Here is a 50,236-nt window from a genome sequence, read left to right on the forward strand (position 1 = left end):
GGTTTTGCTAATGCGGGCTCGATCGGCTCGCCATCTCTCAGACTACCTGGCAACCCAAGCGCGGCCTGCAGCTGCCGACTGTGGGTAACCCACCGATAGCGGCAAGCCACGCCGCAGACGACTCATTCAATGGCTACTGGAAAGCGCGCTGGCGAATCGCTCTCTTCTAAAGTGGCTTGCCACGCGATGCCAAAATGGTTCTTGTGCAGGCCCCACGCATACCCTAGCTTGCCCTGCACCGGAGCTTGTCGCGCAGAGAGTGACGTTATGACGACTTACAAGAGCATCAGTCTCCTGGGTGCATGGTGCGCCGTGAGTTTGTCCCTCTTCGCCAGCCACCTATTCGCACAGACGCGCCCTGCCCAGCCCACGCAGATTCAAGCCACCGCACCCGAGCACAGCGATGGGCAACACGATTTCGACTTTCACCTTGGCAGCTGGAAAACGCAGCTTAAACGGCTCACTCACCCCCTGAGCGGCTCGCATACCTGGGCCGCCTACGAAGGCACTACCGTTGTGCGCAAGATATGGGACGGCCGCGCCAATCTGGTGGAACTCGAAGCCGACGGCCCAAACGGCCACCTCGAACTCCTATCCCTGCGCCTGTACAACCCGCAAGCCCACCAATGGAGCCTCAACGTTGCCAGCAGCAAAGGTGGCAGCCTGGGCTCACCGACGATCGGCGAGTTCAAGAACGGACGCGGTGAGTTTATCGACCAGGAAACCTTTAACGACCGAACCATTCTTGTTCGATTCGTTATTTCGGATATCACCGCGGACTCGTGCCACTTCGAGCAGGCGTTTTCAGATGATGGCGGCAAAACGTGGGAGGTTAACTGGGTCGCTACCGATACCCGAGTAAAAACGTCGTAGGCCGGGTCGAGCGCGAGCGAGCGCCCAACGATTCGCCACTGAGCATTCCGTGGGAATACCTCAAAGCCTGGGCCTGTTCTTGCGACCAAATAAAAAATCCATTGCAAAGAAGGCGATGTATTTACAGTGCCACTAAGGTCGCCACGGTTTCCGAAGTACTTAAAGCTGACACTGGGCCACTTCATCACCAACATCCATTTCAGGATGACTTGGAAAAACTAAGGCACTACAGAAGCTCGATAAAAGTACTTGCCTTCCTGCATTGAAACGACAGGCTTAACCACTTAGACCAGTCTTGCACCAGCGAATTGTCGATAGTGTTCGTGATTGGCGATAGGTTCATCCAGCTCGACTACGCCTTCGTCCGATATATGTAAAATGCCTCGGTCATACAGCGCGTGGAGGTCTTTCCGAAGAAGGTAACCGTCTTCTGCGCGATTGTGTCCATCACGCCAGCTGCGTCCCTTTTTGTGCGCCGCGTCTAGGGTTACATCAACATCGCAGCCACTGATCACACATCGGCCTCCGCATTCCAAATGGACCAAACGGCGAAACGCGGCCTGAGCAGGTCTGATTTCTACGCTAGCGAACCTAGCCGCTCGTGTCAGCAAGTCGGCGGATGGCACTGGGGGCCGAGCTTCATCAGTCTTGCTTGCCCAGTATGCGTACAAACGCTGACGCTCTGCTTCATCGTCATCAATACCAAACTCTTCCGCGAGACCGCTCGAACAGCAGCCCGTTGCCTTCTTCACTACGAGTGCCGTGATAATGGGTTCCTGCAGTTCCTTGGCTTCGTTACCGAGTTTTCCCAGGACGCGACCGATGCTACCTCGATCAATTCCAAAAGCAGCCATCACCTCGCTATAGGCCACTTTCCCTCTGTGTCGGGCAATCTCGATAAGCCAGTCTCGAATGGCTGGCAACTTATACGCATGTGCAAGCAGCCGGTTTGACAAGCTTCGATTTGATCTTACTTGCTCGGCGAGTAGGTCGGTGAGTCGACCTTTGACATTGGCACCGACGTTGTTCGCTGGCTTTAAGCCAGCGAGCCACTGCTCATTGCTTTCCGCCAATATGGCAGAAATATTCTGCATTCTGTACTCAAACGCCTTCTCCGTCCGACCAAAACGTTGCGCAAGGTCACGATAGATTTCTCGTTTGGAATAAGGCCGAGATTCGGCCTCACACTGTTGCATTTTCCTATACGCCTGAACCGATGCGGCAAGTTCGTCTTCACTCCAATCGACAGCCATAGCCCCTCCCAAAGATCAGTCACTCTGTCCCCGAAAATGCTCGATAGATCGTTGCTGGACCCACATTGAATCGCTTTGCCAATTGCCGCACGGAGAACTGATCTTCCTGTCGAAGCGTCCTGATGCGCTGGTATTGCTCGTACAAGATTTGATAGAGCCTTTGCATAGCTATCTAAAGGTATACTTTTGAATCGTTAGACAGTCAGCCTCAGTCAAGTGCTTTGGCAAAGCTGACTCTGAGTAACTTCAGAGCATCTTCCGCCACGCCTACACCAAACGTGACGCCCCCGGAGCGATGGATCAATGCGGAAACCGCTCCTCCGCTCGCAACTGGCAATCGCAGCTGCATGCGGTCAATTACGCAGGGCTTCTGCTTAGTGAGCTTTGCCATCGCCGAGCGAACGTCGTGATCACCACGTAGCAGCACGCTAGCATTGACACCACGCTCGACTTGCAGGTTTCCTGCATGAAGAGCATCGATTACCAAAGGCTCGACTACGACCTCTTCCAGTCTTGCAAGCCAACTTGAAAGGTCTACGACTAGGGGCTTGATTGACAAGTCAAAAGACATCGCCTCAGAGAGGCGAGTAAAAAACAAACTGAGCGATCGAGGGGGATCGCGTATCTCAAGCTGTGGAAATGAAGGACTTAGGCGAAAATTTGTCTTTCGATAGGAGGTGCGCACAAACGTACTTTCGTTATCAAACGGATCGAACTCCGTCTCCTGCAACACGATCCGCTCAATATGTGTAGCTTCGATGTAGTCCTCTCGAACTCGCTGCACCAAAAATCCGTCATCCGAACTTGGGCCAAACGCATTTTGGCGCAAAGCGTTCGCCACCGAGCGAAGCGAGGCCTTCCACTTCGCCTCGTGCCAACGGATACGTTTCATTGGGGGTCACTGCCATTTGTTATCACGGAAGCCACCGGCCTGAGCTTCTGAAGCGCCGCTTGGGCAGCCCCCTCAATCAAAGTCAGCAACTCTTGCTTCTGTGACTCAGGGATGGGTCGCAAAGTTTTAGTCAATCCCTGTTTACCAGCATAGAACGCGCCGCGAGCAGCGTATTTGAATCCCCTCCCCGCCTCCGGATCTTCAAAGGCTGCCTCAAACTCAACAATGGTCTGTGCACCGTCCATCTTGGAACGCCAAATCACCGCAGACAAGTAGAAACCCTTGTCGCGTAAGTCTTGATACTCAGAGGACGAAAGCAGGGAATTGCCTTTCATAGCAATATTCCTGACCAGATGAAGCATCTTCTCTTTGGCAAGTTCTACCGACTGGTCATCTTCAAGATTGAGCGCGCCATCTTCAGCGGCGTCTTCATCGGCTTTACCTGCGTCTAGTAGCTCAGGTAAAACAGAATCGACACGAATGGAAGTGACATTTTCGAGCTTGTAGCCCTTAAGCTTCGTAATCAACTCGATGAAAAATTGTGTCCTCATCTCCGCAGTATTGAGACCATCCAAGGTGATCTCATCGGCTTGAATGGTCTGCTTTTTGTTTGCTTCAATTCGGTCTTTTATCGCATTGGTGATTGATCTAGCCTTGTCGTTAGCCGGAAAACGAATGACCGTTGTGTCGCCATCAACAATAAATTCAATAGCCGCCGTCTTGCTGCGACGCTGAATGAGTCGCGTTTTACCGTAGTCAATCTCGGTGTAGTCGACATCCATGACCAGTCGATCTGTACCACTCTGTGAAGATCGGACAGTTTCGTCCTTCGTATCGCTCTCCGCATACTGCTTTACCGCATTTTTGATTTCCTCGACAGACAGAGCTGCCGACAGGGTGACGCAAGTAAGCTTCTCCGCACGCGGCTTTGGCGAGCGGCGATCCATGATGCTATCGAGATCCAATGCATCATGGGGGAGCAAAGAAATTCGATCCGCTAGCCAGTCACGGGAAGCCCCTTGACCATAAAAGATACCCCGATCCCTAGAAAGGCTGTGAAGAACTTGCTCGCTCACTCGTTGCTTCGACGCCATTAAGACATCGAAGACTTCCTTGTCCGATGCACAATACAGGGGAGGTCTTGTAGTCATCGTACGTCCATCCCGATTTCGATTTCTGAAAAGACGGTTGCGATGTTGGTCATCGTGGTGCACGCCACTGACTTCAGAAGTATGCGGACTTCCTCCCCCCCACCGCACGATTCGATGTACTCATCGATCGCTTTTGCGAAGTGCGCAGGAGCGTTCACGTGTGGCGAGAGCATACGAACCCGAACATCCGTATTCTTGAAGACCGCCTGGTAATGCAACAAGTAATCTATGAGATAAAGAAACTCTTCGACGGTCTCCCCAGGGCGACGATAGTAGACAAGGTAGCCCCTTCTAGACTCGTCGTCGGGATGCTCATAAGTGAAGATGATCCACGGCGCCGTCAGCATCTCCAAGGTTGCCGCCCTAGCCTTCTCTGGCTGTACATTCTTTCTACGAACTAGATGCGGATAGAAGAAGCGGCACTTATCTCGACTAGGGAGCGAACCCTGACCGCGAAGGGTCTGTATGTCGAGTCTGACATTGTTTAGCCAGTGGATATCCTTCGGACCTAAGACGACCAACTTCGAGTCTTTCGGAACTTCCAACTTGTCCAAATTGACATCATCAATGATCTTCGAAAAATCGCTATCGTATGCACCATCGTGGTTGTATACGAATAGCAGGCTACAGATCTCGAAAGATGTGTGGTTATGTACAAACTTGCTGCGGAAGTCGTCACTCTTGTCAGCGCACGCGTGCGCCGCCGATAAGCGCTCGATCGAATTGCGAATCGTCGCAGCACCGATGGTGCCTTTGGCATAACTCTTCAGATCACAGGTCACGTAAGTGCGTGTCTGAAAGTACGGCTCGTCGTAGTAAAAAACGACATCACTGGGGTGAGTCGCCATCTGGTGAACAGAGTTGTCGGGACACGGCCAATTTACGTTGGCCGGACCAACTCGAGTCCAGAGAAACTCGGCAAATAACTCCTTGGAGAGCCTCTCTGCCATTGTTGCGATGTTTTGGCTTTCTGCCATATCCCATGCCCCCTATGCATAGGTCAATTCCATTGAATGAAGCGAATCATCTCAAATTATCTCGCCAAAAGCTCGGCAACAGCGAGTATTACTTAAAACCTAGAACTTATGCGAAACAGCCCCAGTCACCGCCAGTAACGCCATAAAAAAACCGCAACTTACCTTAGAGAACCTTTCTTAGCATTGACCTTTTTCGCAGTAGCCTTCAGCTTTTAACGCGTGCCCCCAAATAGCTCGGATAAGGGGCTTTGCATGCTTGGGCATCAACGGGGACCATCATGTGCATGAAATCCATATTCATACACAAGAGCATACACAGCATTCTGAGATCTGCCGAGACACCCTGAGAACGTCAGACACAAAAAAACCCGCCAAGTGCGGGGTTTAATGTGTTTCATGGAACTCGCTGAGACTTCCTGAAACTTCGATTGGTGCCCAAGGGGGGACTCGAACCCCCACGACTTACGTCGCTACCACCTCAAGGTAGTGCGTCTACCAATTCCGCCACCTGGGCAGGTGTCTTACTAAATACTTTTTTGATCAGCTTGCTTAAAATCGGCTTGTTTGAGATCGGCTTGCTTGATCAATTTTTCTTGGCGGGTGCCGGTGCTGGTGTTTGAGCGGCCGGTACTTCACTTTGTGTTGCTGCCGGTGTGGTCGCTGCCGGGGTCGTCGTGGCTTGCGGCACTTCCGGATTGACCGGAGCAGGCGCCTTACCGGTGGCTGCAGGCGGCGCATTTTGAGTCGCCGCGGGCGGATTGGCAAGACCGGACATCACACCCAGGTCGCTGCCGGCATCCGGCGCACCATGCCGGCTGAGGTACATACCCATACCGAGGCTGAGCAGGAAAAACAGTGCGGCGAGCACGCCCGTGGCACGGGTCATGAAAGTGGACGAGCCGCGGGCACCGAACACGGTGGCGGATGCACCGCCGCCGAAGCCGGAACCTGCATCGGCACCTGCACCACGCTGCATCAAGATCAGCACGATCATCGATGCCGCGATCAAGATGTAAAAGACGCTGAAGATGACGAACATGGGTTCTCTAAGGGTCTGTTGCGCTTATTGCGCCGCTGCGCAGATGCCGAGGAAATCGTCGGATACCAGTGAGGCGCCTCCGATCAAGCCCCCGTCTACGTCCGGCTGCGCGAACAATTCTGCAGCGTTCGCCGGTTTGACGCTGCCGCCGTAAAGCAGCCGGGTCAGACGGGCAATCATAGCATCTTCTTTTTCGAGTTGGCTACGGATAAAGGCATGCACCTGCTGTGCCTGCTCAGGGGTCGCCGTTCGCCCGGTGCCGATGGCCCATACCGGTTCGTAGGCGATCACCGCGGTATCAAAGCTGGCAACACCATGGGCATCGAGTACGGCCCGGAGTTGCCGCGCAATAACCGCTTCGGTCTCGCCGGCGTCGCGCTCGGCCAGCGTCTCGCCTACGCAGAGAATGGGCGTAAGCCCCCCAGCCCGGGCGGCGGCGAATTTGCGCGCGACCAAGGCGTCGCTCTCGCCGTGATACTGGCGGCGCTCCGAGTGGCCGACCAAAACCCAGTGCATGCCCACATCAGCCAGCATCGCGGCGGAAACCTCACCGGTATAGGCGCCCTGCCCGTCGTGCTCGCTAAGGTCTTGCGCACCGAAGCCAAGCCCGGATCCCCCGTGTTGCGCTGCCAAGGCAGCGGCATACGGCAATGGCGGACAGACCACCACATCGACCGCCGTAGGCAGCTTGGCCACGATATCGCCGACCAGCGCCGCAGCCATGGATTGGCTACCGTGCATTTTCCAGTTACCGGCGACGAGCTTCTTACGCATGCCAAACACCTATTGCATCAAAGCGCGTCAGCTTAACCAGGCAAGCCCATAGCGGCAATGTTGGTGTGCTAGCGCTGAGCGCGGCAGCCTGTAAAGATCGGGGCCCATGACCACCACTCAGAGCCTCCCATGACCCCTCCTGCTCGTCCGCTCAGCCTGATTACCGGGGCATCGGCAGGCATCGGTGCGGCCTTTGCGCGGGCGCTGGCCGCCAAAGACCATGATTTGGTGCTGACGGCGCGGCGAGTCGATCGACTGGAAGCGCTGGCTGACGCACTGCGCCGCCAATACCACGCCACGGTTACCGTGCTGCCAAACGATCTGGCCGAAGCGTCCGCGCCGCAGCAACTATGCGAGGCCCTGGCGCAGCGCAACCTGCGGGTGGACTGGCTTATCAACAATGCCGGTTACGGCGTGCCCGGCACCTTTGAGGCCAGCGACTGGAGCAAGCATGCCGATTTCATCCAGGTACTGATGACCGCGCCTACCGAACTGGCCTGGCGCCTGTTGCCCGCCATGCGTAAACAAGGTTACGGACGCATCATCAATGTCGCGTCACTGGCCGCCCACGTACCCGGCTCCGTCGGGCATACCTTGTACAGCGCCTCGAAGGCGTACCTGGTGAAGTTCTCGCAATCATTGGCGCTGGAGAACCGCCAGCTCGGCGTCAACGTATGCGCGCTGTGCCCCGGCTTCACCCGCTCGGAGTTTCACGATGTCACCGGCACCCGCGAGATGATGAACAAAATGCCGGGTTTTATGTGGCTGAGCGCCGAGGAAGTGGTGCGCCAAGGCATCGATGCGGTGGATCGTGGCGAAGCGGTATACGTCACCGGCAAGGTCAACCGGCTGATCAAGACCATCGTCAAACTCATGCCCGACCGCCTCGCACTCGGCTTGTCGGCGCGGGAATCCCGCCGCTATCGCGACCTGGGCGACATGCACTAACCGCCGATCCAGCGCGCCAGCACAAAAGCCGCCGCCGAAGCCAAGCCGCCGACCAGCATGGTTTGCGCGGCGCCACGGAGAATGCCGATACCAGTGAAGTGGCTTTTCGCTGCGCCAAACAAGCCAAGCGCGAGCAAGGTACACACGACCGAGACGCGCAGCGCCGAGGGCAAATCGTCAATCAACATATACGGCGCCAGCGGCACCAAACCGCCCAGCACATAAGCGCCGCCAATGGTCAGCGCACTGCGCGAGGCACGGCCGGGCTGAGGCGGGTCCAGCCCAAGTTCATAGCGCATCATGAAATCGACCCAGGCCTCATGGTCGTTGTGAAAATGAGCCAGTATCGGCGCGCAGGCGGCGCGATCCAGGCCATAGCGGGCAAAGATCTGCACCACCTCACGCTCCTCCTCACCGGCCAGCTCGCTTACTTCGTACAGCTCGCGATGGCGCTCCGCTGCATAGTGGTCGGCATCGCCCCTGGCGGCGAGATAACCACCCAGGCCCATGGCTATCGCACCCGCGGCGATTTCGGCCACCCCGGCCACCACCACGACATGGCTGGCCGCCACCGCTCCGGACAAGCCCGCCGCCAGCGCAAACGGCACGGTCAGGCCATCGGCCATGCCGATCACCAGATCCCGTACGGTGTCAGAAGCCGTGAAATGCTTTTCGGTATGCGGCGTGACAGGCATCGCTATGCTCCATGATTCAGCCGCCACTGTAATGCGTGGCGCCCGCCATGCTGCGAGCGCAAAGCCGAATCATTGCCGTTTACATGTCAGCGTATCGCCCACTACAAAATCGGCACCGTTGCGGGCCACTTGCCAGTCCACCCGATAACGCTGCTGATCGAGTCGGACATAGACAAAACGCTGCGCCGGCTGCAGCTCCGCCTCCGCTGTCCAGACCCACTGATTATTAACCCAGCCGCTGGAATAAAAGCGCCGTGCGCCGCCAAAGTTATCCAGCACCGTGGCGTTGAAGCGCTGCGCCTTGCTGTCATAGCCCCACGCCTCAACCGCGTGATAAAGGGCTGGTGGCGAGGTGTCGTCATGATGTTTAAGCAATGCCGCACCCTGCAAATCATGCTGATAACGCATCTGCGCAGCAATGCTTTTGCCGCTGGCGGGAAACACCCCGGCGCAGGCCCAGTCACCGACAAAATAATCCAGCGAACGCATCGGCGATGGCGCCAAATCGGCGGCCATGGCCAGGCCGTTGCACGTCGTCATGACACCCAGCAACAAGGTTAGCGCGACACGCATCAGCCTCACTCCGCGACGAAAGCGTCAACGCTATCGGACTTCCGGCCGGCGGGCACCGACCGGAAGTCATGCCTCAGCACTCAGATCAATTTGATTTCGCGCAAACGCTGCATGAGGTACTCATGCGAACTGATCGTGGTGTCATAGCGGCTGGGGTTTTCCGCCGTGATGCATTGCGACAGCGGCGCCAGCATCACATCGGGATTAGGATGCAGGAAGTACGGCACCGAATAACGCGGCTTACGCGCATTGTCGTTTTGCGGATTCACCACCCGATGCGTCGTGGACGGATACACATGGTTGGTCAGGCGTTGCAGCATGTCGCCGATGTTCACCACGATGGCGTCGCCTTCGGTGGTGATTGGCAGCCACTCGCCGTCGCGGGTCAGCACTTCCAAACCTTCGGCGCTGGCACCGACCAGCAAGGTGATGAAGTTGATGTCCTCGTGCGCGCCCGCCCGCACATTGGGAATATTGTCTTCGGTGATCGGTGGATAGTGGATCGGCCGCAAGATCGAGTTACCCAGGTCGGTCTTGTCCTCGAAATAGTGCTCGGGCAAGTCGATGTGCAACGCCAGGGCACGCAGTACACGGGAGCCTAGTTGATCCAGCGCATCGAACAATCCATAGCCATACGACTTGAAATCAGCGATCTCGGTCGGCCATAAATTCGGCGGCATGACATCGGCGAATGTCGAATCACGGGGAATTTCCCGACCCACATGCCAAAACTCTTTCAGGTCGGCGTACTTGCTGTCTTTCGCGGTCTCGACCTTGAACGGCGTATAGCCACGCGCACCACCGCTGCCAGCGAGGTGGTACTTCATCTTGGTTTCGGTCGGCAGGGCAAAAAAGCGCTGAAAGACATCATAAGCGCCATCGATCAGCTCACGTGGAATACCGTGACCGCTGATGCCGCAAAAACCGTATTCACGGTACGCCGCACCCAGCTCGGCCACAAAGGCGGCGCGGTCGCTGTCGTAACGACGAATATCGAGAGTAGGAACCTTCTTCATAACGTGTCCATAGGTAGGCGTGCGGTCAATGAAAGTCCACCACCGCAGGGGTGGAGCACGTCGGGCCAATCCTTGGCGACCTGAGCGAGAGTTCGCGTTACAGCAGGTTCACGAGCGTTCGGCGACGGATTTTACGACGCCAGCCAGCCTCTCTGCCAACTGCCGTACTTCGGCCGCGTCGGCGGCTTCCACCGTGACCCTCACCAGCGGCTCGGTACCCGACGCACGCAGCACCACCCGGCCACGGCCATGCAGCTCGCGCTCGACCTCGGCCAGCGCCGCATGCACCGGCTCGCTGCCGAGTGCCTCGCGCGCGCCTTCGGCACGCACGTTAAGCATGATCTGCGGCAATTTATGCAGCCCCTGCCTTGCGGTGGCGAGATCCTGCCCGGCCAGCAGCAAGGCCTCCAACACCGCCAGCGCGGAAACAATGCCGTCGCCAGTGGTAGCGCGGTCCAGGCACAGGATATGCCCCGAGGTTTCCCCACCCAGCACACCGCCGTGCTGACGCAATTGCTGCAGCACATAGCGGTCACCCACGTTGGCGCGAATCAGCGACACCTGCAGCTCATCCAGCGCCAGTTGCAAACCGTAATTGCTCATCAAGGTACCGACCACCGGCCCCTTCAACAGCCCCTGCGCATGCCAGCTATGCGCCAGTACATAAAGAATGTCGTCGCCGTCGGCCAGCACGCCATGGCGGTCGACCAGCAATACGCGGTCACCGTCGCCATCGAAGGCAATGCCCAGATCGGCCTGCTGCTCCAGCACGGCTTTTTGTAGAGCCTGAGGATGCGTCGAACCCACCTCGCGATTGATATTGAAACCGTCAGGCCGATTGCCGATGACCGACACCTCGGCGCCCAGTTCGGTAAACACCTGAGGGGCAACTTGATAGGTCGCGCCATGGGCACAGTCCAGCACCAGCTTGACCCCGTGCAGGCTGAAATCCTCGGCCACCGTCGACTTGCAGAATTCGACATAACGGGTGGCGGCGTCACTGATACGGGTCGCCTTGCCCAGCTGTTCTGACGAGACGGTGACAAAGTCCGCATCGAGCTCTTGCTCAATGGCCTGCTCGATCGCATCGGAAAGCTTCTCGCCGTGGGCCGAGAAAAACTTGATGCCGTTGTCGTGATGAGGATTATGCGAAGCACTGATGACAATGCCGGCCTGCGCGCGCAGCGAGCGCGTCAACAAGGCCACGGCGGGTGTAGGCATCGGCCCCAGCAAGCCCACATCGACCCCGGCGGCGACCAGCCCAGCCTCCAGCGCCGATTCAAACATATAGCCGGACACACGCGTGTCCTTGCCAATCAATACCAGCGGGCGCCCCTTGACGCTGGCTTGCTGCCCAAGCACGGCACCGACGGCACGGCCCAGGCGTAACATGAAATCAGCACTGATCGGCCACTGTCCGACCAGGCCGCGAATGCCATCGGTGCCGAAATATTTGCGTTGTGTCATCAAAGAATCCTGGCGAGAAGAGCTTAGCGCCGCGAGCATAGCGCCAGACCCCAGCTCGGGTCAGCGACCTGCTGGGCATGGTTTATTCGTCGTCGGGCCAACGCGGTGCGGCCGGGCGCTCATCGCGCCGCACCGGCGTATCGCCCGCCTGCACGGCATGCCACACGGCAAGCGCATCCACCGTGGCGGCAACATCGTGAACGCGGACCATGCGCGCCCCGCGCTGCACGGCAATCAGCGCGCCCGCCATAGAACCGGCCAGGCGAGCCGTGGGTTCGCTGCGGCCAGTCATCTGGCCAATCATCCCCTTGCGGGAAAGCCCGGCATAAACGCCACTGCCCAAATTGCCGAAACGCTCCAGGGCACGTAGCAAGGCCAGACTGTGTTCGAGGTTTTTGCCGAAACCAAAGCCGGGGTCAACCATCACTTTGCGTTTATCGATGCCAGACAGCTCGCAGGCGAACAAACGATCGGTCAGAAAGCGATGCACCTCGCCGACGACATCGTCGTACTGCGGATCGCTTTGCATGCTGCCCGGCACACCTTGCATATGCATCAGGCAAACCGGAACGCCGAGTGCCGCCGCGGCATCCATGGCGCCATCACGGCGCAAGGCGTAAACATCGTTAATCATGCCGGCGCCCGCCGCGACAGCAGCGCGCATGACCTCAGGCTTTGAGGTATCGATGGCGATGGGCAAGCTGGTGCGTGCCACCAGTTGCTCGATCACCGGCACCACGCGGCGCAGCTCTTCCTCAAGCGGCACCTCGTCGGCACCAGGGCGGGTCGACTCGCCACCGACATCGAGCATATCGGCCCCCTCCTCCACCATGCGCAACGCATACGCCACGGCGGCGTCCACGCTCGCATGATGGCCGCCATCGGAAAACGAATCGGGCGTGACATTGAGAATGCCAACCACACGAGGACGGTCCAGCACCAGCTGGCGGCCAGCGCAATCAAGCACGGGAGCGAACAAATCCATAGGCATGCCTCATCTCTAGACAAGAATTACTGCTCAACCACCGTACTCAGCAAGGTTGAACGAAAGATCGCATCCGGGGCAATCACCGGCTCATCCAAGGGCGGCTTGCCGTGATAGCGCTGCTGCAGCTTAGCCCGCACCACGGTGCTGTCCAGCTTGAAATCGCGCAAATGCGACAGCGGCGCCAAGATGATGCCGTAGCTGCGCTGATAAAGTTTCCAGGCCAGCTCCGAGCAATACAGCCGCCGGTCGGACCATTCAAACCTGGTGTCGTAAGGCCGCCCAAGCATAGCGCCCGCCGTCTCGCGCAGCCTGGCATGCGCCGCATCGGTGTCGATCGGCGCGTGATCGCGCAATCGGCGCACCGCATAGTGACCGCCCTCGCCGCGAGCTATCCATGAGGCCAACGGGGTAAAGCGGACCTGTGCCTCAGCCTCCAGCACATCGGGCTTGCCATGGCGATAAACGATCACGCCCATATGGCTCCAGCGCGAGCCGGTAGCCGCCTGCACCGCGGCGCTCTGCGCCGACGACGAGGTCTGGAAGATCAAGTCGCCATCGTGCCACTGAACAGGTTCCGCGCATGACGCCAGCGCTGGCAGCAGCCACAACAGGCCCAGCAGCGCGGCCCCAAAGCGGCTCATAAACCGCCTAGCTCACCCATATGCTCGCGGTAATAACGCAGCTCTTCCACCGAGTCGCGAATATCCGACAGCGCGGTATGCGCGGAATCCTTATTAAAGCCCTTGCCAATCACTGGCGACCAACGCCGGGCCAGCTCTTTAAGCGTCGACACATCCAGGTTGCGGTAATGGAAGTAACGCTCGAGACGCGGCATTTGCCGATGCAAAAACCGGCGGTCCTGACAAATCGAATTACCGCACATCGGCGATTTTCCGGCCGGCACCCAGCGCCTGAGAAAATCCACCGTGGCCTGCTCGGCCTTGGCGTGGTCATCCACCGACGTCAGCACCTGATCCCACAAGCCGGATTTACGATGTTGATTGCGGTTCCAGGAATCCATCCCCTCTAACCGTTCAAGCGGATGGCGTATGGCAAATACCGGCCCTTCGGCCAATATCAGCAAGTCTTTATCGGTAACGATCGTGGCGATCTCCAGAATCGAATCGGCATCGGTATCGAGGCCGGTCATTTCCAGGTCAATCCAGATCAAATTGTCGTCGTGCGATTGGCTCATGCGCCCTCCTGACGTGCAAGTCTAGCAGTTGGTGCCCCATAGCCTGTTCTCTATGTAGCTTTTCGTGACCTAAACCGATATCGCTGGCATGCAAGCCCCGTTGAAGCGGGCGATTCAAGCCCCGGCCGCACACCACCAGGCCCAGACGCGGTCATGCGATGATTCGGTCATGCAGACTTTCTTCTGGCACGACTACGAAACCTTTGGCGCCGACTCGCGCCGCGACCGACCGATCCAGTTCGCCGGTATCCGCACCAGCATGGAACTGGAGATTATCGGTGAGCCGGTGATGTTCTTCGGCAAACCGCCGCATGACATGCCACCGCACCCCGATGCCTGCATGATTACCGGCATCACCCCGCAACAGGCCGAACGTGAAGGCGTTATCGAGGCCGAGTTTGCCGCGCTGATTCACGAGCAATTGGCCATGCCGGGCACCTGCGGCGTCGGCTATAACTCCCTGCGCTTTGACGACGAAGTAACCCGTCAAATGCTTTACCGCAATTTCTACGAGCCTTACGGCCGCGAATGGGAGAACGGCAATTCGCGCTGGGATCTGATCGACCTGGTCCGCATGTGCCAGGCCCTGCGCCCCGAAGGCATCGTCTGGCCGACCCGCGAGGATGGCTCGCCCAGCTTCAAACTGGAGCATCTGGCCAGCGCCAACCATCTGCAGCAAGAGCGTGCCCATGACGCGCTCTCCGACGTGCATGCGCTGATCGATCTAGCCCGGCTTATTCGGGTGCGCCAGCCGCGCCTATGGGATTGGTACTTCAGCCTGCGCCGCAAGCAAAAAGTCTTCGAGCTGCTGGACGTGGTCGGCATGACGCCACTGGTGCACGTGTCCTCACGCTATCCCGCCAACCGTCATTGCCTGGCGGTGATCGCGCCACTGGCGCCGCATCCGAACCGGCCCGGCGAAATCATCGTCTACGACCTGGCCACCGATCCGAGCGAGCTACTGGCGCTTGACGAAGATGAAATCGCCGACCGCGTATTCACCGCCCGCGTCGACTTGCCCGAAGGGGTCGAACGTATCCCGTTGCGCACGGTGCGGACCAACCGCGCACCGGCCTTGGCACCGCTATCCGTGCTGAAGGGCGTCGATATGGCACGCTTGCAGATCGACCTGGATCGCTGCATGGCGCATCGCGATGTACTCGCTGCCACCGAGGGCCTGGCCGAAAAGCTGCGGCGGGTCTTTCAGCGTGCCACCGAGTTCCCTCCGGCAGAGGATCCCGAACTGGCCTTGTACGGCGCCTTCCTGCCCGATGCCGACAAGCGCCTGCTGGCCGAGGTTCGCGCCACCCCTGCGGCCCAACTGGGTCAACGCAGCTTTCCCTTTCGCGATCCGCGTTATCCCGAATTACTGTTTCGCTATCGCGCGCGCAATTGGCCTGAAACCCTCAATGCCGACGAGCGTCTTCGCTGGGAGGCCTTCCGCCGCGACCGCCTGTGCAAACCCGGCGCCTTGACCGGGCTGACCCTGGAGCAGTATTTCGCCCGCATCGCCGAGTTGCGCGCCGACCCCGCAGGGCAAGCTAAGCTTGCCCTGCTTGATCAACTACAGGCCTGGGGCGAGCAACTCGCTGCCGAGGTCGCTCCTCTTACCGCCTGACATCTCGCCACTATGCCGAACAGCTACTTCACTCCAGCGACTTTCCGCTTTCTACGCGCGCTCGATCGCAACAACAGCCGCGAATGGTTTCAAGAGCACAAGGACGATTACGAGCGTCATGTGCGCGAGCCTTTTCTGGCACTGATTACCGACATCAAAGCGCCGCTGGAAAAGATCAGCCCGCACTATCGTGCCGATCCACGTAAAAACGGCGGCTCGCTTTTTCGCATTTATCGCGACACCCGCTTCTCCAACGACAAGCAGCCTTACAAACCCTGGCAAGGCTCACGTTTCTTTCACGAACGGCGCCATGAAATTCCTGCGCCGTCGTTCTACGTGCATATTCAGCCCGGCGATTGCTTTGCCGGTGGCGGCATGTGGCATCCCGAATCCGACGCGCTCAAGCGCATCCGGGCCTTTCTTGCCGATAACCCCGCCGCATGGAAACGGGCATGAGCTGATCGAAGACATCAAGCGCAAGGATTTCGCCGTGGGCGAAGGCTTTGACGAGGCCCTCGCCTGCTCGACCGAATTGCTGCCGTGGATCGTGGCCACCTTTAAGCGAGTGTCGCCGTTGGTCGATTACCTATGCGCCGCGCAAGAGCTAGAGTTCTGAAGGCGCGGCACGGCTATCACGTCCTTCGATCAACAAATAAACCGCAACCAGTGCACTGACCAAGGCCGTCAGTGCCACATAGTGCGCAGGAGCCATACGGCCGACTCGCTCGGCCATATAGTCGATCAGGGTCGCCGTGCTGGCGCCGAACACGGCGTAGGCCACGTTATAGGCAAACGACAAACCGGAATAACGGATCGGTGCAGGGAATGCCGTGACCATCACGGTAGGGATCACCCCCACCACGCCGACCAGAAAACCCAGCACCGGGTACAGCCACAAAAAGTAGCCGCCACCATGGGCGAGATCGCCAAACAGCGCATACGTGCCGGCAATCAAGGCCAGCGAGCCCATTAGCAACGCCCACCGCTCGCCCGCGCGGTCGACCAGCCAGCCGTAAGCAAGACAACCCAGGCAGAGAGAAAAAGCCGCGAAACTGTTGCCGAGAAAGGCCGTGTCCGCGTCGATATGAAACTGTTTCTGCACCAGGTTCGGCAGCATCAGAATCAACACCAGGATGGCCGCCGTCAGCACCCAGGTCACCAACATCGACAACAGCACGCCTTTGCCGTGGTTATTCAATACCGTGCGCAGCGGTAGCTCGCGGCTAAGCTCTTTGCGCTCGCGCATGGCGGTAAACACCGGCGTTTCACTCAGCCAGCGGCGTAGCCACACGGCCACGAAACCAAAGACACCACCGAGTAGAAACGGCACACGCCAGCCCCAGCGCAGCAGATCGGCAGGCGCTAAATGGTGATTGATCCATGAGGCCGTCAACGAGCCAATCAAAATGCCCACGGTCAGCCCACTGGTCAAGCTGGCACAGGCAAAACCGACCCGGCCTGCAGGCGCATGCTCGGCCACGAACACCCAGGCGCCGGGCACTTCACCGCCAATGGCAATGCCCTGCACCACGCGCATCATCAGCAACAACAAAGGCGCCAGCAGGCCGACCTGTTCGTAGACGGGCAAAAAGCCAATTGCCAGCGTTGGCAACGCCATCAGAAACACACTAAGCGTAAACATCCGCTTGCGCCCCAGGCGATCGCCGAAATGCGCCATCACGATGCCGCCCAGCGGGCGCGCCAGATAACCGGCGGCAAAAATGCCATAGGTCTGCAACTGGGCCAGCCATGGCGCCGTGCTGTGCGGAAAGAACAACGTACTCAGCGGAATCGCGAAGAACACAAACACCACGAAATCGTAAAACTCCAGCGCACCGCCCAAGGCCGCCAACGACAGGGTTTTGACATCATGACGCGAGAGTGATCGGACAGCACCTGCAGGTGACGTGGTCAGCGTTGCGGCTTGCGTCATACGTGGAGCCTGGAGCATCAGCGGGATGGGCCCCAGAACATACACCAAGACATTCCATCGAACCTACAGCTCTGCCCGGATAGCCGCAGCGGGAAAACCCGTGAATGCAGCTCTCACACCACAGGGCGTTTCAAAGTGCCATGGTTTTGTTAGCCTAGCGACGCGCTTGGGACTGGATGCCCATACGCCGGGGGTACGACATTTTTTTCCGGCATTCCATTTCATCCGTCCAAAGGAGACTTCTGATGAGCATGGGCAAGCGTTTTACGGCCGAATTCTTCGGCACGTTCTGGCTAGTCTTCGGTGGTTGCGGCAGTGCGGTTATCGCTGCTGGCTATCCTGACCTGGGCATCGGCTTTGCGGGCGTTGCACTCGCCTTCGGCCTTACCGTCGTCACCATGGCCTACGCCGTAGGCCACATATCCGGAGGACACTTCAATCCAGCCGTCACGGTGGGTCTGTGCGCGGGCGGCCGCTTTCCGGCCAAGGACGTACTGCCTTACATCATTGCCCAGGTCATCGGCGGCATCGCGGCTGGTGCCGTGCTGTACCTAATCGCCAGCGGCAAACCGGGCTTCGATGCCAGTGCCGGTTTCGCCTCCAACGGCTATGGCGCGCACTCGCCGAGCGCAGTCAATGGCATCGGCGGCTACTCGATGCAGGCAGCGATCGCCGCCGAACTGGTATTGACCGCGTTCTTCCTGATCGTCATCCATGGCGCCACCGACAAACGCGCGCCGTCGGGCTTCGGCCCGCTGGCCATCGGCCTGGCACTGACCTTGATCCACCTGATCAGCATCCCGATCACCAACACCTCGGTCAATCCGGCACGCAGCACCGGTGTGGCGATCTTCCAGGGTAGCTGGGCGCTGGAACAGTTGTGGTTGTTCTGGCTGATCCCGCTGATCGGCGGCATCGTCGGCGGCCTGATTTACCGCCACCTGCTCGCCAGCAACGACTGACGCTTGAAGCTACGGCCCCTGTCCCTCGACAGGGGCCGTATCGTCAGCTTTCATACAATTCGATCGGCAGACCATCGGGGTCGGCAAAAAAAGTAAAGCGTCGATCCGTGTATTCATCGACGCGTATCGGCTCGCACGCCACGCCGCGTTGCTGCAAGATCTTCACCACCGCCTCGACATTGGGTACGGCAAAGGCCAGATGCCGAAGCCCCTGCGCCTCCGGCCGTGACGGCCGCGGTGGCGGATCCGGAAACGAGAACAGCTCCAGTTGCACCCCCGGGCTGACCTCCAGATCACACTTCCATGACGCGCGCGTGTCACGGTAAACCTCTCGCACAATCCGCAAGCCCAGCGTTTCGCTGTAGAAAGCTTTCGAGCGCGGATAATCCGAACAAATCAGTGCCACGTGATGAATGGCGCACAGCAGCGGTTCGCTCATGAACGTCTCAGGCTTTGCACATCAAGGCGTTGCAGCATAACCGCATGGCATGCAACGAATCGATATGCCTGGCTTGAGCATTCACATCGCCTGCTCAACCGGCTTGCTAGTGTCCGGCGGCCACAGCGTCCGCCAGGGGGATACACGGACTGTCGGCATCATCGGTGTCGCCATCGGCGGCGCTATCTGCAGGTGCATGGGCACCCGGCCATGCACATACATGGAGGACTACAGCATGCAACGTTTTCTTTTAATGTTGGCATTAAGTGTGGTCGCCGGCGTGGCCCAAGCGGCAACAGGGGTTGCGCTGGTGCATGGCACCGGCAATCAAACCGACGCAGCGACCAATTACTGGCAAGCCGACATGATTGCCGGCGTAAGCAGCGGTCTCAGCGACAGCAACAATCTGCTCGTAGTCAATTGCGATTTCACCCAATACATGTGGGACAACCGCGCCGCCGGCTGTCTCGCCCAGCAACTGACCGATTTCATCAGCGCGCGCAATATCGACAAGCTGATTGTCATTACCCATTCCAACGGCGGCAATGTCATGCGCTGGATTCTTTCCAATCCTACCTATGATGCCCGCTATCCCAACATCATCAGCCGTATCGTCAGGGTCGACGCGATCGCACCATCCAGCGCCGGTACGCCGCTGGCCGATGCCGTCATCAACGGCAATATATTTGAAAGTGCGCTGGGCTGGTTGCTCGGCTATCAGAACGATGCCGTGCGCCAGCAGCAAACCGGCTGGATGGCCACTTACAACCAGCAAAACCTGCTCGGCACCGCTGGCCGCCCGGCACTGCCCACACCATTTCGCGATGCCTACGGCAGCGATGTCGCCGCCGCCGTGTGGAATAGCGACGCCTATTGCGGTGGCTACGCCCAAAGCGTGGGCCTGGCGATTACCCAGAACTGGCTCGATAGCTGCTCGGACGGCTTCATCAACTGCACCAGCGCCCAGGCTGCCGGCAGCGTGTGGTTCAAAGACACCCAGGTCACCGACCATGGCGCTGTGTTGAATCACAACCAGAGCCGCCGCGCCTGCTTCGGACTGCAGACCATCCTCAGCAACGACATCAAGAAGGGGTAAGCGCCATGCGCATACGTATTCTCACCCTGGCACTGCTTGCTGGCACCGCGTCGATGTCTGCCCTGGCCGCCAGCGAAAGCCTGCTGCCGCCGCAATCGGATGACTTGGTCCCTACCCTGATCCACGCACGTGCGACCACCGTCGGCGCCACCAGCGACGCCAGCACCGCACGCTTTGCCCCAGCGCCGCAGATTCACCTAGAGCATCAGCCGATCCAGGTCAGCTGGGCACTCGATCCAGCCGCACCGCTCGACACCACGCCGCAGCCGATCAGCCAGCGCAGCCGCGAATACTGGACCGATGTCAGCAGCGGTGACCTGCAACGCGGTGTCGAACTGCCGTTGAGCGCACCCGGCGCCATCATCCGCCTCAGCCCCGGCCAGGGCAGTGGCAAGATCAGCCCCGCCGACGTGCATCTGCAACTGGGCAACCAAAACGTCGACGGCAATGCCGCCGCCAGCCATATCGCCGACGCCAGCGCACTCAAAGCCGCCGGCATGGATGTCGCCGAGGCGTCGCTGGCGATGCAATTGCGCCCGGAACTAGGCTCGGGTCACGCCACCCTTAAAGCGGCAAATGCCAATCGCGCCGAAGTATTGCTGGGCGACAGCGTGCAAGTCACCTTAAGCCTGCAAGATGGCAGCTCATTGAACCACCTGCAGACTGCCGGCGGCTATCTGCGCGCGCCCAATGGCGACACCACCCTGCTGCACTTTCAGCAACAGGCTGACGGTCGCTTCGTCGCCACCGCCACGCCCACCAAGGAAGCCAGCAGCCCGGGCTTGTGGCAAGTGCAAAGCTTTACCCTCGGCACCGATGCCAACGGCCAGGATGTACGTCGCGATGTCACCAGCACCTTCGCCGTAGCGGCTGCGGATGTGCGCTTTAGCGGCGGCGTCGAGCCAAAGAAAGCCAGCGACGGCGGCATCGATATTGCGCTGGCTGTGGATGCGAAAAATGCCAGCCGCTACGCCGTATCGGGTGTGCTGTATGGCCGCGGCACCGATGGCCAGATGCATCCCGGCGCCTATGCGCAATCGGCAGCTTGGTTAGCGCCGGGCAATAGTCAATTGCACTTGCATTTCGACGCCAACAGCACGCGTCATCTGGCCCCGCCCTACGAGCTACGCGACCTGCGCCTGCAAGATCAGCCCGCCATGGGCCTGGTCGAACGGCGCGCCCTGGCACTTCGCTTCGCCCTGTAAGTGAGCTGACGGACGGGCCATGGACGGCCCGCCCCTAATCGTCCTCCTGCCACCGATTCACCCAGCTAAGTCAGGCGGCTGAAAAGGGAAACGCCAGCACGTCGGCAATCGCATCGGTACCGGCCAGGCACATCAACAAACGCTCCACGCCCAGCGCCACCCCGGCGCAATCAGGCATGGCATCGAGCACCTCAAGCAGTGACGTATCCAATGGAATCTCAGCCAGGCCACGCGCACGCCGAACCGCATTATCACGTTCAAAGCGCAGCCGCTGCTCGGCGGCATTGTTGAGCTCGTGATAGCCATTGGCCAACTCGTAAGGCCCCAGGTACAACTCGAAGCGTTCGGCCAGCGGCGGATCTCCCGCACGGATTCGCGCCAGCGCACATTGGCTGGCGGGATAGTCGTGAATCACCGTGATGCGGTCGCGCGGAAACGCCGGTTGCAGCTTGTGCGTGATCAACAAATCCAGCCAATCGTCACGGCCCAGATCACTGGCCTCGATCGCATACTCCGCCAACGGCGCCCGTAATGCGTCGATGCTGGCATGCAACGGGTCGATGCCCAGTTCGTCCAGAAACATCTGCCGATAGCTTTCGATGACCACCTCGGCACGCCGCCCCACCATGCCCAACGCAGCCTCGACCAGACGAATGGTTTCCTCCATCAACCGGCGATGGTCCCAGCCGACGCGATACCACTCCAACATGCTGAATTCGGGATTATGCCGCCCACCCGCTTCACCATTGCGAAACACGCGCCCCAATTCGTAGCAATCGCCCACACCGGCGGCTAACAGCCGCTTGAGTGGATATTCCGGCGATGTACGCAGCCAGCGCTGGCGCGCGCCAGCATCCACGTGACCACTGAACAGCGTGCTGAAGCTTTCGATATTCGGATCGGTATTACCCGCCGCCGACAAGATCGGCGTCTCCACCTCCAGCACCTGACGCTCGGCAAAAAACGCGCGCAGCAGCGCATACAGGCGCGCGCGCAGTTGCAGTTGTTGCGGCAGCGATACGGGTGGTTGGATCACAAAGGAAACCTGTTTGTTGTGCATCACAGCTGTATTCAGTGGCTCGCTGGCGCCGACTATCTGTCTGCCCAAGCTACGCCAGAAGTAGGGGCAGTAGAAGCAGGCAAGCCAGGTTCACGACTTAATTTTCATGCTCGGCCAGCAGCGCAAGTAAACGAGCCTCGTCCCATACTTCGACGCCAAGCTCTTGCGCTTTATCCAGCTTGGACCCGGCCGCTTCACCGGCAACCACGAAACGGGTCTTCTTCGACACCGATCCCGACACTTTCGCGCCCAGTGCCTCCAAGCGTTGCTTGGCTTCATCACGGCTTAGCGTGGGCAAGCTACCGGTAAGCACCACGGTTTGGCCCTCCAAGGGAGCCCCCACCGCAGCGGCCGTTTGCGGAATCGCCGCCAACAGCCGGTGCATGGCGGCCTCTGCTTCACGCAATGGCGTCAGGGTCGAAGCATCCGCAAGATAATTCTGCAAATGAAGCACCGCCGCCTGCGGCAAACCGGCCACCACCCACTGCGCCGCGCCGGCATCGATCAACTGCTGCAAGGTCGGGTAGTACTGCGCCAGCAATTGCGTGCTCTTGGGCCCCAGCTTGCTGACCTTGACCATGTCCAACAGCACGGCCAGGTCCAGCTTTCCACGCAGCTTGGCCGATGGCGTGCCCTCATCGCTAAAGCTCACCCCCGCAGCCAACAAGGCATCGACCACCTGTTGATTGCCCGGTTGCGCAAAAAAGCCGGCAATCGAGCTGGCCACTTCGCCACCGATATCCGGCAACACGCGCAATATCGGCTCTGGCGTACTGCGCACCACATCCAGGCTGCCCAGCCATGCCGCCAGCGTCTTGGCGGTGCTCTCGCCGATATGCATGATGCCCAGCCCAAACAAAAAGCGCGGCAGGGTGGTGTGCTTGCTCGCCGCAATCGCCTCAAGCAGGTTTTCCGCCCATTTGGTGGCGATCTTGCCGGCCTTCACGGTTTCCGGCGTGCTGCCGTCGTGCTCGTCGGCACGGCGCTTCATCTCCAGAAAATCGTCCAGGCTCAACCGGTACAAATCGGCCGGCGTGTGCACGTAGCCGAAATCCACCAAGGCGTCGACGAAACGCTCGCCGAGGCCATCGATATCCATCGCACGCCGCGCGGCAAAGTGAATCAAGGCTTCTTTGCGTTGCGCTGCGCACACCAGGCCACCGGAACAGCGCCAGGCCGCCGCCCCCTCTTCGCGCAACAAGGCCGAGCCGCACACCGGACAATGCGTGGGCATGCTCCACGGCGTGGCGTGCGCGGGGCGCTGCTCAGCTATGACCCGTACCACTTCGGGGATCACATCGCCGGCGCGACGCACGATGACGGTATCGCCGATACGCACGTCCAGTCGCGCCACCTGATCGGCATTGTGCAAGGTGGCATTGGTGACGATGACGCCAGCCACCTGCACCGGCGCCAGCCGTGCTACCGGGGTGGCCGCACCGGTACGGCCGATTTGAATTTCGATCGCTTCCACCGTGGTGGTTTGCTCCTGCGCCGGAAACTTATGCGCAATGGCCCAGCGCGGTGCGCGCGAGACAAAACCCAGCTCGCGTTGCCCGGCATAGTCATCCAGCTTGTAGACCACGCCGTCGATGTCATACGGCAGCGTGTCGCGCTTATCGCCAATACGCCGGTAATACGCAATCAAGCCGTCGAAGCCGCTGGCCGTACCCGCTTCGGGCGATACCGGAAAACCCCAGTCGCGCAATTTTTGCAGCGTTTGCGAATGAGTGACAGGTAATTCACCACCCTCTACCACCCCGACCGCATAGGCAAAAAAGCTCAGCTTGCGCTTGGCGGTTATCGCCGGGTCCAGCTGACGCAACGAACCGGCGGCGCCATTGCGCGGATTCGCCAGGGTCTTTTCGTCGGCCGCCCGCGCCCGCGCATTGAACGCCTCGAAATCCTTGCGCAGCATGATCACCTCGCCACGCACCTCGAGCACGCGCGGCCAGCCTTCGCCACGCAGCCGCAGCGGAATCGCCCGCACCGTGCGCAGGTTGGCCGTCACGTCTTCGCCGGTTTCGCCATCGCCACGCGTCGCGCCCTGCACAAACACACCATCTTCATAACGCAGGCTGATCGCCAGGCCATCGAGCTTGGGCTCTACCGAGAACACCGGCTCGCGCAGGTCCAGGGTCTGCTCGACACGCCGTTCAAACTCGGCGACCTCGCGAAAGCGTTCGCGGTCGTTGTCGCCCTCTTGCTCAAAGGCGTTGCCCAGCGACAGCATCGGTCGTGCGTGCCGCACTTCGGCAAAACCGCCTTGCGCTCGCGCGCCAACGCGCCGGGTCGGCGAGTCGGCCGTCGCCAGCTCGGGCTGCGCCTGTTCCAGCGCTTCCAGCTCTCGCAGCAAACGATCATATTCAGCGTCGGTGATTTCCGGATCGTCGAGTACGTGATAGCGGTAATTGGCGTGCTCGATGCTCACACGCAGCTCGGCGGCGTGCTGGCGATCGGCATCGGTGGGGCGTTGGCTCATGCGATCTCCTTGTCTACGTGAAGTTTAGCGATTCAGCCGCCGCCGTGAACGACCGCATGAACCGAAGCCTTGGACATGGGGCTGCTTCACGCGCTGCTTTTAGGCGTATACAACGCACATCACCTTACGGTGTGCGAATCTGTGAACGGTGAATACAAACGTTGCCGGATCGCGGTGGTATCGCCAAACGCATCGGCGCAAAATCCTCCGACCTAGGGAGGATAAGTCATGCGCAAGCGACGATTCGCCGTGTTGATGCTTCTCACTCTGAGCGCTGGCCTGGCCCATGCTGGGGGTGGCCCATTTGGCATCGACCACCGCCTTCACTACGACAACAGCGGTATCTGGAAACGCAGCGACCAGCAGATCGTGTTGTACGGCACCATCCTGTCGGTGACCGGCGGCGCCATCGCCTTGGGCGATAACGACAAGCTCGGCGATACCCTGTGGCGCTCGGTGGACTCGATGCTGGTCGCCAGCGTCGGCGCCCAGGCGTTGAAATGGACCTTTCAGCGCCAGCGTCCATCGCAGACAGACAACCCGAATCAGTTCTTCAAAGGCTGGCATTCACAAAGCTTTCCCAGCGGCGAAGTCACCACCATCTCCGCCGCGGTCACCCCGATCATGCTTGCCTACGGCGAGGATCACCCAGCGGTTTATGCCCTGGCCCTGCTGCCTGCCTACGATGCCGTGGCCCGCGTAAAAACCCGCGGTCATTGGCAAAGCGATGTACTGGTTGGCGCCGCCATCGGGGTCGGGGTAGGTATCTGGGCGGAGCACCGCCAATCACCCCTGGTTCTCAGCGTGCTGCCCGGCGGCTTCAAGGTCGGCTTCATTCATCACATCGATTAAACCCTGGCGTGCCGCGCTGACGGACCAAGACGCCCCACCCGCCCCAAGCAACTGTCGTCGTTGACTAGACTGCGCGGATGGAAACCTACCCCCTGCTCGACACCGCCCGCGCCGATCAGGGCGACCTGGGCATCGAACTCCCGCTGACCCTTAGCACCGGCCGTGGCGCGCCGATCATCGGCATCGCGATATTCACTCTGCTCGCCGGCCTGTCGTTATGGATCTACCTCGACGGCAAAGACTGGCCCGCACTGGCCTGCACCCTGCTGTTTGCGCTGCTGGCGTTACTTTTTGCGCTGACCGCGCGCTATCGGGCCACCCTGCGTATCGACGAAACCGGCTTCACGCTGACCTCGCCCTTGCGCAAAAACAAAGCGGTGACCACGGCGTGGCGGCATGTCGAACAATTTGGCGTAGTCAACGTGGGGCGCCCCTACGTCACCTATCAAATCACCCCATCCAGCGGCCGCCGGCGGATTCCCGGCGGCTACCTGCTGCCCGCCTTCGCCGGCATGCCTACACCCGCCCTGGCCGCCTTGCTCGAAGCCTGCCGCGAGCACTTCAGCACCTCATAACGGCACGGTCACGCGGCGGACTAGCGAGAGCATCCGTGGTTAGCAACATCGCCGCTTAACAGCGGGGGCAAAGCGCCCCTTTCGGCAAAGACCTGCAAGCGCCTTAGCGCTGCGAATGCCCCGGCGTCTCCGCCGGCAGGCCAATCGCCAATACGTGCAAACGGCGGTGCTTGCCATCCGGCGTCGGCCAATCGATATGTTTACCTTTGCGCAGCCCCAGCAAGGCGCTGCCGACCGGCGCAAGAATGGACACTGTTCCAGGCTTGCCCGCATTGGCAGGGTAGACCAGGGTCAGGGTGAGCTTTTCCTTGTTGCTTTCGTCCTCGAACGTCACCGTAGAGTTCATCGTCACCACGTTGCGTGGCATCGCCGCAGGTTCAACCACATCGGCCCGATCCAGTTCCGCCCGCAGCGCAGCATAACCCTCGGCCTGCGCCGGCGGCATGCGCTCCAGCAAGGCTTCGATACTGTCCATATCAACGCTGGAAACAACGATGGTTGGCTTGATGCTCATGACGAATCCTGTCCCTTCGATGCGCGGACGCGCTTGCTGCAAAAAAGTGCGCGCCGAGACAACTGCCTCGGCGCGCGGATAAGAGTTGAAACCAAATCGAAACAATACAGACTTTGGGGTCGCCGCCCCCGAAAAGCAAGCTAGCCAAGCAGCGAATGGCGGCCCGCTCGTCGCCGCTGCAAAATGGCCGCACCCGCTCACGACCTTCGACTAGACCCGTAGCACCTCGCACTAACGGCGCTCGACCTGAAGGCAACATTTCATTAATGCACGATCCAGGTGAATTCATCGGCATCGGTAAAAACGCCACATGCGCATCGAACCCCATCGTTTTCCCACGGCGCGAGCGAACCGATCCTTAGGACGAATACCCAAAGACCAAAACGTCTCAGCGGCATGGATGACCTGAATCAGCGATGATGCCGACCTCAACCACAGGAGGTCAGCGGCTTGGATCAACGTAGCGTCTTGGGTTTGGCCTTGGCTGTCAGCTCCTTCGTGCTTACCCCGTGGATTATTCCGGGCCTTACGCTTTCGCCTGCCGCCATCGTGATCACGCTGATGGGCTTGATACGTAGCTTGAAGTTAAACTCGCACCGAGGATCCAGCCTGGCCTGCCTGCTGCTTGCGATCGGCGTGCAAATATTTCAGCTGGATGCCTACCTGCACACCCGCTGGAATTAAGCAGCGGCAGGCAACGCAAACGAGTACAGCGGTCGCAAAAAAACGGCGTCGGTGGCTTCGCCAGGGTCGTAAAACTGATGTTAAGGCGTATCATAGGCGGGCCATGCCCCAAGACACCGCCGCTATGGAGGTCCCCACCTCCGCTTCTCTCGATGCCCCGCCAGGCTCGCCCGCTACGCCGCCATCCACACCTCCATCGCTTGAGCGCTATCGCGGCTTGATCTGGCTGGTTGCCGCGGCATTTTTCATGCAGGCGCTGGACTCCACCATCGTCAATACCGCCGTACCGGCGATGGCCGAGGCACTTGGCGTCACCCCGCTAGGCATGCGCACCGCACTCACCAGCTACGTGCTTACGCTGGCGATTTTCATCCCGGCCAGCCCCTGGTTATGTGACCGTTTTGGCACCCGCCGCGTGTTCGCCAGCGCCATCGCCGTGTTTACGGTCGGCTCACTGCTCTGCGGCATTGCGCAGACCCTGCCGCAACTGGTGGCCGCACGCGTACTACAAGGCCTCGGCGGCTCGGTACTGATGCCGGTGGGGCGCTATGTCTTGGTACGTAGCATCGACAAACGCGACTTTGTCCATTCGATGAGTACGGTGGCCACGGTGGGGCTGCTCGGCTCCGTGCTTGGCCCTTTGCTCGGTGGCGCGCTGACCCAGTTCACTTCGTGGCGGCTGATCTTTCTCATCAATGTGCCGTTCGGCCTTGTCGGCATCTGGCTTAATCAGCGGCACATGCCCGATTACCGGCTGGAGCGCGCCAATCGTTTCGACCTGGGCGGGTTCCTGCTATTTGCCGCGGCCTCGGCCATGCTGCTCACCGCCGCCGAATTGGCCAGCGATGCCGGTGGCCAGTGGCTGCAAATCGGCGTCAGCACCCTGCTCGCCCTGCTGATTGGCGGTGTCTATGTATGGCACAGCCGGCGCACGCCGTTTCCGGTGGCCGATCTCAGCCTGCTGCGCATTCGCAATGTCTGGGTCGCCCTGGCCGGCAACTTGTTTACCCGGCTCGGCGTCTCCGGCATGTTTCTGTTGCTGGTGCTGTTTCTACAGGTCGGCTGCGGCTGGTCGCCATTGATGGCCGGCTTGATGATGGTGCCGCAGGCGCTGGGTTCGATCAGCGCCAAGTGGGCGATCAACCTGTTGCTCGGTCGCTACGGCTACCGTCGCCTGCTGCTCGGCAACACGATTATTGTCGCGCTGATATTGGCCTCCTTTGCCCTGCTCGGCAAAAGCTCGCCGATGTGGCTGATCTCGCTGATGATGTTTATCTATGGCAGCTTCATGGGCCTGCAATACACCGCCATGAACACGCTGATTTATCACGACCTCGATATCAAGCACGCCTCAATGGCCTCCTCCATGTCATCGACGGCACAGTATTTATCGATGAGCTTCGGCATCGCCCTCGCTTCGCTATTGATGGGTGCGTTGCTGCATGGGCACGCGCACGAGGACTACGTCGTCGCCTTCCGCTGGACCGTGTTGCTGCTGGCTGTCGCCACCTTGGCGGCAAGCCGGGTGTTTGCCCAATTGCAGCCGGATCGTCCACCACGATCGGGCTAAAACGACTGTATTGAGGCGGCAGCAGCATCGCTGCCTAATCAGATGCAGCCGGCTAGCAGGCGCGCCGCTTGTCCGTTCGGGGCAGAAACGAGCTTGAGCATGTAGGATTCCTGCCATTGGCTCGCTTCCAAAGACTTTACGCATGCATCACGCCAGCGACATCCTGCTCACCCTTTTTATTGTCTTCGTCGCCGCGCAGATCGGCGGCGAGATAGCCCAACGCCTGAAGTTGCCCAGCGTGGTCGGTGAGATTGCCGCCGGTTGCATCATCGGTCCCTCGGTACTGGGCTGGATCACTCCAGAACAAGTCGCCACCGGCACCCCGCTGGATGTGCTCGCCGAGATCGGCGTGGTATTGCTGTTGTTCTCGGTCGGCCTGGAAACCCGCCTGGAAGATCTCAAGCGCGTCGGCAAAACGGCGTTTCTGGTCGGCGTGCTCGGCGTGGTAATCCCCTTCGGCATGGGCACGCTATGGGCGCATAGCGCCGGCTTCGACTGGAGCAAATCGCTGTTCATCGCAGCGGCTTTCGTCGCGACCTCCGCCGGTATTACGGCACGCGTGCTGCAAGAGCTGGGTGCACTGCAACGCACCGAGAGCAAGGTCATTCTTGGCGCCGCGGTGATCGACGATATTCTGGCCATGCTGCTGCTCGGTGTCGTCGTTGCGGTACAAGGCGGCGAAGGCTTCAATCCGCTGAACCTGGTGATGGTGCTTGGCGGCGCCATTGGTTTCATCGCGGTGATTGGCCTCGGCGGTGCGCGGGTCATGCGCTGGAACTCCACCTGGCTCGATCGCCCGAGCAATCCGCAGTCGCCGCTGCTTATCGTGCTGGCGCTATGCCTGGGCCTGGCCTATGTCTCCACCCTGTTTGGCCTGGCAGCCATCATCGGCGCCTTCCTCGCCGGCATGATCGCTTCGGAAACACGCCAGCAGCACACGCTGGAAAAACAGACCATGCCCTTGCTGGCCTTGCTCACGCCGTTCTTCTTCGTCATCACCGGCAGCAAGATCGATTTGCAACAGCTGGCCAACGCCGATGCCTTGATCATGCTGGCCGTGGTCACCGTCATTGCCATCATCTCTAAACTGCTGGGCGGCTTCCTCGGCGCCTTGCCGCTGGGCAAACACAGCGCGACCATCGTCGGTTTCGGCATGGTGCCGCGTGGCGAGGTCGGCGTGGTCATTGCCAGCCTCGGCCTGGCGGCCGGCGTCTTCAACGACCGCATCTACGCCATCATCGTGGCGATGTCCTTGCTCACGGCGATGGTGACGCCGCCGGTATTGGCGTGGATGTTGCGCCGCGCCGGTGCCGACAAGGCAGCGACGCCCAGCTGACCTGTCTGAGGCAGCTCAGCCCCGCACGGCAAAACCGGCACCCTCCACTCGCTCTTGCAACACCGCCGCATTCACCCGGGCCGGGTCGAAGCGAATCGTCGCCTGCCCGGTTTCCAGCGTGATCTCGGCCGATGCCACCCCATCGGTTTGTTCCAGCACGCGCTTTAAGCGGCCGCAGCAACCGCCGCAGGTCATACCGTCGATAGTCCATTCAAGCCGATTCATAGCGGTACCCTCTTCGATGAAAAAACCTGCTGCGGCGCTGCAGGCTCGCCGCCACGCGGCCGCCAGCGATTGAGTAAAAGCGAGTTGCTCAGCACCGAGACCGAACTCAATGCCATCGCCGCACCGGCAATCACCGGATTGAGCAAACCAAACGCGGCCAGCGGTATGCCCAGCACGTTGTAGAAAAACGCGAAGAATAAATTCTGCCGAATCTTGCGCACCGTGGCCGCCGAAAGCTCGATCGCCGTTGCCACACCATTGAGATCGCCACCGAGCAGCACGACGTCGGCCGCCTCTACCGCGATATCCGAACCGGCACCCATCGCAAAACTGACATCCGCGGCGGCCAACGCCGGCGCATCGTTAATACCATCGCCGACCATGCCGACATGACCACCCAGCGCAGCCTGCAGCTGACGTACCTCATCCGCCTTGTGCTGCGGCAAGACCTCCGCGCGAAACTGGCTAATGCCAACCTGCCCGGCCAACGCCTCGGCGGTGTGGCGGTTGTCGCCGGTCAACATCAGCACCGCTAAACCGTTGGCCTTGAATCGCGCCACTGCCGCTCGTGAGGTCTCGCGCAGCGGGTCGGCCACCGCCAGCCATGCCAGCAGATGACCATCCACTGCCAGGCCCACTACCGTCTTGGCTTGGGCCCATAGCGCATCCAGCATCGCGCTCAGCGTGGCATCCACGATGACATCGCACTCGGCCAGCCAACGCGGCGACCCCAGCATCACATCGCCGGCATCGATGCGACCACGCATACCCTTGCCTGGCACCGTCTGCAAAGCTTCAACCGCACGTAATGCAACCGACTCCTGCCGTGCCCGCTGGCTGATGGCACGCGCCAGCGGATGGTCAGAACCGCTCTCCACGCTGGCCGCCACTTGCAGCGCATAAGCTGTCGACGTGCCGGCGCTTACCAACACATCGGTCAACTGCGGGCGTCCGCGCGTCAAGGTACCGGTTTTATCCAGCACCAGGCTGCGCAGCGAGCGCGCCCGCTCAAGCACCTCCGCGTTGCGAATCAAGATGCCGTGACGCGCACCCAGCCCGGTACCGACCATGATCGCCGTCGGCGTCGCCAGGCCCAGCGCACACGGGCAAGCGATAACCAGCACGGCAACCGCGTTAACCAAGGCCGGGGCGAAAACGCCACCCACCCACCAGGTAACCGCAAAGGTCAGCAGCGCGACAACCATCACCACAGGCACAAAAACCGACGCGATCTTGTCGACCAGATGCTGGATCGGCGCCTTGGAGCCCTGCGCCTCATCCACCCTGCGGATGATTTGCGCCAACATCGTATGCGCGCCCACACCGGTAGCCCTGGCGCGCAACATGCCCAATTGGTTTACCGTCGCCGCATAAATGCGGCTACCCACCGTCTTGCTTACCGGCATGCTCTCGCCCGACAGCATCGCCTCATCCACCCGCGAGTCGCCGCCAAGCACTTCGCCATCCACCGGCACACTCTCGCCGGCCGCGACCACGAAAATATCGCCGACACGCAAGCTGCCGGCATCCACTTCGAGCAGCTGGCCATCACGCTCAAGCTTGGCCCGCTTGGGACGCAATTGCAGCAGCGCGCGAATGGCCGAGGAGGTCTTGCGCTTCGCTCGTGCCTCCAGCCATCGCCCCAGCAAGATCAGCGTGATAATCGCCGCGCTAGCTTCAAAGTACACATGGCCGGGCAGCGAAAATGCAGTGAGCACCGCGCTATAGATATAAGCCGCACTGGTGCCCAGCACGACCAGCACATCCATATTGGCGCGGCCCGCGCGCAGCGATTTGAATGCCGCCCGATAAAAGCGCGCACCGATCCAGCACTGCACCGGAGTGGCCAACAGCCATTGCAGCCATCGCGGCAACAGATCCATCGACATCTCGCCATGCCGCGCGTCACCCCACATAAAAAACATCTGCGCCAACAACGGCAAGGTCAACGCAAGCGCCAGCGCAAACCTAGCCAACTCCTCCCGCCACACGCGCTTCTCACGCAACTCGCGCGCAGCCATTTCGGCATCATCCACCTCCACCGACACCGCCGCGTCGTAGCCAGCGTAACGAACGCGTTCGATCAGGGCTGACGGGTCAAGCAGGCCCGTCGGGTAATCCACCCGCGCCTTCGCCGTAGCCAAATTCAGCGCCACGCTCACCCCAGGCAATGCATGCAGCGCAGCCTCGACCGCCACCGCGCAAGAGGCGCAACTCATCCCCGCGATATCCAAGGTCACCGATGCCGTCGGCACCGCAAAACCCGCCGCGCGAACGCCATCGATCAAGGCACCCACGGCTATCTGCCGCGGGTCATACATCACATGCACCTGCTCGCCGGCAAAATTCACCCGCGCCCGCACACTGGGAAGCCGATTGAGCACGCGCTCGATACTCGCCGCACAGGCCGCACACGTCATGCCCTGCACCGGGAAATGAGTGCTTGTTGACGGCGACACGGCTGCCGTATCCAACATCGAAGAGAAATGATTTTCTTGAGACACAACGCATGCTAAGTCTTGGACATAGGTCCAGAGTCAAGCGTTTTTTTACCCACCCGTTGCAGGCGGTTAATTTCAAGCGTGTCTTGTCAGCGCGACATGACAAGCCTATCAAGTGAACTCGCCTTGGTGCCACCTACCAAGCAAATCCCAATGCTTCGGCTCTATTTAGAAGATATCCACTTACACTCATTGCGAGGCGGACAACATCACTCTTTAACCCATCTTCAATAGATCCCATGAGCGAAGCTCACGAATATCAAAAATAAGTGGCGCCACCTATAGTGCCACCGACTGAAGCCGCTTGCTGGCCGTGGACCCTTGTAGACCCGGAACTGATTAATACCGGGATGTTCCCATGGCCAGAACCGCCTTAGATTACTTAGCCCATCGCTTCTTCCAGCGAAAGTCCACTTATGAAAATAAATCAATAAAATCAATAACGAGCAAACTCAATCCTGGACATCACCCTTAACATTCAATGTTCTTTATCAACATCAAGTTTTCGCAACTCAACCAACTTTTTAAAATCATCTCCAATCAAAGCCTTTGCAATGTAACAAAGCAAAATCAATGAAAGCACCCATGGAGCATAAGCAAACCTCCCCATATCATGCGAAATCATTAACTTCATTATGAAATAGCACCCACAATAGACTGCCGCGACTATGGGCGTGAAGGCAAAAACTATCTTTGATAACGCAATAAGCCCTATTTTATTTACTGCTTGCATGAGCAGTCATTCCCTTTTCTTAGCGAAGATTCAAGCACAGACTGACTCACACTCATTGTGAGGCCAACGACACCACTCCTAAACCCATTCTTAAGAGATCCCAAAAGTGAAGCTCCTGAGAACCAAAAGTAGGCTGTGCCACCTATAGTGCCACCCACTGCTGCACCTGTTGCGTTAGACACAGACCTTGAGTATCTCTCGTGAGCCATTTCGTTTGCGATCGCGCCACCAACAAAACCTCCCAGGAGGCCGGCGCCTAGCTCAAATTTATTATCGCTGGTCACCATAGAGCTCATTGCTCCTGTCATGCCACCGTTGAGCTGAGTTGTGTTTGTTAACCCATCAGCTACACCCGCCCCCCCATTGAGCATGGCACCTACCAACGCTCCTCCGAGCGCGCCATATCCGCCAGCCGCTCGACCGTAAAATGCCCCGCCTCCTGCCCCCGCAGCAGCTGCGGCGATTCCTCGAATTTGCCATTCTTGCAAGCAGTACAACCCCAGTGGGTCAACAACTGTTAATGGGCTATTTCCGCCGTAAGTGTAGGTATTTAGGCCACCGCTAAGACCTAATGGATCGCTTTGGATGTAACGACCCGTCGTCGTCTCATAGTCACGATTAGTATTATTACTTAGTCCTGACTCGCCATCAAAATACTGCCCTGGATAACGCAGATTAAGCGTATAACCATTGGCTGATACCGGCGCCAACTCCCCAAACGTATTACCTGTATACGCCCACTGCCAAATGGTCGTGCCGACATTGTTACTTACCACTCGCGGCGTGCCGAGATGATCGGCGGTGATGTAGCTCACCATACTTACGCTGTTTACCGTATCCACGGTGGCAACGGGAATATCATCCATCCAGATATAGTCGCGGCCGCTGCTATTGGTATATTCACCGATCAAATGGCTGGCGGCATCGTAGACGAACCGCGACGTGATCGCTGTCGGCATCGTCGCCACCTTCTGGATGCGCTGACCTAGTGCGTTGTAGGTGTAGGTGCCCACCGTGGCCCCATTGGCCTGCACCACAACCAGTCGGTTACGCCCGTTATAGCCATAGCCCCAGCTCTGCCCTCCGCTACTGTTGCCCGTCATGTTGCCGTTGAGGTCGCTGGTGCGCGCCGAACTGCCGATGGTGCTGAGCTGATGGGTACCTGTCGTGTAGCCGTAGACACCCGTTGCCAGGCCGCCGCCGGTCTTGCTGGTGCGATCCCCGGCCGGGTTATAGGTCAGGCTCAAAATGTTGCTGCCACCCTGTGCGACGCCGGTGAGTCGATACAGCGGATCGTAGCCGTAGGTCTCAGTCGCGGGGTTGGCACCCGCGGCATTGCCTTCGGCGTTGATGTTGCCCATCACATCACGAGCAAAGTGCAGGTTTAGCGCAGTGCTGGTCAGATCGGTCAATGCATAGTTGGCGTCGTAGCTGCGCGTAATGAGCTGGCCGTTACCCAAGGTGTAACTGCTCACCGGGCCAAACGGCAGGTAGGTGATGCTGCTTACGGCATTGCTGGTAACGCCACCTGGAGGCGTCAGAATCACATTCTGAATGCGACCGTCAGCATCACGCAGGTACTGGATAGCGCTGCCTGTAGGGGTGAGTACCGTGTTGAGACGATCACCAGCGGTGTAAGTCATCTGCGTCGTGTCGGTCTGGCCAGCCGTGACCTGTTGCTTCTGCATCAGGTTGCCGTGGCTGTCGTAGCAGAACACGGTCGTGACACCGTTTTCCACCATACGCGACAAGCGTCCGATCGGCATCCCAGAAAGACAGCCGGTGACGGTCGGACTCTCGTCATAGGTGTAGATGACGTTGAGCGTGGGATCCACGTACGTCGTGCCGATCAACCGATTAAGTGCATCGTAGGTCGATGTGCTGACCACACCCTTGGCATCTGTATGAGTCAGCACGTTACCCGCGGCATCGTAGGTATCCAAGCTAGCGCCGGTGTCCGGGCTGATCATGCTCCTGGGCTGGTGCAACCCGTCGTAATAATAGGTAGTGACCAGACCACTCGGGTCGGTGACGCCTGCCAAGTTGCCACGTGAGTCAAACCCAAAGGCCGTCTGAGTATTCTGCGTCGCGGTGTCGATGCCGTTGTAGTTGTCGATGCTGCCAATGACACGATCCAGCTGATCGTAGCTTTGCTTGCGTTGAACGTTCAGGCCATCGACGCTGTGCACCAGGTTGCCATTGCCGTCATAGCTGTCGCTATAGCTCGCGTTGAACACCGCATGATTGAGGCCGTCGATCACGGTGGTCAGCTGGCCCAGGGTGTTGAACTGGCGGGTAAGGCTGCGACTGGCGAAGGTACTGCCAACGGGGTATACGTTTTCCGCGGTGCGATGACCGGAGGCATCCAGGGCGTAGTGCATGCGATTGCCCAACGCATCGGTGATGTCGGTCAGGCGATGCGCGGCGTCATAGGTGAAGGTAATGGCGACGCCGTCGGGATCAGTAACCGACTTGATGGCACCGTAAGGTGTATAGGTAAACGTCGTCAATGTGCCATTGATGGCGCGTGAAGCGAGCCAGCCGCGCGGTGTATACCCCAAATCGGTATTGATTCCATTGGCGTCGATGATGCGTGTCACCCGCCCCGCGCCATCGTAGGAGGCGTAGGTCGTCGTATGGCCCAAGGCGTCGATGACTTGATAGAGATCGCCGGCCTGGTGACAGGCTGAGCCTGGCGTGCCGCAGCTGATCGCACTGCTGCTCAGGTAGTATCTACGGCTAGTGGTCTGGGCCAGGTCGGTACGCGGCCCGGTGGCACTCAGCAGTAGGCCCACGATGGGGCACTGCACCGTATCCACAGCGTTGCAGTAGGTGTACGTCCAGCGACGTACGCCGGCTGGTGGCGTGCCCGTGACGGCACAGGCATAACTGCTGACCTGGGTGGTATCGACCGAACAATACGCCAACGCCTGCCCACTATTGTTGTAGACCCATTGCTCGCTACTCGCGACGTTGTTATTGATACCGCTGACAATGCGGGTCAACGGGACACGCAGTGCGGTGTTCCAGGTGGTTGTGGTAGTGCGTTGGTTGGGCGTACCGGAGGCATCGATTTGCTGCTTGAGCAGACCGTTGGCATCGTATGTGGTCTGCGTGACGTTGCCATTGAAGTCAGTGACCGACAGGGGATAGCCACTTCCATCGTAGGTCTGAGCAGACCATGGCTGATTGCAATCTGCCCCACAGGCCTGCGTGTTGCCATTGACCTTGAGGGCACCGCGGATGTTTTGGAAGCCTAGACTGGTCGTCACCCCCAAGGCCGTCGTGAGCTTGCTCGGGGTTGATCCGTCCGTCGCGCCATAGGTGACCGTCATGGCATCGGCGCCTCCGGCCAAGCTAGCTGAGGTGGCCTGGCCCTGGCTGTTGTAGGTGGTATTGGCATATCGTGCGGCAGCTTCATCGATGACCCCGGTCAAATTACCGGGGAGATTGGCGCCGCCAGTCAGTGTCGACTCGTTGTAAACATATTGACGGGTCTTGCCGTCGGGATACTGCACTGACGTCAGCGCACCGCTGGTGTCATACCCATAGATCAGCACACCGCCATCCGGCAAGGTCACGGTTTGCAATTGGCTACTGCTGTTGTAAGCCAGGTTGAGCGTACGAAGAGCAGGATCAGTGACGGCGATCAGCAGGTTGGGCTTGGGTGCCACCGTCACCGGCGTGCTGCTGGTGCTATAGGTCAGCATGGTTACCGCACCGGATAAATCGGTGATCGAAAGCAGCAGGCCCGCCGGGGAATACCGCTCCGTCTGATGCGTAGCGGCGATAACCACGGTATATCCGATCGGGCTACCGCTAGCATTGTTCTGCTGACTCAGGGTATCGGCCACACTGGCATCGCCGGCCCAGATGCCATTAGCCTTATTGAATGTCTCGAAACGGCCGTCAGGCCGATAATGAATGACTTTATACGGGGAAATGAACTGCAACGAGCGGTCGAAACTGTGGCGCCAAATAGTCCCCAGCGTTGTCGGATTGACCACGGCGAGGCTGTTATAGAAACGGCGGAAGGTTAGCCCATCGCTGGGGGCAACATAGTCGGTTTCTTGCTCGAACTTGTTGCCAGTGGCCGTATTGATGGGGTCGCCCTTGACCGCCGAGCCTGGTTGATTGCCTCCCGTGTGGCCGTTACCGCCGTCACAGTCGCAACCACCCGCATTTTTGCCCATATCAGAGCTAGAGTAGGCAGGATAAATAACAACAGTATCGTGATCGTAAAAGCAGTTTGTACCCTTACCGGCCTCGTTATAACTCACCCTCGCGATATAATTTGTTGAAGCAGGTTCGTAGTATTCGACGCGCAGATAGCAAGTGACGGTGACTTGAACGTTGCGCCCGTTTTGCACGACCCACTCCGTGTCGGTCACATTGGATCCGAATTTTGCGGTCAGCGCGTTATAGGACGTTTGGATCGCGGCATTCAACGTCGGCGCAGGGGTCAGTGGTGGAGCCGAACTACTGGGGGTACCCCTGTAACTCAAGGTGTAGGGTGCGCCATAGGTGACTTGCGCGTAAGCAGGCAAAGCAGCGCCAATCCATAGCGCCAGCATGCCCAGCCACAAAGAAAATACATAACCCACCCCTACGACACGCCGCCCAAAGCCCATGTTTTTCCTCGGCATACCTGCTTCCTTGATCGCCTTGCGGCGGTGATATCGAGATGATGTGTCGTGGCTGCTGCTGTTCAACACAGCAGGCGCTCCGGAAGGTGCTGGCTTCTGTTCCTCATCTGAACTAGCCAAGCTGCCGACGAGCGCGAAAACGGTAAGCAATGAGGCTCTCATAGCCCTTCCCTAGCTTGAGATAAATTCGGTTCTTGATAAGCGCGCAGGACTGGCCACCATGACAGCGCAGATCCTGCCAAGCCTGCAACGATAGATATCGGAGTGCTGATCCAGGTCACAGACCGGCGATACCGTGCGAAACGGTGGAGACAAGGCCCTGAGGAAATGTTCATCCCTGACATGCTGTTTCTAGGCCTTAGAGAGGCAAGCAAACGCGCCTTACATGGCTGACGCGCCCACACTGAGAGCGTTTGACCATCCACAAACTACGCAAGATCCAAACCGATCTTGCTTAGGACTACCCCTATTTTCCGCACCCCGCATCAGGGTGCGCAGATACTTGCGATGGCGCAGTATCCAGTAGAAGCAAGACATTTCGATGTAGGGTTTTTCTGAAATTGTTGTGGGCATGAAACGCTGTCACAACACCCACATGGTTTTCTTGTCGGCGAACGCGCATACCTCATTGCCCGACTACTTTTGCTGTCGTTGATACGGCACGCAGCATCGCGTCGTGCAAGTCATCGTATGAGTTGAGTTGGCATACGACCCATCACTCCACCGATGCAACCTGTTCCGACAAAGCCAGAGAAAAAAATATTAAATTAGCACGAACTCGCCCCAAGCCCTCCCACGCCGAGCACAAAAAAGCCGCCCCAGGGCGGCTTCTCTACAAGCTCAGGCCATCCCTTGCGGAATGGCCTTGGGCTTAACCATCAATACGGCAAGAAGTCGCCGCCGCAGCTAAGCACTTTGCAGGTACTGGCCGTTACCTGCGCTGACCCCTGCGTGCTGCTGATTCTTGCATTGATCGGCGCGGCAACCGGCTGTACTTGCCATTGCACGCCACCGCTCTGCGGGGCCATGACTACCTGCACGGCATTGTCGGTGTAAACCGTTTCGCTAAGCGTGGCAGCACCGTGGAACGGCAGGCGTCGTTGCGGGGTAGAAACCTGATGCGCGTCGGAGCCTATCGGCAGCACCAGATACGAGCCATTGCCGGTAGCGAACGCAACGCGGACCTGGTCCTGCTGGTCGTTGACCTGGATGTATTTGATGCCATCGCGATGGAACACATAGACGTGCCAGTTCGGACTGATGCTGAGATCCTCGGCTTGAGGATTCGTCTTGCCCAAGTCGCTGGCGCCCGCCCGCGGTGTCGCCGCGTAGACATTGAATACAGCAATAAATACACCGATCGAGATGATAGTGCGGAGTGTTGAAGTAAAACGGATCATCGTGCAGCCCTCATTTTTCTTGGCAACATATCAGCTCAATGTGTCGGGTTTAGTCGTGTCGTGCAACAACAATGACAGACGCGCGCCCTTCGACGTCGAGCGCGTATGTATTGCGCCACCATAGATGCGTGCGCGGTCGCGAATCGCATCCAGCCCCAGACCGCCAACACCGAGGCGGTAAGACAATTCTTCCCATTCGTTCTGCTTCGGCTCCCTGCTGGCCTTGGAACGATCGAACACGGCATCGATCTTCAACACTGCCCAACGCCGGCCATGCGTTTCGCCAGCGCGCAACACCAGGCGCAGCTGATCGATGGATTGCGACTGCTCGAACAAATGCACCACGGCTTCGCAGGCGAGCCGGTACAGCGCAATTTGCACCCCGGGATCCAAGCGGCTCCAGCCGCGCCCGGAGAGATTGGAGTCGTAGGCGATGCCCATATCGTCCATGGCCTTGGCGATCGGGCCATTGTTCAAGGTCGAAGGGAAGCCCCGGCTTTGCAAGGTACGCGGATAAATGCTGTCGGCCAGACGGAACACCTGCTGCTGGGTCGCGATGGCCTGGCGGTAGTAAACCCGCTCTTCGGTGGTCGACAGCATGTTGCGCAGGCGTTCCAGAAAACGGTTATGCGATTGCTGAATCGCACTACCGACCTGCTCCAGCGCATCGGCGGTCTGGCACATGCGCAGCTCGCCCAGGTACAAGCCTTGCTGGGCCAGTTGCAACGCCAGTTGCCCGTCCATGCGTTCTTTTTCTTCATGCACACGCAAGGTGGCAATGCGCGCGCCCAGCATAAGCAGCGTGGTGATGGCGAAGGAAATGAACACCTGCGCCTGCAAGGTAATCGCATCGGATTCGTCAGGGGTAATCAGCGCCACGCACAAGCTGGCCGCCGAGCCAGCCAGCGCAACGCCGCTCCAGCCGTGCCGCAAGGCCATCCAGGCCACCGGCATAAACATCGCCATGCGCGCCACCAGGCTGAAATCCCCGCTCACATTGGCGGCCAGCCAGGTCAGCAAGACCAGTGCAGGCAGCAGCAAGCCCACGCCATCGAATACCAGGCGATTACGAGACAAGCGCTTCCACAAGGTATTCGGCGTGCCCTCGCGCCAGATATCTCGAATAAGCAAGGCCAGCGGCACCACCGTCAAGATGCCCAGGTAGTTACCCAGAAAATACTGGCTACCCCAATCCCAGAACATCGGATTTTCGCCGGGCGGCTGCTCGCGCAGCGTGTACAAAAAGCTGATGTCGCGCACCGCCGTAACCATCGACACCAGCAGCGTGCAGAACAGCAGCGTGCTCATGCGCACGGAGTGTTGCGCATCGAACAGCGACAGCCGTGAACGGCACCAGCGGACGATCGGCATCGCCAGGACAATCGGCGGAAACAGCTTGATCAACGCATACACCGGCCCGAATTGATCGAGGCAGTCGTAGCTGATTTTCGCCAGCGGCAGCATTTCGCCGACGATCATCGCCGGCCAGTACCGGTAGGGCACAAACAACAGGCAGAGCAGCCGCAAACCGGCGGGAAGAAACCAATGTACGAACGAGACCTGACGCAAAAGCCCGTAGCTCAACGCATAGACGGCAACCACGGCCACCTGGCGCAGCCAACCCCCACTCTTACCCATACTCTCCCTCTCCATAGTCCCCTGCCCCCAATGCCCGGTCATTACCTGCCCCTGCCTTGGTAGGCATTCCTATCATCAAAGCTTATTGGGCATGAAATAAGCGTGAAATTTTGACAGAAAGTCTGACGCATCGGGCGCCAATGTCCAATGTAGTCAGGCTGACCCACGTCACATTACGCAGCGGCGCGTCGCTCGGATGTGACGAAATATGGATCAAGCGCGGCCAAACCCATGGGCCCTGACTATCACCTCGCCGCAAGGCAGCGACCCTTCCAGGCAACCAAGGCCGCCGTCTCACGACTCGATGCAACACCCACCGTCAAAAACTTGGCGTTGCCAGACGCAATAAATCAGGCCCACTTAAATGAGTGAGTAGCTCTGACGATTTCAAGCATCGGCGATCGCCGCGCCGATGCAGATCGCACTTTCCATGATGTCGATAGCCGACAAGGCCGCGTCAAGCCAGCGCCAATCGTCAGCGTGGCCATGCCAGCGATGTACCCACAAGCCACATCACTCGACACCGCAGTCTGCGCTGCCCGCCTCTATCGACGGGCCAATGCTCGACCGACGCGCACAGATTAATCATCGAATGATCCTGTAGCACCATTGGTGCTTGCCAAATGCCAATACTCATGGCAAGCCAACATGGCCACATATAAGCACTCACACCATCAATACATAATCATTTATTCAACGATTACTCACACGTTTTATTCACGCATAAATATATGCGTCCACATTACGTGAAAACATCGCCACATGGATCTGCCAAGACACCACGCCACAGGTTCATTGCCGACAACCTGCCTCGTCAACGATCGCGTCCGCATCAAGCACGTGCGCATCACATGATCTTCATCAAGCGTGCGCAATAGCTCATGACAAAGATCAAAAAACGGCCAAAAACAAGCCAAAAACGTCGCTTCATCCATCGCACATTTATTCGAATGTGATACGCGCGTGATCATCTTCAACCGATGCGTCGATTCACCTCACCATCACTCCTGCTGCGTCGACATCGACAGCTCGGCGAAGCGAATTGCTTTCACGAACAATTCGCGAGTGCGCGTGTATTAATTCCCTGCATGTGGTGAAACTCATCTTGAATTTCTCACGCGACATCCAGTCATTCGAGTGTCACTTACTGATGCGTCAATAGCGCCAGATCACCTTGACGCAGGCAATAAATAAGGTGAATACATGTTGGAAAAAAACTATTTTCAATGGCATCCCTTGAGGGCACCCGCCAGCGAAATGCGCTAACCCACAAAGCGCAATCAATGAGAGGTTTTCAATTAGCCAAAACCATCCTTTAACCGATGGCGCGGGCTCGGCTGCTCATTGATTTTTCGTGACTTCAATTCGTGCTTGGACGTCAGCCATCAGCAGGCCGGCAGCGTCCTACTGAGAGGGTTCTTATGCGGATGTTTACCGCCAGCCTTCGATTCGAAGGCTATGGCCACACTGCGCCATCGCGCAGCGAACGCACGCGGATATCGGTCGGCGAGGCGTTGCCGCCTGCGCATCAATGCAATATGCCTTGCCCCCCGCGGCTGTTCTGCCCGAGCCGACTTCATCAGCCAGCGGGCTGCCCCGCCGTGGGCCGCACCGATGACTAAGCAAGCATCGCCAGCGCGCCCCCTGGCCAGCGGGCGTATCGCCATCATCGGTGCCGCATGCCGTTTTCCCGGCGCAGAGAATCTGCAGTCTTTCCGTTCGTTGTTGCTCGAAGGACGCGAAGCCGTCATCGATATACCGCCCCATCGCCGCTCACTGGCACAGGGCGTGGGCCGTGCTGGGTTGTTGGCCGATATCGAGCGCTTCGATCCGGAATTTTTCGGCATCGCGCAGCGCGAAGCCGATCAGATGGACCCACAGCAACGGCTGCTGCTAGAGCTGAGCATCGAAGCGCTGGAAGCGGCAGGCATCGTGCGCAGCCGCCTCAGCGGCAGTCGTACCGGCGTGTACATCGGCATTTCCACCTCCGATTACAGCCGCCTGCAACTGGGCCAGGATCAACCGCTCGACCTTTATGCGGGTACCGGCAACGCACTCAGCATCGCCGCCAATCGCATCTCGTATGTACTCAATCTCAGCGGCCCGAGTTTTGCGCTGGATACCGCCTGCTCATCGTCACTCAACGCCACCCACCTGGCCTTGCGCGCGCTGCGCAGCGGCGAGATCGATCTGGCCATCGTCGGTGGCGTCAGCTTGTTGATGGCCGGCGACTTGATGCAGATCTTCGCCAATGCACGCATGCTCTCGCCCGATGGTCGCTGCAAGACCTTCGACGCCGACGCCGACGGCTATGTGCGCGGCGAAGGCAGCGCGGTACTGATTCTTCGTCGCGCCGACGATGCGCTGGCGCATGACGATCAGGTGCTGGCGCTGATCGCCGGCAGCGCGGCCAATCAAGACGGCCGCAGCAACGGGCTGACCGCGCCCAGCGGCCCTGCCCAAGTAGCGGTGATCCAGGCCGCGCTCGCCGATGCCGGTCTTACAGCCGCCGATATCGATGCGATCGAATTGCATGGCACCGGCACGCCGCTCGGCGATCCGATCGAGGCGCAAGCGCTGGGACAAGCCCTGAACGCCGAGCGCACGAAGCCGCTATGGGTCGGCTCGGTCAAAACCAATATCGGCCACCTCGAAGCGGCGGCAGGTGTCGCCGGCTTGCTCAAGGCGGCGCTGGCGTTGAACCAGGGGCTGTTGCCGCCATCGCTGAATTTTCGACGCGCCAATCCGAATATCGATCTCGATGCGCTGGGCTTATCCGTCGCCACCCAGGCCGTAGCGCTGCCCATCGACCAGCGCCCGGTACGCATCGGCGTGAGCAGCTTCGGATTCGGCGGCAGCAATGCGCACGTCATTCTGGAATCCGCTGAGGTTTTGCGCCGCGACGCCGGCATGGAAACGCGCGCCCAAGCCGACAACTCCAGCCAGACACCGACCTGGTTGCTGCCGATCTCGGCAGCGCACCCCGCCGCACTGAAGGCGTTGGCAGGCCGCTATGCCGACCGCATCGCTACGGCTGCCGCGCATGAATTGGGCGACATCATCTATAGCGCGGCAAGCCGTCGCGATCACCTGGACTACCGGCTGGCGGTGCATGGCAACCGCGACGAGTTGATCGCCGCGCTGCATGCCGGCGCCAGTGGCAGCTTGCATCCCGCGCTATGGCAAGGCCAGCGACCGGTGGCCGGGCATCGCCGCTTGGCCTGGTTTGCCGCCGATCAATCATTGAACGCCAGCGGCATCACTCCCGATCGGTTACTCAACGGCAACCCCGGCAAACAAACCGCACGCCAGCTGAGCGGCCGCTGGGATCTACTGCTACTGGCATGCAAGACACCCGCAGGCTTGCCCGACAGCATTCGGCCCTTGCGCGCATCCAGCACCGCGCATGCGTTGGCGCTGCTGTACACGCATGGACACCAACTACCGTGGCAGCGGATTCACCCGCACGGCCAGCTGTGTGCGTTGCCCAGCTATCCGTGGCAGCGCCACCGCTGCTGGTATGCCAACCTGAGCGACGAACGGCCACGCCATCTCTACGCGCTCGCGGCGCCAAGCAGCGAAGCATTGGCCAGCATGGCGCAATCGGCGCTGGAGCATCTGGCGCGTCAGCCACATGCCACGCTGGGTGATTTTTGCTACACCGCCAACGCCGATCACCACCGGCACCCGGTACGCGCGGCGGTCCATGCACAAACGCGCGAACAACTGAGCGACGCTCTGCGCCAACTCGCGCACTCGCCCCCCGCCGCCAGCGCGCAACAACCGCACGGCGTGACCTTTCTGCTGACCGGGCAAGGCAATCCGGCACCGGGCGCGGGCGCTGGGCTGTATCGCACGCAGCCGGTATTCCGCGATGCGATCGACCGCTGCGCCGAACTGTTATTGCCGGTGCTCGAACAACCATTGCCACGCCTGCTGTTCGATCTTGAGTCAGCTCCGCTGCTGGGTCAGACGCGTTACGCGCAACCGGCCACCGTAGCCTTGAGCTGGTCGTTGGCCCAGCTATGGGCCGACTGGGGCGTGCGGCCCACCGCCCTGCTCGGCCATAGCCTGGGCGAATACACCGCGGCGGCGTTGTCAGGCATGGCATCGATCGAACAGATCCTGCCACTGGTCGCCGCCCGTGGCGCTCTGATGCAAGAGCATGCCCGGCCCGGCAGCATGCTGGCCGTGGCCGCGACCGCGGACGACATCGCCGCGCTGGTAAAAAACGAATCGCGACAGCTGGCGCTCGCGGCCGACAATGGCGCGCGCAGCTGCGTGATCTCCGGCACCACCGAGGCGGTCGCACGCATCCAGCGCGCCCTGGCCGAGCGCAGCATTCGTTACCGCGCGCTGGAAACCAACGCCGCCTTCCACTCACCGCTGATGGACGACGTGCTCGGCCCGTTAAGCGCCCTGGCCGAACAGATTCCCTGGCGCACCGCCAAGCTGCCGGTGATCTCCAATCTCAGCGGAAAGCTGCACGAGAGCGCCCCCGACGGGGCCTATTGGGCCCGCCATGCGCGCGAGCCGGTGCAGTTCCGCAAAGGTCTCGAAGAACTACTCGCCCAGGGTCATCACATTTTTCTGGAACTGGGACCGCGCCCGGTGCTTTCGCTGCTTGGCCAGCGCGGCACCGCCCCCGCGCTAACGCTTTGGTGCAGCAGCCTGGACGGCGACGACGACTGGCATGGCCTGCTCGACAGTGCCGCCGCGATGTATAGCGCCGGCATCGATCTGGATTGGGCCGCGTTCGACCGCCCCTATCGCCGTCGCCGTATCACGCACACGCCTGCCCCGCTGGCTCCGTCCCCTACTGAGCACCGCCCCCATCCCCAGGAGCGCTCGATGTCCGCATCCATGCAGCCCATCGCCTACGCCACCGATGCCACCTCGCCGGCTATGCCCTTGCCCACCGCCACGGACGGCGAGCACGCACAGGTCAGCGCGATCCAAGCGCAACTGCGTACACGGATGGCCCAGGCACTGGGCGAACCCGAACACGCCATCGCCGGTGACCGGCCGTTTGTGGAAATGGGTGCCGACTCGATTATGCTGGCCGAAGCCATGCGAGCGATCCAGGCCCAGTACGGGGTCAAGATCGACATCCGCCAATTGCTGGGCGAGTTGAATACGGTCGATCGCCTCGGCGCGTTTCTCGCCGCACACCGCGCCGGCGCCACACTGACCTCGACCTCCCCGCCACAGCACGCGATGGCGGCCACGACGGCGATCAATCCAGCCCAGGCATCCGCGGCGCCCGGGCTGGAAGGTCTGTTCCAGCAACAATTGAACCTGCTGCAAAACGTGATCAGTGCACAGCTCGCCGCACTAGGCAGCAGCGCACCGGCCGCGACGATCGCAGCACAGCCCACTGCCACAGTGGCAGTACCGGCGCGGCCTGCTGGCCTGGTCATGACGCCGTCGCCGCGCGTCGTCAGTAGTCACAGCGGGGTCATCGATCTGCGCCAGAGCGCGCACTTCGCCACGTTCTCCAAGAGCTATATCGCGCGCACGGCGGAGTCCAAGCGCATGGCCAGCGCCCGTCGCCGGCACCTGGCTGACGTACGTGCGGCGGCGGGTTTTCGTCCCTCGATGAAAGAGCTGATTTACCCGATCACCGGCGAACGTTCGCAAGGCTGTCGCCTGTGGGATGTCGACGGCAACGAATACATCGATATCTCGATGGATTTCGGCGTCAACCTGTTCGGCCACGGCGCACCGTTCATGCAAGAGGCATTGAATAAGCGCATCGCCCAGGGCATCGCGTTGGGGCCGCGCTCGTCGCTCACCGGGGACTGCGCGCAGATGATTTGCGAACTCACCGGCATGGACCGCGTGCTGTTCTGCCAGTCAGGCACGGAGTCGGTGATGACCGCGGTGCGGCTGGCCCGACTGCTGCGCGGACGCGACAAGATCGCCATGTTCCGCAAGTCATACCACGGCCATTTCGACGGCTTCCTCGGCGAGCGCAGCGCGCAGGGCGAACATACCGAGCCGGCGGCGCCGGGTATCGCGCAAAACTTCGTCAGCGATCTGCTGATGCTCGACTACGACTCCGACGAAGCCCTGCAGGCCATCGCCCGGCATGCCGACAGCCTGGCCGCAGTCATCGTCGAACCCGTGCAAAGCCGTGCATTGCATGTGCAGCCGCGCGAATTTTTGCAACGGCTGCGCGAGCTCACTTCGCGGCTCGGCATCCTGCTGATCTTCGATGAAATGATCACCGGCTTCCGCACCGCGCCGGGTGGTGCGCAGGCGCTGTTCGGTGTCGAAGCCGACCTGGTCACCTATGGCAAGACCATCGGTGGCGGCGTGCCGATGGCCGCACTCGCCGCGCGTGGCAACCTGCTCGATGGCATCGATGGCGGCAGCTGGCAGTTCGGCGACGACTCCGCGCCGAATCCATACACCACTTTTTTCGCCGGCACCTTCAACAACCACCCGCTGGGCCTGGCGCTGTGTCACGCCGTATTGAGTGAATTAAAGCGCCGCGGCCCTGCATTCCAGCAAAGCCTCAACGACCGCACCACCCTGCTTACCGATCGCCTGAACAGCCGCTTCGCGGCGATGGACGCGCCATTGTCGATGACCCGCTTCGGCTCCGTGTTCCGCTTCAAGCACAGCGGCAATCTGGATCTGCTGTACTACCACCTGCTGCATCGCGGCCTGTTTGTATGGGAGGGACGTAACTGCTTCCTCAGCGATGCGCACGGCGAAGCCGAGATCGACGACATCGTCGAACGCACCGTCGATGCCGTGCAGGCCCTGCGCGACGGCGGCTATTTACCGCCCGGCCCAAGCCGCCCCGGCGACGCCGTCAAGCGGCTCGCCGCGCCGCCGCTGAGCCTGCCGCTGTCGGCAATGCAAAAACAAATGTGGGTGGCCGCGCAACTGGATGCCGCCGGGGCCCAAGCCTATGTCGAGCCGCTGGCCCTGCAAATCGATGGCGTACTCAGCGCAAGCGCGCTGGAAGACGCGCTGACCCTGCTTGCCGCTCGTCACGAAGCCCTGCGCACTACCATCGACGGCGAAAATGGCACGCAAACCGTGCATCCCATCCTGCCGATCCCGCTGCAATCCGCCATCGGCAACCAGCGCGACACCTGGCTGGCCGGCTTCTACGCCGAGCCGTTCGAACTGCTCGACCACGGGCCGCTGCGGGTCGGCTTATTGCAGCTGCCGAACCAACACTGCGTGCTGGCGATGCGCGCGCATCACGCGCTGATCGACGGTGCCTCGCTCAGCCTTATCGTCGATGAACTATCTGCGCTGCTGAACGACCCGCAAGCGCCATTGCCGCCCGCGCAACCGTATCGCGATCACCTGCAATGGTTGGCCCATGCCGACGATCCGGCCGCGCACGCCTTCTGGCAGCAATGCATTGCCGACGCACCGCCGCCGTTGCCGCTGTCGGCGCTGAGCGCAGCCGAACCCAATCACTGGCAAGGCCAGCGCGTACGGCTGCCGGTACCGACCGAACTCAGCCACGCATTGAGCAAGCTCGCCGGCCAGAAAGGCGCCACCTTATTCACTACCGCGCTGGCGGCAACGCTCAGCTTGCTGCACGTTTTGTACGACCGCGACGACGTGTTGATCGGCGTGCCCACCCATGGACGCCAGCCCGGTCACGAACACATGGTCGGCCAGGCGGTGCAGGTGATGCCATGGCGTTCGCGCCGCGTCGGCGATGTGCCATTCGATGCGCTGCTGCGCGAAGTCGCCGCGCAATGGCAGCAGGCAAGCCAGTACCAGGCCTATCCACTGGCAACCCTGCTGGAGCCAGTGCTGGGCAGCGACAAGCATGCCGGCTCGCTCGGCATCACCTTTAACATGGACTATGCACGCCGCGCCGATTTCGCCGAGCGACCGGCCACCCTGCTGGAAACGCCGATCTTCGGCGCTAAGTTCGATCTCGCCATCAATCTGATCCACACCCGGCACGGCTGGCTGCTCGACCTGGACTACCGCAGCGGACGCTACCCGCGCGCGCAAATCGAGCGCTTCGGCCAGCGCTGGATCGACTGGGCCTACCGCGTCAGCATCGATCCGTCGCTGAATCTGGCCACGGCGATAGCGCCACCGGCGGATGAGCGCGAACAACTGCTCGAAACCTTTGCGCGCGGGCCGCGCGATGTCGAAATAACTGCCTCGATGCCGGAGTTGTTCAAGCGTCAGGCCGCGCTGACCCCGAGCGCCATCGCCATCAGCGACCAAGACCGGCAGATCGACTATCGCACCCTGGATCTCGCCGCCCGCGCGCTGGCGCAGTCCCTAGTCCATGTCAGTGCCAAGGCCGAACGCATTGTCGCGGTGATGTTGCCGCGCTCGATCGAACTGGAAACCGCGCTGCTCGGCGTCTTGTATGCCGGGGCCGCCTATATGCCGGTCAGTCCCGACGAACCCGAGGCACGCCGCGCGGAAATTTTTGCCGCCGCCAACCCCGTCGCGGTGATCACCAGTGCCGAGCTGGCGAAATCGCTACATGTGGACTGCGCCGTACTGGCCATCGATTCGACCGAAATTCTCGCCTGCGAACCCAGCGCCGTTTTCGAGCCGGTCGAGGTGACCCCGCAGCAACTCGCCTACGTGCTGTTTACCTCCGGCTCCACCGGCAAGCCCAAGGGTGTCGAATGCACGCATGGCGGCCTGGCCAACCTCACCGCCTGGGCCCCAGGCGTCTATGGCATGAGTGCCAGCGATGTCGTCTTGCTCAACTGCGCGTTCACCTTCGACGTCTCGATCCTGGAGATGTGCGTATCGCCAACGATAGGCGCACGCATGGTCGTGGTCGCACCGGGGCAACATCAAGACCCGCAATATCTGGCCCGGCTGATGGCCAGCGAACGGGTGAGCTTCGCATTCTTCGTGCCCTCGATGCTGGAGTTGCTGGTTACCCAACCGGAATTCGCCCAATGCCATG

37 protein-coding genes, 1 tRNA gene and 1 pseudogene are annotated in these 50,236 nt (G+C 60.0%); 13 read left to right on the top strand and 26 right to left on the bottom strand.

Annotated elements, in window-relative coordinates:
* Positions 1-312: 312 nt before the first annotated feature.
* Complete coding sequence (locus tag OUZ52_RS06485) at positions 313-873, top strand: hypothetical protein (protein ID WP_266157567.1); 561 nt, start codon at positions 313-315, stop codon at positions 871-873.
* A gap of 284 nt (positions 874-1,157) precedes the next feature.
* On the opposite strand, the gene OUZ52_RS06490 is transcribed toward OUZ52_RS06485, so the two are convergent.
* The 8 genes from OUZ52_RS06490 to tpiA all read right to left on the bottom strand — a co-directional run bounded on the left by OUZ52_RS06490 (position 1,158) and on the right by tpiA (position 6,959).
* Complete coding sequence (locus OUZ52_RS06490; RefSeq protein WP_266157568.1) at positions 1,158-2,126, bottom strand: HNH endonuclease; 969 nt, start codon at positions 2,124-2,126, stop codon at positions 1,158-1,160.
* Between the two features lie 19 nt (positions 2,127-2,145).
* Positions 2,146-2,292: a helix-turn-helix domain-containing protein gene (locus tag OUZ52_RS22980; RefSeq protein WP_425493805.1), complete on the bottom strand. Its 147-nt coding sequence runs from the start codon at positions 2,290-2,292 to the stop codon at positions 2,146-2,148.
* A gap of 42 nt (positions 2,293-2,334) precedes the next feature.
* On the bottom strand, positions 2,335-3,018 hold the full coding sequence (locus OUZ52_RS06495) for a hypothetical protein (protein WP_266157569.1): 684 nt from the start codon (positions 3,016-3,018) through the stop codon (positions 2,335-2,337).
* Positions 3,015-4,169 (bottom strand): hypothetical protein, encoded by a 1,155-nt coding sequence (locus OUZ52_RS06500; RefSeq protein ID WP_266157570.1) that lies wholly within the window; start codon positions 4,167-4,169, stop codon positions 3,015-3,017. Before OUZ52_RS06500 ends, OUZ52_RS06495 begins: the two co-directional genes overlap by 4 nt.
* Positions 4,166-5,146: a PD-(D/E)XK nuclease domain-containing protein gene (locus OUZ52_RS06505; protein WP_266157571.1), complete on the bottom strand. Its 981-nt coding sequence runs from the start codon at positions 5,144-5,146 to the stop codon at positions 4,166-4,168. The genes OUZ52_RS06500 and OUZ52_RS06505 overlap by 4 nt, the downstream gene beginning before the upstream one ends.
* Before the next feature lie 429 nt (positions 5,147-5,575).
* Positions 5,576-5,660, bottom strand: a tRNA-Leu gene (locus OUZ52_RS06510).
* Between the two features lie 69 nt (positions 5,661-5,729).
* The gene (gene secG, locus OUZ52_RS06515; protein ID WP_266157572.1) at positions 5,730-6,185 is read right to left on the bottom strand and encodes a preprotein translocase subunit SecG; all 456 of its coding nucleotides are present in this window, start codon (positions 6,183-6,185) and stop codon (positions 5,730-5,732) included.
* 24 nt (positions 6,186-6,209) lie between these two features.
* A complete protein-coding gene (gene tpiA / locus OUZ52_RS06520) occupies positions 6,210-6,959 on the bottom strand; it encodes a triose-phosphate isomerase (protein WP_266157573.1) in 750 nt (249 codons plus the stop codon).
* Between the two features lie 129 nt (positions 6,960-7,088).
* Here tpiA and OUZ52_RS06525 point away from each other — a divergent pair, with 129 nt between their 5' ends.
* Complete coding sequence (locus OUZ52_RS06525) at positions 7,089-7,907, top strand: SDR family NAD(P)-dependent oxidoreductase (RefSeq protein ID WP_266157574.1); 819 nt, start codon at positions 7,089-7,091, stop codon at positions 7,905-7,907.
* Here the strand turns inward: OUZ52_RS06525 and OUZ52_RS06530 are convergent.
* The 7 genes from OUZ52_RS06530 to orn form a co-directional block, all read right to left on the bottom strand.
* Positions 7,904-8,602, bottom strand: coding sequence for a VIT1/CCC1 transporter family protein (locus OUZ52_RS06530; RefSeq protein WP_266157575.1), 699 nt, complete (start codon positions 8,600-8,602; stop codon positions 7,904-7,906). The genes OUZ52_RS06525 and OUZ52_RS06530 overlap by 4 nt on opposite strands.
* A 69-nt stretch (positions 8,603-8,671) precedes the next feature.
* Complete coding sequence (locus OUZ52_RS06535) at positions 8,672-9,175, bottom strand: hypothetical protein (RefSeq protein ID WP_266157576.1); 504 nt, start codon at positions 9,173-9,175, stop codon at positions 8,672-8,674.
* Positions 9,176-9,255: 80 nt separating this feature from the next.
* Positions 9,256-10,191 carry an isopenicillin N synthase family dioxygenase gene (locus OUZ52_RS06540; RefSeq protein ID WP_266157577.1) on the bottom strand — a complete coding sequence of 312 codons (936 nt, stop codon included), beginning with the start codon at positions 10,189-10,191 and terminating at the stop codon, positions 9,256-9,258.
* 108 nt (positions 10,192-10,299) lie between these two features.
* Positions 10,300-11,658 carry a phosphoglucosamine mutase gene (gene glmM / locus OUZ52_RS06545; protein ID WP_266157578.1) on the bottom strand — a complete coding sequence of 453 codons (1,359 nt, stop codon included), beginning with the start codon at positions 11,656-11,658 and terminating at the stop codon, positions 10,300-10,302.
* An 82-nt stretch (positions 11,659-11,740) separates the two neighbouring features.
* Positions 11,741-12,649, bottom strand: a complete 909-nt coding sequence (folP, locus tag OUZ52_RS06550; protein WP_266157579.1) for a dihydropteroate synthase — start codon at positions 12,647-12,649, stop codon at positions 11,741-11,743.
* A 20-nt stretch (positions 12,650-12,669) separates the two neighbouring features.
* A complete protein-coding gene (locus OUZ52_RS06555) occupies positions 12,670-13,287 on the bottom strand; it encodes a YiiX family permuted papain-like enzyme (RefSeq protein WP_266157580.1) in 618 nt (205 codons plus the stop codon).
* A complete protein-coding gene (gene orn / locus OUZ52_RS06560; protein ID WP_266157581.1) occupies positions 13,284-13,841 on the bottom strand; it encodes an oligoribonuclease in 558 nt (185 codons plus the stop codon). The genes OUZ52_RS06555 and orn overlap by 4 nt, the downstream gene beginning before the upstream one ends.
* A 169-nt stretch (positions 13,842-14,010) precedes the next feature.
* On the opposite strand from orn, the gene sbcB reads away from it, so the two are divergent.
* Both sbcB and OUZ52_RS06570 read left to right on the top strand, forming a co-directional pair.
* On the top strand, positions 14,011-15,459 hold the full coding sequence (gene sbcB / locus OUZ52_RS06565; RefSeq protein WP_266157582.1) for an exodeoxyribonuclease I: 1,449 nt from the start codon (positions 14,011-14,013) through the stop codon (positions 15,457-15,459).
* Positions 15,460-15,471: 12 nt separating this feature from the next.
* A pseudogene (locus OUZ52_RS06570) lies at positions 15,472-16,075 on the top strand (DUF2461 domain-containing protein).
* Here the strand turns inward: OUZ52_RS06570 and OUZ52_RS06575 are convergent.
* Entirely contained in the window at positions 16,064-17,392 is a 1,329-nt protein-coding gene (locus tag OUZ52_RS06575) for an MFS transporter (RefSeq protein ID WP_266157583.1), read from the bottom strand. The pseudogene OUZ52_RS06570 and the gene OUZ52_RS06575 overlap by 12 nt on opposite strands.
* A gap of 245 nt (positions 17,393-17,637) precedes the next feature.
* On the opposite strand from OUZ52_RS06575, the gene aqpZ reads away from it, so the two are divergent.
* On the top strand, positions 17,638-18,354 hold the full coding sequence (gene aqpZ, locus OUZ52_RS06580) for an aquaporin Z (protein WP_266157584.1): 717 nt from the start codon (positions 17,638-17,640) through the stop codon (positions 18,352-18,354).
* A 43-nt stretch (positions 18,355-18,397) separates the two neighbouring features.
* Here the strand turns inward: aqpZ and gloA2 are convergent, their stop codons facing one another.
* A complete protein-coding gene (gene gloA2, locus OUZ52_RS06585; RefSeq protein WP_266157585.1) occupies positions 18,398-18,793 on the bottom strand; it encodes an SMU1112c/YaeR family gloxylase I-like metalloprotein in 396 nt (131 codons plus the stop codon).
* A gap of 235 nt (positions 18,794-19,028) precedes the next feature.
* Here gloA2 and OUZ52_RS06590 point away from each other — a divergent pair, with 235 nt between their 5' ends.
* Positions 19,029-19,889 (top strand): hypothetical protein, encoded by an 861-nt coding sequence (locus tag OUZ52_RS06590; protein ID WP_266157586.1) that lies wholly within the window; start codon positions 19,029-19,031, stop codon positions 19,887-19,889.
* A 5-nt stretch (positions 19,890-19,894) separates the two neighbouring features.
* Positions 19,895-21,094: a DUF4785 domain-containing protein gene (locus OUZ52_RS06595; RefSeq protein ID WP_266157587.1), complete on the top strand. Its 1,200-nt coding sequence runs from the start codon at positions 19,895-19,897 to the stop codon at positions 21,092-21,094.
* 70 nt (positions 21,095-21,164) lie between these two features.
* Here OUZ52_RS06595 and epmA read toward each other — a convergent pair whose 3' ends face one another.
* Complete coding sequence (gene epmA / locus OUZ52_RS06600; RefSeq protein ID WP_425493806.1) at positions 21,165-22,130, bottom strand: EF-P lysine aminoacylase EpmA; 966 nt, start codon at positions 22,128-22,130, stop codon at positions 21,165-21,167.
* 121 nt (positions 22,131-22,251) lie between these two features.
* Positions 22,252-24,636, bottom strand: a complete 2,385-nt coding sequence (gene ligA / locus OUZ52_RS06605; RefSeq protein WP_266157588.1) for an NAD-dependent DNA ligase LigA — start codon at positions 24,634-24,636, stop codon at positions 22,252-22,254.
* Positions 24,637-24,864: 228 nt separating this feature from the next.
* Here ligA and OUZ52_RS06610 point away from each other — a divergent pair, with 228 nt between their 5' ends.
* Both OUZ52_RS06610 and OUZ52_RS06615 read left to right on the top strand, forming a co-directional pair.
* Positions 24,865-25,488, top strand: a complete 624-nt coding sequence (locus tag OUZ52_RS06610; protein ID WP_266157589.1) for a phosphatase PAP2 family protein — start codon at positions 24,865-24,867, stop codon at positions 25,486-25,488.
* Between the two features lie 77 nt (positions 25,489-25,565).
* Entirely contained in the window at positions 25,566-26,063 is a 498-nt protein-coding gene (locus OUZ52_RS06615; RefSeq protein WP_266157590.1) for a hypothetical protein, read from the top strand.
* 103 nt (positions 26,064-26,166) lie between these two features.
* Here OUZ52_RS06615 and rnk read toward each other — a convergent pair whose 3' ends face one another.
* Positions 26,167-26,577: a nucleoside diphosphate kinase regulator gene (gene rnk / locus OUZ52_RS06620; protein ID WP_266157591.1), complete on the bottom strand. Its 411-nt coding sequence runs from the start codon at positions 26,575-26,577 to the stop codon at positions 26,167-26,169.
* A gap of 450 nt (positions 26,578-27,027) precedes the next feature.
* Between rnk and OUZ52_RS06625 the strand changes: the two genes are divergently transcribed.
* The 3 genes from OUZ52_RS06625 to OUZ52_RS06635 all read left to right on the top strand — a co-directional run bounded on the left by OUZ52_RS06625 (position 27,028) and on the right by OUZ52_RS06635 (position 30,167).
* Positions 27,028-27,261: a hypothetical protein gene (locus tag OUZ52_RS06625; RefSeq protein WP_266157592.1), complete on the top strand. Its 234-nt coding sequence runs from the start codon at positions 27,028-27,030 to the stop codon at positions 27,259-27,261.
* 103 nt (positions 27,262-27,364) lie between these two features.
* Positions 27,365-28,831: an MFS transporter gene (locus OUZ52_RS06630; protein WP_266157593.1), complete on the top strand. Its 1,467-nt coding sequence runs from the start codon at positions 27,365-27,367 to the stop codon at positions 28,829-28,831.
* A gap of 142 nt (positions 28,832-28,973) precedes the next feature.
* The gene (locus tag OUZ52_RS06635; RefSeq protein ID WP_266157594.1) at positions 28,974-30,167 is read left to right on the top strand and encodes a cation:proton antiporter; all 1,194 of its coding nucleotides are present in this window, start codon (positions 28,974-28,976) and stop codon (positions 30,165-30,167) included.
* Between the two features lie 15 nt (positions 30,168-30,182).
* On the opposite strand, the gene OUZ52_RS06640 is transcribed toward OUZ52_RS06635, so the two are convergent.
* The 6 genes from OUZ52_RS06640 to OUZ52_RS06665 all read right to left on the bottom strand — a co-directional run bounded on the left by OUZ52_RS06640 (position 30,183) and on the right by OUZ52_RS06665 (position 41,310).
* Entirely contained in the window at positions 30,183-30,392 is a 210-nt protein-coding gene (locus OUZ52_RS06640) for a heavy-metal-associated domain-containing protein (RefSeq protein ID WP_266157595.1), read from the bottom strand.
* The gene (locus OUZ52_RS06645) at positions 30,389-32,869 is read right to left on the bottom strand and encodes a heavy metal translocating P-type ATPase (protein WP_266157602.1); all 2,481 of its coding nucleotides are present in this window, start codon (positions 32,867-32,869) and stop codon (positions 30,389-30,391) included. Before OUZ52_RS06645 ends, OUZ52_RS06640 begins: the two co-directional genes overlap by 4 nt.
* A gap of 502 nt (positions 32,870-33,371) precedes the next feature.
* Positions 33,372-33,626 carry a hypothetical protein gene (locus OUZ52_RS06650; RefSeq protein ID WP_266157596.1) on the bottom strand — a complete coding sequence of 85 codons (255 nt, stop codon included), beginning with the start codon at positions 33,624-33,626 and terminating at the stop codon, positions 33,372-33,374.
* Positions 33,614-38,422 carry an RHS repeat-associated core domain-containing protein gene (locus OUZ52_RS06655; RefSeq protein ID WP_266157597.1) on the bottom strand — a complete coding sequence of 1,603 codons (4,809 nt, stop codon included), beginning with the start codon at positions 38,420-38,422 and terminating at the stop codon, positions 33,614-33,616. Before OUZ52_RS06655 ends, OUZ52_RS06650 begins: the two co-directional genes overlap by 13 nt.
* Positions 38,423-39,150: 728 nt before the next feature.
* Positions 39,151-39,672 (bottom strand): hypothetical protein, encoded by a 522-nt coding sequence (locus OUZ52_RS06660; protein WP_266157598.1) that lies wholly within the window; start codon positions 39,670-39,672, stop codon positions 39,151-39,153.
* A gap of 30 nt (positions 39,673-39,702) precedes the next feature.
* Positions 39,703-41,310, bottom strand: coding sequence for an MASE1 domain-containing protein (locus OUZ52_RS06665; RefSeq protein ID WP_266157599.1), 1,608 nt, complete (start codon positions 41,308-41,310; stop codon positions 39,703-39,705).
* A gap of 1,614 nt (positions 41,311-42,924) precedes the next feature.
* Here OUZ52_RS06665 and OUZ52_RS06670 point away from each other — a divergent pair.
* Positions 42,925-50,236 (top strand): type I polyketide synthase (locus OUZ52_RS06670; RefSeq protein ID WP_266157600.1); only part of this gene is annotated, 7,312 nt, incomplete at its 3' end.

This window comes from Dyella silvatica, assembly GCF_026283955.1.
GTDB classification, from domain to species: Bacteria; Pseudomonadota; Gammaproteobacteria; order Xanthomonadales; family Rhodanobacteraceae; genus Dyella_C; species Dyella_C silvatica.

What these genes read in the sequence shown, in the direction of transcription:
- OUZ52_RS06490 (WP_266157568.1), bottom strand. Translation starts at nt 2,126, where the DNA reads ATGGCTGTCGATTGGAGTGAAGACGAACTTGCCGCATCGGTTCAGGCG.
- OUZ52_RS06640 (WP_266157595.1), bottom strand. Translation starts at nt 30,392, where the DNA reads ATGAATCGGCTTGAATGGACTATCGACGGTATGACCTGCGGCGGTTGC.
- orn (WP_266157581.1), bottom strand. Translation starts at nt 13,841, where the DNA reads ATGAGCCAATCGCACGACGACAATTTGATCTGGATTGACCTGGAAATG.
- aqpZ (WP_266157584.1), top strand. Translation starts at nt 17,638, where the DNA reads ATGAGCATGGGCAAGCGTTTTACGGCCGAATTCTTCGGCACGTTCTGG.
- OUZ52_RS22980 (WP_425493805.1), bottom strand. Translation starts at nt 2,292, where the DNA reads ATGCAAAGGCTCTATCAAATCTTGTACGAGCAATACCAGCGCATCAGG.
- rnk (WP_266157591.1), bottom strand. Translation starts at nt 26,577, where the DNA reads ATGAGCATCAAGCCAACCATCGTTGTTTCCAGCGTTGATATGGACAGT.
- glmM (WP_266157578.1), bottom strand. Translation starts at nt 11,658, where the DNA reads ATGACACAACGCAAATATTTCGGCACCGATGGCATTCGCGGCCTGGTC.
- OUZ52_RS06660 (WP_266157598.1), bottom strand. Translation starts at nt 39,672, where the DNA reads ATGATCCGTTTTACTTCAACACTCCGCACTATCATCTCGATCGGTGTA.
- gloA2 (WP_266157585.1), bottom strand. Translation starts at nt 18,793, where the DNA reads ATGAGCGAACCGCTGCTGTGCGCCATTCATCACGTGGCACTGATTTGT.
- folP (WP_266157579.1), bottom strand. Translation starts at nt 12,649, where the DNA reads ATGCCTATGGATTTGTTCGCTCCCGTGCTTGATTGCGCTGGCCGCCAG.
- OUZ52_RS06500 (WP_266157570.1), bottom strand. Translation starts at nt 4,169, where the DNA reads ATGACTACAAGACCTCCCCTGTATTGTGCATCGGACAAGGAAGTCTTC.
- OUZ52_RS06530 (WP_266157575.1), bottom strand. Translation starts at nt 8,602, where the DNA reads ATGCCTGTCACGCCGCATACCGAAAAGCATTTCACGGCTTCTGACACC.
- OUZ52_RS06645 (WP_266157602.1), bottom strand. Translation starts at nt 32,869, where the DNA reads ATGTTGGATACGGCAGCCGTGTCGCCGTCAACAAGCACTCATTTCCCG.
- OUZ52_RS06575 (WP_266157583.1), bottom strand. Translation starts at nt 17,392, where the DNA reads ATGACGCAAGCCGCAACGCTGACCACGTCACCTGCAGGTGCTGTCCGA.
- OUZ52_RS06650 (WP_266157596.1), bottom strand. Translation starts at nt 33,626, where the DNA reads ATGCAAGCAGTAAATAAAATAGGGCTTATTGCGTTATCAAAGATAGTT.
- OUZ52_RS06595 (WP_266157587.1), top strand. Translation starts at nt 19,895, where the DNA reads ATGCGCATACGTATTCTCACCCTGGCACTGCTTGCTGGCACCGCGTCG.
- OUZ52_RS06615 (WP_266157590.1), top strand. Translation starts at nt 25,566, where the DNA reads ATGGAAACCTACCCCCTGCTCGACACCGCCCGCGCCGATCAGGGCGAC.
- sbcB (WP_266157582.1), top strand. Translation starts at nt 14,011, where the DNA reads ATGCAGACTTTCTTCTGGCACGACTACGAAACCTTTGGCGCCGACTCG.
- OUZ52_RS06665 (WP_266157599.1), bottom strand. Translation starts at nt 41,310, where the DNA reads ATGGGTAAGAGTGGGGGTTGGCTGCGCCAGGTGGCCGTGGTTGCCGTC.
- secG (WP_266157572.1), bottom strand. Translation starts at nt 6,185, where the DNA reads ATGTTCGTCATCTTCAGCGTCTTTTACATCTTGATCGCGGCATCGATG.
- OUZ52_RS06630 (WP_266157593.1), top strand. Translation starts at nt 27,365, where the DNA reads ATGCCCCAAGACACCGCCGCTATGGAGGTCCCCACCTCCGCTTCTCTC.
- OUZ52_RS06610 (WP_266157589.1), top strand. Translation starts at nt 24,865, where the DNA reads ATGCGCAAGCGACGATTCGCCGTGTTGATGCTTCTCACTCTGAGCGCT.
- OUZ52_RS06540 (WP_266157577.1), bottom strand. Translation starts at nt 10,191, where the DNA reads ATGAAGAAGGTTCCTACTCTCGATATTCGTCGTTACGACAGCGACCGC.
- ligA (WP_266157588.1), bottom strand. Translation starts at nt 24,636, where the DNA reads ATGAGCCAACGCCCCACCGATGCCGATCGCCAGCACGCCGCCGAGCTG.
- OUZ52_RS06555 (WP_266157580.1), bottom strand. Translation starts at nt 13,287, where the DNA reads ATGAGCCGCTTTGGGGCCGCGCTGCTGGGCCTGTTGTGGCTGCTGCCA.
- OUZ52_RS06505 (WP_266157571.1), bottom strand. Translation starts at nt 5,146, where the DNA reads ATGGCAGAAAGCCAAAACATCGCAACAATGGCAGAGAGGCTCTCCAAG.
- OUZ52_RS06535 (WP_266157576.1), bottom strand. Translation starts at nt 9,175, where the DNA reads ATGCGTGTCGCGCTAACCTTGTTGCTGGGTGTCATGACGACGTGCAAC.
- OUZ52_RS06495 (WP_266157569.1), bottom strand. Translation starts at nt 3,018, where the DNA reads ATGAAACGTATCCGTTGGCACGAGGCGAAGTGGAAGGCCTCGCTTCGC.
- OUZ52_RS06635 (WP_266157594.1), top strand. Translation starts at nt 28,974, where the DNA reads ATGCATCACGCCAGCGACATCCTGCTCACCCTTTTTATTGTCTTCGTC.
- OUZ52_RS06590 (WP_266157586.1), top strand. Translation starts at nt 19,029, where the DNA reads ATGCAACGTTTTCTTTTAATGTTGGCATTAAGTGTGGTCGCCGGCGTG.
- OUZ52_RS06525 (WP_266157574.1), top strand. Translation starts at nt 7,089, where the DNA reads ATGACCCCTCCTGCTCGTCCGCTCAGCCTGATTACCGGGGCATCGGCA.
- tpiA (WP_266157573.1), bottom strand. Translation starts at nt 6,959, where the DNA reads ATGCGTAAGAAGCTCGTCGCCGGTAACTGGAAAATGCACGGTAGCCAA.